Raw genomic sequence first — 56,891 nt, 5'->3', positions numbered from 1 at the left:
GGACATGCGGATGTCGCAATCCGGACCCTCGGCGGCCGATCTGGTGAACAGCGCCAGCGAAAGCACCCTGGCCGAAATCCTGTTTCACTATGGCGAAGAACGCGCCAGCCGCCGCATCGCCCGCGCCATCCTGCGCGCCCGGGCCGAGGCGCCGATCACGACGACGCTGCAACTGGCCGGTCTGGTCGAATCCTGCCTGCCGCGCCCCAAGCCGGGCCAATCGCATCCGGCGACACGCAGTTTTCAGGCGCTGCGCATCGCGGTGAACCAGGAATATGACGAGTTGTTTCAGGGGCTGATGGCGGCCGAACGGGCGTTGAAACCCGGTGGGCAACTGGCGGTCGTGACGTTTCATTCGATCGAGGACCGTATGGCGAAACGCTTTTTGACGGCGCGCGCCGGACAGGGCGGGCGGGCCAACCGCTATGTGCCGGAAACCCCGCAGGAGGCGCCGCAATTCACTCTGAAATCGCGCAAGGCCATCGGCCCGGATGCGCGCGAAATGGCGGAAAACCCGCGCGCGCGCTCGGCCAAGCTGCGGGTCGCCACGCGCACCGATGCACCGGCCGGACCGATCGACGCGAACTCGATCGGCATGCCGCAGATCAAGGAGGCACGATCATGAAGGGTATAGCGTACGCTTTGGCCGCGCTGGCGGTGTTCGGTCTGGCCTTTTGGGCCTATCGGGAAAACTATGCGACTCAGCGGGCTTTGTCCGAAACCCAGCACCTGCAACGCCAGATCGGCGCCGCGCAGGTGCGTCTCAGCGTGTTGCGGGCGGAATGGGCGTATCTGAACCGGCCTGACCGGTTGCGGGAACTGGCCGAGATCAATTTCAACCGGCTCGGCCTGTTGCCGCTGCGCCCGGATCAATATGGCCGCGTGGACGAGATCAGCTATCCCGTGCAGGTCCTTCTGCCCATCGTCAACCCGGTCGAAGTGTCCACCATGGCCGAGGTGGCCGGGGAGGACCCGCTGTGATCCGCACCCCGCTGCGCCCGCTGGCCCGCATTCTGCCGGCCCGTGACCGGGGCGAGAACCCCGATGCCATCGAGCGCGAGAACATCCGCCGCCGCCACGAGCAGATGCAGACCGGCGCCCGCGCCCGTGCCGAAGGACGTCTGCTGATCTTGGGCCTGTTCTTTTTCTGCGCTTTCGCCGTGGTGGGAGGGCGCATGGGCCTTTTGGCAACGTCAGAGGCGGTCGAGCCCAGGGCCAGTGCCGGCGGCACCGCCATCGCCACCCAGCGCGCCGATATCGTGGATCGCAACGGCAATATCCTGGCGACCAATTTCGAGACCCATTCGCTGTATGCACAGCCGCCCTATCTGGTCGATGCCGAGGCAGCGGTGGCCGGTCTGGTGCGAATTTTTCCCGATCTGGATGCGGCGCGGTTGCGAAAGGATTTCACCGGCAAGCGCAAATTTGTCTGGATCAAGAAAAAGATCAGCCCCGAGCAGAAACAGGCGGTGCACGATCTGGGCGACCCGGGGCTTCTGTTCGGCCCGCGCGAGATGCGGCTCTATCCCAACGGCAGACTGGCCGCGCATGTGATGGGCGGGGCCAGTTTTGGCAAAGAGGGCGTGACGGCGGCCGAAGTAATCGGTGTGGCCGGGGTGGAAAAGCAGTTTGACGATTACCTGCGCGACCCGGCCAATGGCGATGCTCCCTTGCGTCTGTCGCTGGACCTGACGGTGCAGGCCGCCGCCGAGCGGGTGCTTTATGGCGGCATGAAGCTGATGAATGCAAAGGGGGCGACCTCGATCCTGATGGATGTCCATACCGGCGAGGTGATCTCGCTGGTGTCGCTGCCCGATTTCGATCCCAACGAGCGGCCCCGCCCGCCGGCCACCGGGTTTGACCCGTCGGTCAGTCCGCTGTTCAACCGGGCTGTGCAGGGCGTCTATGAACTGGGGTCGACCTTCAAGATTTTTGCCGTGGCACAGGCGATGGAACTGGGCCTGGTCAGCCCGGAAACCGTTGTCGATATCCGCGGGCCGCTGCGCTGGGGCAAGTTCCGAATTCGCGATTTTCACAATTACGGCAAAGAGTTGTCGGTCACCAAGATTATCGTGAAATCCAGCAATATCGGCACCGCACGTCTGGCCCAGCAGATTGGCGCGACACGCCAGCGCCAGTTCATGGCAGCGCTGGGCATGTTGCAACCGACGCCGTTCGAGATCGTCGAGGCCAAGGGCGGACAGCCGCTGTTGCCCAAGAACTGGTCTGAACTCAGCGCCATGACGATCTCGTATGGTCACGGTCTCAGCGTCAGCCCGATGCATCTGGCGGCGGGATATGCGGCGATCGCAAATGGCGGCACCTATGTCAGACCGACGATCCTGAAACAGGACGGCGCGCAGAACGGGCCGCAGGTGATGTCCAAGGCCGCGGCTGCGGCCGCGCGGCGCATGCTGCGGCAGGTGGTGACTGACGGCACGGCCAGTTTCGGCGAAGTGCCGGGCTATGCGGTGGCCGGCAAGACCGGCACTGCCGACAAACCGAAACCACGCGGCGGCTATTACGAGGACAAGGTGATCGCCACATTTGCCAGCATGTTCCCGGTACATGACCCGAAATACGTGCTGGTGGTGACGCTGGACGAACCCTCGGAAAACTCGGGCAAGAAACCGCGCCGCACCGCCGGCTGGACGGCGGTTCCGGTCGCCGCCGAGATGATTGGCCGCATCGCCCCGCTGCTGGGACTGCGACCGGACGTTGAACCCGGACAATTCGCTGGTATAACGCTGACCTCAAACTAGCGGGCGGGACCGGTCACATGAGCACAGCTGAACAACCGGTGGCCAAAGCGCTCAGCCAGCTGGCCCTGACCGCGCGCGGCGGTCGTGACCCGATGATCACCGGTCTGGCGGTGGACAGCCGCGAGGTGCGTGACGGGTTCCTTTTCGCGGCCTTGCCGGGCAGCCGGGTGCATGGTGGCGAGTTCATCCAATATGCCCTGCGCATGGGGGCGACGGCGATCCTGACCGATGCGACCGGTGCGGCACTTGCCGAATCCGAACTGGCGGCCAGCGATGCCGCGCTGATCGTCACCGAGGATCCGCGGCAGGCGCTGGCCTTTACCGCCGCCCTGTGGTTCGGCGCGCAGCCGGAAAAGATGGTCGCGGTGACCGGCACCAACGGCAAGACCTCGGTCGCCAGTTTCGTGCGCCAGATTTGGACCGAACTGGGCCATGCGGCCGTCAACCTGGGCACCACCGGCGTCGAAGGCGCCTGGAGCGCGCCGCTGGCGCATACCACGCCGGAACCGATCACCCTGCACCGCACCCTGGCCGCGGCCTCGGCGCAGGGCATCACCCATGCCGCGATGGAAGCGTCCAGCCACGGGCTGGAACAGCGCCGCCTGGACGGCGTGCATCTGACGGCGGCGGGGTTCACGAATTTCACCCAGGATCATCTGGATTATCACGAGACATTCGACGCCTATTTCGCCGCCAAGGCGGGCCTGTTCCGCCGGGTTCTGCCGGCAACGGGTACGGCGGCGATCAATCTGGACGATCCGCGCGGTGCGGAAATCCGTGCCATTGCGGCGGCGCGCGGACAGCACGTGCTGACCACCGGTCAGGGGCAGGGCGACATCGCGCTGCAGGGCCAGCGCTTTGATGCCACCGGTCAGGATCTGCGGTTTACCTATCGCGGCAAGCCCTATCAGACCCGGCTGAACCTGATCGGCGGCTTTCAGGCGCAGAACGTGCTGTTGGCCTGCGCGCTGGTGATCGCCTGTGGCGATGCCGCCGGCGACGTGTTCGACACCCTGCCGCGCCTGACCACGGTGCGTGGCCGGATGCAACTGGCGGCAACCCGCGCCAATGGCGCGGCGGTGTTCGTCGATTATGCGCACACACCGGATGCGGTGGCCACGGCGCTGACCGCCTTGCGTCCGCATGTGATGGGCCGGCTGATTGCCATTGTCGGCGCCGGCGGCGATCGCGACGCCGGCAAGCGCCCGCTGATGGGGCGGGCAGCCGCCGACCATGCCGATCTGGTCATCGTGACCGATGACAACCCACGCAGCGAGGACCCTGCCGCAATCCGCGCCGCGGTGCTGACCGGCGCGCCCGAGGCCACCGAGGTGGGGGATCGCGCCGAGGCGATCCTGCGCGGCATCGACGCGCTGGGGCCGGGCGACGCGCTGCTGATCGCCGGCAAGGGCCATGAGACCGGACAGATCATCGGCCAGGACGTGTTGCCTTTTGACGACGCGGAACAGGCCAGCGTCGCCGTGGCCGCATTGGATGGAGGGATGGCATGACACTCTGGACCGCGGCCGAGGCCGCCGAGGCCGTCGGTGGGCGGGTGCAGGGCAGTTGGGCCGCCACCGGCATTTCGATCGACACCCGGACCCTGCAATCGGGCGATCTGTTCGTCGCGCTCAAGGCCGCCCGGGACGGGCACGAATTCGTTGCTCAGGCGCTGGACAAGGGCGCCGCTGCGGCGCTGGTCAGCCATGTGCCCGACGGGGTCGGCGACGATGCGCCGCTGCTGATCGTGCCGGACGTGCAGGCCGCGCTCGAGGCGCTGGGCCGCGCGGGACGCGCCCGCACGCAGGCCCGCGTCGTGGCGGTCACCGGCAGCGTCGGCAAGACCTCGACCAAGGAGATGCTGGCGCAAATGCTGCGCGCGCAGGGGGTCACCCATGCCAGCATCGCCAGTTACAACAATCATTGGGGCGTGCCGCTGACCCTGGCACGAATGCCGCGCGACACCGACTATGCGGTGATCGAGATCGGCATGAATCACCCTGGCGAGATCGCACCGCTGGCGCGCCTGGCCCGCCCGCATGTGGCGATGATCACCACCGTTGCGGCGGTGCATCTCGAAGCTTTTGACAGCGTCGCGGAGATCGCCGGGGAAAAGGCCGCGATTCTCGACGGCCTGGAACCCGGCGGCACCGCGGTTCTGAATGTTGATATCGAGCAGGCGGACATTCTGCGGGACCATGCCCGGACGCTGGGTGTGCGGATCGTCGAGTTCGGCCGGACCGCCCGGGATCACCGGCTGCTGGATGTGGCGGTGCAGGACGACACCACCATTGCCCGCGCCCAGGTGCGGGGCAATCCGCTGCTGTTCAAGATCGCCACGGCAGGGCAGCATTTCGCCATGAACGGCCTCGGCGCGCTGGCCGCGGCGGCGGCTCTGGGCGCCGATCCGGCGCTGGCGGCGCTCAGCCTCGGCCGCTGGTCGCCCGATCGCGGGCGCGGCGTGCGCGAAGTGATCCAGCTGGACCCGGTCGAAACCGACAAGACGCTGATCCTGCTGGACGATGCCTATAACGCCAACCCGACGTCGATGGCCGCGGCCTTGCAGGTCCTGGCCGCCACCGAACCGGGCCGCGGCCGCCGCATCGCCTTTCTGGGCGACATGAAGGAACTGGGTCCCGACGCCGCGGCGATGCATGCCGCCCTCGCGGAACTGGACGCCATGCAATCCGTCGATCAGGTCTATTGCATCGGTCCGCTGATGCAGGCGCTGCACGACGCCTTGCCGGCGGACAAACGCGGCGGACACCACGAAACCAGCGCCGAGCTGCTGGCGGATCTGCACAACCGGCTGCAGGCTGGCGATGTGGTGCTGGCCAAGGGATCGCTCAGCATGCAGCTGGGGCGGATCGTTGACGCCATCCGCAAAATGGGCCATTCCCGGCCCCGCCATGGGGCACAAGGTGATGAGTAGGAACGGCTGAAATGCTTTATTGGTTGACTGCATTGTCGGATGGGGGGGACGTTTTCAACCTGTTCCGCTACATATCCTTTCGGGCCGGCGGCGCGTTCATGACCGCTCTGTTGTTCGGGTTCCTTTTCGGGCGTCCGCTGATCGCGGTGCTGCGCCGCCGTCAGGGCAAGGGCCAACCGATCCGCGATGACGGTCCCGAGGGGCATTTCGTCAAGGCCGGCACCCCCACCATGGGCGGGTTGCTGATCGTCGGTGCACTGGTGACCGCCACGGTGCTGTGGGCGCGTCTGGACAACCCCTTTGTCTGGCTGGTGCTGTTCGTAACGCTCAGTTTCGCGATCATCGGCTTTGCTGATGATTACGCCAAGGTCAGCCGCCAGAACACCTCCGGCGTTCCGGGCAAGCTGCGGCTGGCACTGGGCATTCTGATCGCGGCGATCGCGGCCTATTGGGCGGCCCGCTTTCATCCGATGCCGCTGCAGGGACAGCTGGCGATGCCGGTCTTCAAGGATACGCTGATCAACCTGGGTTATTTCTATATCCCCTTTTCGATCTGCGTCATCGTCGGTGCCGCCAACGCGGTCAACCTGACCGACGGGCTGGACGGGCTGGCGATCATGCCGGTGATGATCGCCGCATCGACGCTGGGCGTCATCGCCTATGCGGTCGGACGGGTGGACTTTACCGAATATCTCGACGTGCATTACGTGCCCGGAGCCGGCGAAATTCTGATCTTTACCGCCGCGCTGTTCGGCGGCGGGCTGGGCTTTTTGTGGTACAACGCGCCGCCGGCGGCGGTGTTCATGGGCGATACCGGTTCGCTGGCTCTGGGCGGTGCGCTGGGCGCCATCGCCATCGTCACAAAGCACGAACTGGTTCTGGCCATCGTCGGCGGCCTGTTCGTGGTCGAGGCGCTGAGCGTGATCATCCAGGTGCTCTATTTCAAATCCACCGGCAAACGCGTGTTCCTGATGGCGCCGATCCATCACCATTACGAGAAAAAAGGCTGGGCCGAGCCGACCATCGTCATCCGGTTCTGGATCATCTCGCTGATCCTGGCGATGATCGGGCTGGCGACGCTCAAGGTGCGCTAGAACGCCCGCAACGCCCCGCCTCTGGACGATTCGTCTGGGCAGGAGGCGGGAAACCGGACTTTGACGCCCGACCGACTTGTGCCATCCTGTGCGCATACGGATTGGCATTCACATGTTCCATTTCAACTGGTGGCGCGATCAGAACAACCGGGACGGCGCGACCGCCATCCTATCTGTCCTCAAGGTCGTTGTACCGGCGGTGCTGCTCGGGCTGGCGGCGGTTGCCGGTTGGTATGGTCTTGAACTGGCGGACGGAAAGCCGGGCACGGACAAGGCGCCCTCGGTTCAAACCGGCGATCACAGCCCGGTGCAGACCGGCAGCGGCACCCAGATCACCCTGGGTGACAACAGTCAGGTGATCATGGCCGATCCGGCTCAGGTCGCCAAGACCGCTCCGCCCGAGCCGGTGATTACCATGACCCTGGCCCAGTTCGAGCAGCGCCAGTTGCGCCTCAAGACGCAGATCACCACCGAGTTGCAGCGGACCCAGACCGAGGATCGGGCGCGGTTGCAGGCGGAACTGGACGAGGTGCGCCGGCGGCTGGCGGATCTGCCGGCAGCCTATGACGAGGCGCGGGCGCGCATCGTCGCGCTGGAAGCGCAACTACAGGAATTGCAGGGCGCGGTGCCCGAGGAAACCCTGGCCGAAGCGCGGGCGGCGCTGGCCGCCGGCGATACCTCCAAGGCCGATGCGCTGTTCGCCCAGGTCGAGGCGGACGCAGAGGCCGCCGTGACCCGCGCCGCCGAAGCCGCCTATGCCCGTGGGCAGATCGCCGATGGCGAGGTACGCTGGGCCGATGCCGCCCGGCATTTCACCCGGGCGGCGCAATTAAATCCAACCTATGACACGCTGTTGTCGGCCGGTCAGTTTCTGCGTCTGGACGGGCAATACGCCCGCGCGATCGAGAACGACCGGCGTCTGGTCGACGTGGCGCGGCGCGACTTTGGCGAGGATCATGCCAAAACCGCCACGGCGCTGAACAATCTGGCGACGAACCTGGACACAATCGGCAAATATGCCGAAGCGGAAAGCCTGTATCGCAAGGCGCTGGCGATCGACCGCCGTACCGTCGGCGAGATCAGCCAGGACCATGCGATCCACCTGAACAACCTGGCGACGCTGTTGCAGCAGGTCGGCCGCTATGACGAGGCGGTCAAGGCGTATCGCCGGGTGCTGGAAATCGATCGCGCCAGAAACGTCGAGGACAGCGCATTGCACGCGGCGCATCTGAGCAATCTGGCCTCGCTGCTGCGCACGACCGGGCGGGCTTTTGAATCCGAAGTGCTGTTTCGCAAGGCGCTCGAGATCGACCGGGCGACCATCGGCGACGCGCATCCCGACTATGCCGCCCATCTGAACAACCTGGCCGGTTTGCTGGAGGTCAGGAACAGCTTTGACGAGGCAGAGGCGCTGTACCTGCAGGCGCTGCAGATCGACCGCGACACGATCGGCACGGAGCATCCGCAATATGCCACGCATCTGAACAATCTGGCGGGGCTTTATCGCGCCACCGACCGGCTGCACGAGGCCGAGCCGCTGTTTCGCGAGGCGCTGGATATTCAGCGCCGCACGCTGGGCGGCGGGCATCCCGACGTGGCGGCGGCTCTGAACAACCTGGCCTCGCTGCTGGAGGCCGACGGTCAGACGGACGCGGCCGAACCGCTGTATCGGCAGGCGCTGGGCATTACCCGTACGGCGCTGGGGCCGGAGCATCCCAACTATGCCTTTCTGCTCAACAACCTCGCCGGATTGTTGCGGGATACCGGCCGGGGCGCCGAGGCCGAGACGCATTTTCGCCAGGCGTTGGCGGTGCTGGAGGCAGCGCTGGGGCCTGAGCATCCCAACACGCGGCTCGTGCGCGGCAATCTGCGGGATCTGCACGCACGCGGCGCGCCCTGAGCGGGCTTGCAATTCCCGGTCGCACTGGGGCAGGGTGCCGGCGGTTTGGCGCAGGCAAAAGGAGGCGGCGCAGATGATCCCGGTAACCGGATTTGAGGGCGCGCGGGTGGCCGTGCTGGGGCTGGGCCGGTCCGGCCTGTCGGCGGCGCGGGCTTTGCGGGCCGGCGGGGCCGAGGCGCTGTGCTGGGACGACAACGCCAATGCCCGCGCCGCCGCCGAGGCCGAGGGCTTTGTCTGCCGCGATCTGCATGCGCACGGCGCCTTTGATGGGGTGGCGGCGCTGATCGTGTCGCCCGGCATACCGCATCTCTACCCCGAACCGAACCCGGTGGTGGCGGCGGCATTGCGGGCCGGGGTGCCGGTGGACAATGATATCGGGCTGTTCTTCCGGTCCTTCGCGACCCGGGCCTGGGACCGGTTCGAGACCGCGCCGCGCATTGTCGCGGTGACGGGATCAAACGGCAAATCCACAACGGCGGCGCTGATCCATCACATTCTGACCGCCGCCGGGCGCCCGGCGCAGCTGGCCGGCAATATCGGGCGCGGGGTCCTGGATATCGACCCGGCCAGGGATGGCGAGGTGATCGTGCTGGAACTCAGCAGTTATCAGACCGATCTGGCGCGCGCCCTGACGCCGGATATCGCGGTCTTTACCAACCTGTCGCCCGACCATCTGGACCGGCATGGCGGTCTGGGCGGCTATTTCGCCGCCAAGCGGCGGCTGTTTTCCGAGGGCGGACCGGACCGGGCCGTGATCGGCGTGGACGAGGCCGAAGGTCTGTTCCTGGCCGGGCAGATGTCCGAAGGCGTGGCGGATGACCGGGTGATCCGGGTCTCGGTGACGCAAAAACTGGTGGGACCCGGCTGGCAGGTTTTTGCCCGCAAGGGGTTCCTGTCGGAATACCGCAAGGGCCGGCAAGCGGCGTCGATCGACCTGCGCCCGGTGCGCGGACTGCCCGGCGCCCACAACCATCAGAACGCCTGCGCCGCCTATGCCGCCTGCCGGGCGCTGGGGCTGGCGCCGCGCCGGATCGAAGCCGCGCTGCAGGACTATCCCGGCCTGCCGCATCGCAGCCAGATCGTCGCCGAGGCGGCGGGCGTGGTCTATGTCAATGACAGCAAGGCGACCAATGTGGACAGCGCCGCCAAGGCGCTGAGCGCCTTTTCGCGCATCCGCTGGATCTGTGGCGGGCTGCAAAAAGAGGGCGGGCTGACCGGATTGGCCGCGGCCACCGGCGCCGTCGCCAAGGCCTATGTGATCGGGCGCGAGGCCGCCGGTTTCGCGCTGCAGCTCAAAGTCGATGCCGAGATCTGTACCACGATGGAACAGGCCGTGGCGCGGGCGATGGCCGAGGCGGAACCGGGCGACACCGTGCTGCTGGCCCCGGCGGCGGCCAGCTTCGATCAATATGACAATTTCGAGCAGCGTGGCGACGATTTCACGGCACTGGTGCGCAGCCATCTGGCCGGTTAACCGGCCGGCACCCGGGTTTTCGTCTGCGCCGCCGCGATCGCGGTGCCCGCGGCATGCCCCGAGGACCAGGCCCATTGGAAATTATAGCCGCCCAGCCAGCCGGTGACGTCGACCGCCTCGCCAATCGCATACAGTCCCGGCACCGCTGTTGCCTGCATGGTTTTCGAGGACAGAGCGGCGGTGTCGATGCCGCCCAGCGTCACCTCGGCGGTGCGGTACCCTTCGCTGCCCGACGGGGTCAGCCGCCAGTCGCGCAAGGACTGGCACAGCGCCGTCAGGGCACGGTCGGACTGGTCGGCCAGATTGCCCGACAGCGCCAGTTCGTCCTTCAGCATCTCGACCAGCCGCACCGGCAGGTGCCGCGCCAGTTCGGTGGTCAGTGCCCGGCGGCCGCCGCGCTGCCGCTGGGCGCGCAGCAGATCGCCCAGCGGCAGATCCGGGATCAGGTCGATGGTGATCTCTTCGCCTTCGCGCCAGTAGGACGACACTTGCAGAACTGCGGGGCCCGACAGGCCGCGATGGGTGAACAGCAGCGCCTCGTCAAAGCTGGCGCGCCGGTTGGTCAGCCGCACCGGCAGCGACACGCCGGACAGGGCGGCAAACCGGCCATGCGGAAATGTCAGCGGCACCAGCGCCGGGCGGGTCTCGGTCAGTGCCAGCCCGAATTGGCGGGCAATGTCATAGGCCAGACCGGTGGCGCCCATGGCCGGGATCGACTTGCCGCCGCTGGCCAGCACCAGATTGCGGCACCGCACCGAAACGCGCGCCCCTTCGCGGTCAAGGTCCAGCGCAAAGCCGCCGTCGCTCCGGCTTAGATTGCGCAGCTCGGTCCGCAGCCACAACCGGGCTCGGGCGCGGTCAAGTTCGGCCAGCAACATGGCGACGATCTGCTTGGCCGAGCCGTCGCAAAACAGCTGGCCCAGGGTTTTCTCGTGCCAGGTGATGCCGTGCCGGTCCACCAGGTCTATGAAATCCCATTGCGTGTACCGGGCCAGGGCTGATTTGGCAAAATGCGGGTTCCCGGACAGGAAATTCCCGGGGCCCGCGTGCAGGTTGGTGAAATTGCAGCGCCCGCCGCCCGAAATGCGAATCTTTTCCCCCGGCGCGCGGGCATGATCGATCACCAGCACGTCCGGCCCGGCATGGGCACCACACATCAGCCCGGCGGCGCCGGCCCCCAGAATGACGGTTTCAAATGTGCTGGTCTCGCAATTCATGTGGGCGCTTTACGCCCCGTGGACAGGCAATGCAAAGCGCCAGCGCTTGTCGCGGCGCCACGACCACGACGCTGTGGCGATTCGGTGCCGTTGCCCGCCGAAGGCTCTGGCCTGACCCAGTGTTTTGTTGTAGCCTTTTGATCACAGACCCCGAAAAGGGGCGGGCAGAGGCAGAAACGGCGGTAAACCATGACAGAAATGGTCTATGGCGCGGTCCCCGAACGGGGCGGCGAACCCATCCTTCCAAAATGGTGGCGGACATTGGACAAGTGGTCGATGGGCTGCGTGTTGATGCTGTTCGTGGTCGGTTTGCTGCTGGGGCTGGCCGCGTCGCCGCCGCTGGCGGCGCGCAACGGGTTCGAGCCATTCCACTATGTCACCCGGCAGGCAATTTTCGGCGGCGCCGCGCTGATCGCAATGCTGCTGACCTCGATGATGTCGCCGACGCTGGTGCGGCGGCTGGCAGTGATCGGGTTTCTCGGTGCCTTTGTCGCTTTGGCGCTGCTGCCGGTTCTGGGCACCGATTTCGGCAAGGGCGCGGTGCGCTGGTACTCGCTGGGCTTTGCCAGCGTGCAGCCCTCGGAATTCCTGAAGCCCGGATTCATCGTCGCTGCGGCCTGGATGCTGGCCGCCAGCCAGCAGATCAACGGGCCGCCGGGTACCGCCTGGTCCTTTGCCCTGTGCCTGGCGATCGTGATGATGCTGGTGCTGCAACCGGATTTCGGCCAGGCCTGTCTGATCCTGTTTGGCTGGGGCGTCATGTATTTCGTCGCCGGCGCGCCCATGCTGCTGCTGGTCGGCATGGCGGTTCTGGTGGTGCTGGGCGGCACGCTGGCCTATTCCAGTTCCGAGCATTTCGCCCGCCGCATCGATGGCTTTCTTAACCCCGATGTCGATCCGACCACCCAGCTGGGGTACGCGACCAACGCCATCCGCGAGGGCGGTCTGTTCGGTGTCGGCGTCGGCGAGGGGCAGGTAAAATGGTCGCTGCCCGATGCCCATACCGATTTCATCGTCGCCGTCGCGGCCGAGGAATACGGACTGGTCCTGGTGCTGATCATCATCGCGCTCTATGCGCTGATCGTTCTGCGCTCGCTGTTCCGGCTGATGCGCGAGCGCGATCCGTTCATCCGTCTGGCGGGCACCGGTCTGGCCTGCGTCTTTGGCGTGCAGGCGATGATCAACATGGGCGTCGCCGTGCGGCTGTTGCCGGCCAAGGGCATGACGCTGCCCTTTGTCAGCTATGGCGGCTCGTCGCTGATCGCCGGCGGCATCGCCGTGGGCATGCTGCTGGCCTTTACCCGCAGCCGCCCGCAGGGCGAGATCGCCGATCTGCTGCGCGGGGGCGGCAGATGACCACGCCCCTGTTGCTGATCGCCGCCGGGGGGACCGGCGGGCACATGTTCCCCGCCCAGGCGCTGGCCGAGGCGATGCTGAACCGCGGCTGGCGGGTGCAGTTGTCGACCGATGCGCGCGGTGCGCGCTATACCGGCGGCTTTCCCCATTCCACCGAGATCAACCAGGTTTCCAGCGCCACCTTTGCGCGCGGCGGCCTGGTCGCCAAGGCGATGGTGGCGCCGCGCATCGCGCTGGGCGTGCTGGACGCGGCACGGCGGATGCGGCGCGACCGCCCCGATGTGGTGGTGGGTTTTGGCGGCTATCCGTCGATTCCTGCCCTGTCGGCGGCGGTGCTGCTGAAATTGCCGCGCCTGATCCACGAGCAGAACGGTGTGCTGGGCCGGGTCAACCAGCTGTTCGCCACGCGCGTGGCCTGTGTCGCCTGCGGCGTCTGGCCGACCCGGTTGCCCGAAGGCGCGCAGGGGCTGCATGTGGGCAACCCGGTGCGCAGCGCGGTGCTGGATCGCGCCGGGGCCTCCTATATTCCGCCCGGCGACTATCCGATGTCGGTGCTGGTCATGGGCGGCAGCCAGGGTGCGCGTATCCTGTCGGACGTGGTGCCTGACGCCGCCGCGGCGTTGCCCGATGACATCCGCCGTCATCTGCGCATCGCGCATCAGGCCCGCCCCGAGGATATCGACCGGGTCACCGCCCGCTATGCCGCCCAGGGCATCAAGGCCGAGGTCGAACCGTTCTTTCACGACGTGCCCCGCCGGATGAGCGAGGCGCAGCTGGTGATCAGCCGTGCCGGCGCCTCAAGCATCGCCGATCTAACGGTGATCGGGCGGCCGGCGATCCTGATCCCCTATGCCGCCGCCGCCGGCGACCATCAGACCGCCAACGCCCGCGGCCTGGTCGAGGCCGGCGCCGCCATTCTGATACCCGAGCGCGCCCTGGACGTCGCCAGCCTGAGCGCACAGATGTCCGCGATTCTGAGCAATCCCCAGGCGGCGCAGCACATGAGCCGGGCGGCGATGGGGGCCGGCGCGCCCGACGCGACAGAGCGTCTGGTTGCACTTGTCACGGAATTGGCGAATAGGAACGGTTGAACCGCGATGGATGGAAGCCCTGTCATGAACGCAGCTACCAAACTCCCTATGGATGTCGGGCCGATCCATTTCGTCGGCATCGGCGGTATTGGCATGTCCGGTATCGCCGAGGTCCTGCTGAATCTCGGGTACACGATCCAGGGGTCGGACCTGAAAGCCAGCAAGATCACCGCGCGCCTGGAAAAGTTGGGCGCCACGATTCAGGTCGGCCAGCGCGCCGAAAATCTGGGCACCGCCGAGGTGGTGGTGATTTCGTCGGCGATCAAACCGGGCAACCCGGAACTGGACGAGGCGCGCCAGCGCGGCTTGCCGGTGGTGCGCCGGGCCGAAATGCTGGCCGAACTGATGCGGCTGAAATCCAACATCGCGGTCGCCGGCACCCATGGCAAGACCACCACCACCACGATGATGGCCGAACTGATGGTTGCCGGTCATTTCGACCCGACGGTGGTCAATGGCGGCATCATCCATGCCTATGGCAGCAATGCCCGCATGGGGCAGGGCGAATGGATGGTGGTCGAGGCGGATGAAAGCGACGGCACCTTCAACCGGCTGCCCGCCACCATCGCCATCGTCACCAATATCGACCCGGAACACATGGAACATTGGGGCGATTTTGACCGGCTGCGCGACGGGTTCTACGAATTCGTCAGCAATATCCCCTTTTACGGGCTGGCGGTCTGCTGCACGGATCACCCCGAGGTTCAGGCGTTGGTGGGGCGCATCAGCGACCGCCGGGTGGTGACCTATGGGTTCAACGCCCAGGCCGATGTGCGCGCGATCAACCTGACCTACAAGGCGGGTGTCGCGCATTTCGATATCCAGCTGCAGGCCGAGGAAAAGGTGATCACCGGTTGCACCCTGCCGATGCCCGGCGATCACAATGTCAGCAACGCCCTGTCCGCTGTCGCCGTGGCCCGTCATCTGGGCATGAAGACCGACGAGATCCGCGACGCGCTGGCCCGGTTCGGCGGTGTCAACCGCCGCTTTACCAAGGTGGGTGAAGCCAACGGCGTCACGATCATCGACGATTACGGCCACCATCCGGTGGAAATCGCCGCGGTGCTGAAAGCCGCGCGCCAGGCCACCGAGGGCCGGGTGATCGCGGTGCACCAGCCGCATCGCTACAGCCGCCTGCACGGGCTGTTCGACGATTTCTGCGCCTGTTTCAACGATGCCGACGTGGTCGCCATCGCCGAGGTGTTCGCCGCCGGCGAAGAGCCGATTGCGGGCGCCAGCCGCGACGATCTGGTCGCCGGGCTGATCCGCCACGGCCACCGCCATGCGCGCGCCCTGCATCGCGAGGAAGATCTCGAACGTCTTGTGCGCGAACAGACCGGTCCCGGAGACATGGTCGTCTGTCTGGGGGCCGGCACGATCAGCGCCTGGGCCAACGCGCTGCCGGAGCGTCTGAAAGGCTGACAAGCCATGACCGAAACGCTGAAACGCCGGATCGGACCGGGATTGCTGACCGCCTATGGCGTCGGCGTCATGGTCGGCGCCGGCATCTATGTGCTGGTCGGCGCGGTGGCCGCGGATGCCGGCGTCTATGCGCCGCTCGCCTTTGTCCTGGCCGGGCTGATCGTCGCGCCCACGGCGCTCAGCTATGCCGAATACGCCACCCGCCTGCCCGAAGCGGCGGGCGAGGCGGCCTATGTGGGACAGGGGCTGAACAGCCGGACGCTGGCGCTGCTGGTCGGATTGGCCATCGTCGCTGCGGGCACGGTTTCGGCGGGTGCGGTTCTGCGCGGCGGCGTCGGCTATCTGACCCATGTCACCGGCATCGACCCGACCGCGGCGATTCTGGTGCTGGGCATCGCGCTGACCGCCGTCGCGGTCTTTGGCGTGCTGGAAAGCCTGGCGCTGGTGGCGGTGTTCACGGTGATCGAGTTCGGCGGGCTGGTGCTGGTGGTCTGGGCCGGGCTGGCGGCACCGCCGTCGGCCGACTGGGTGGCGCCGGCGACGATCGCGTGGCCGGGGGTCGGGATGGGCGCGGTGCTGGCGTTTTTCGCCTTCATCGGTTTCGAGGACATCGTCAACATGGCCGAAGAGGTCGACCGGCCCAGCCGCACCCTGCCGCGCGCCATCCTGATCTCGCTGGCGGTGACCTCGGTGATCTATGCCCTGGTGGCGCTGGCGGCGGTGCGGGCGGTGCCGGTCTCGGCGCTGGCGGCCAGTGACGGGCCGCTGGCGCTGGTCTGGAGCACCCGGCAAGGCGGCGATGGCGCGTTCCTGGCCGGCATCGCCGTCTTTGCCGCCCTGAACGGCATTCTGGCGCAGATCGTCATGGCAAGCCGGGTGCTGTTCGGTCTGGGCCGGCGCAGCCCGGCGCTGGCGGTGTTTCACCACGCGCATCCGCGTTTTGGCACGCCGGTCCTGGCCACTCTGCTGTTGGGCGGGCTGGTCGTGCTGGCGGCGCTGTTCGTGCCGCTGGTGCGGCTGGCGGAAACCACCTCGTCGATCCTGCTGGCCGTGTTCGCGCTGGTGAACCTGGCGCTGATCCTGCAGAAACGCCGCGCCCCGGCGGCGCCGTTCCGCGTGCCGCTGGCGGTGCCGGTTCTGGGGCTGGTGCTGTCGCTTGCGGCGCTGGTCGTGGCGCTGGCGGGGATGCTATGAACCCGTTTTGTGCCTTTTCCCCGACCCGACGGCGCAATGGGGACATCCGATGACCCCGTCGCTGATCCTGGCCGCGTTCTGGGCGCTGGCCGCCAATGTGCTGGCGATGCTGCCCAGCCGCGACAATCACTGGCGTCGCGCCTATGCCCTGATCGCCATCGGCATCCCGATCCTGGGCTATGTCACCTATCAGAACGGTCCCTGGCTCGGGCTGGCGGTGCTGCTGGCCGGCATGTCGGTGCTGCGCTGGCCGGTGATCTATCTGGGCCGCTGGACAAAACGCCTGTGGCAGGGCAAGACCGCGCCCAGGAACTGACTGGGCAGCGCCGCTGCGCACCCGCAAGGAGACCGACATGGACGTATCCGGAACCATTGCCTTTCTGCCCCTGACCGCGATGATCCTGGGCGCGATTGCCGGGCTTGTCAGCGGGCGCTATCTGACCGGGCGCTGGCTGTGGCTGTTGCCCAGCCTGCTGTCGCTGGTGTCGCTGGTGCTGATCGTCTGGCTTGCCACGATCCAACCCGGCGACGAAGAGACCGCCTTTGTTCCCTTTGTCTGGCTGACCGGCGGCGTCTTTCCAGCGCTGTTCGCGGCGATCATGGGCACCCTGGGCGGCCGCGCCCTGCGCAACCGCGCCGCGCGCACATAGTCCGGGTCGTGGCCCGGCATCCCGCGCAGCACAGTCCGGCGCAATGATCGACATCGCCGATATCAAGGATCGGGACAGTCTGCAGTCCTGGCTGACCGACTGGCCCAAAGAGAATGGGTTGAATGAGGACGCCGCCCGGGCCGTGGCCGTAACCATTGCGCACCGTGCGGCCATGCGAATTCTGCCGATTTGGTGGACCCAGGCATCGGCGGATACGGTGTGGCAAAAGGATTTGACAGCGTTAATGACTTCGCGCTGTTGCCTGATCTCGGGGGTTGCTAGTCCACTACTAACCACCGCGATCAGAGAGGCCGCTACCGCTTCGCTCGCCCAAGTCGTTTCCCACGCCCAAGCCGCTTCCCACGCCCAAGCCGCTGCTCTCGGCTACGTTGGCCCCTTATCCAACGTCGCCACCGCCTCCATTACCAACGCTGCCTTCGTCACCGCCACCCTATGCACCGCCACCACCTCCTTTGCCAACGCCACAGCCGCAGCGGCCACCGTCGCCGACGAAGCCGGAGACGGTACCGCTCGAACCCTGCGTTGGAGTTGCATCCAAAAGGATTGCCGGATTCTGTCTGAGGGCGGCGATGTCTTTTCGACCCCGCTGTGGCACGATCACGCCCCCCCGTTTGCGCGACTTTGGCAAGAAGTGAAAACCACGGCCACCGGTCCGGAATGGGCGTTCTGGATCAATTGGTACGAGGACGCGCTGGCCGGTCGCACGCCCGATTGGGACCTGCTGGAACAGATCGCCCTGATCGATAATTCGGTCTGGGATGCCGGGCCGCAGGCCATTGCGCGGGAGATCGCAAAGCTTGAGGCAAAGAGGTCTAAACCCGACCACGAGGGATTGGACGCGCAATTGCAATCGCTGCCATCTGCGCAGCAACCCACGGTGGCGGGTGTCCGGCAGGCCATGGAGCGCAACAGAAGGGAATTGCCGCCGACCTACGAGGCCATTGAATCCTCGATCCTGCTGGAACTGGAACGCCTGCAAACGCGCAATTATCGCGATGATGACGATCGCGACGAAGCAATCCGCCAAATTGGCGTCTATCTGATGCTGCATGAGGCGATCGTTCAGATGCGCAAATCTGTGCCCGTTGCTGGTCCGGTCACGGAACCGCAGGCGGCACAGACCGAAAAGCTGTGGCGTCTGTATTCCCGAAAGCTGGCCGAACTGCCGCGACAAAAGGCGGATGAGGTCGTGCAGGGCGTTTGGGAGGCCGGGACAGGGGCCGTTCAGTTCGGACTGATCGGAGGGTCGGCATATCTTGCGGCACTGTTGGGATTGCCGGTCAACGCAGGTGTTGCGGTCGGTGCACTGTGTTTTGCGCCAAAAAAGGCTGGGACCATCATCAAATCCGCCAAGGACCTGTTGTCCAAGGGTGGCGGTTGACCTGCTTGTGGCCGGACCCAAGGTTGGCTAGCAAGCATGCATGACCCACCTCCCGACCCCGCGCGGCAGACTGACGCCGAATCGTGACCTGTCCGACCTGACCTGGCTGCGGGTTGGCGGGCCGGCGGACTGGCTGTTTCAGCCGGCCGATGCGCAGGACCTGGCGCAGTTTCTGGCCGCACTCGACCCTGCGATACCGGTCTTCCCCATGGGCGTCGGCAGCAATCTGATCGTGCGCGATGGCGGCATTCGCGCCGTGGTGATCCGGCTGGGGCGCGGGTTCAATGGCATTGAAATCGACGGCGAGACCGTGACCGCCGGCGCGGCGGCGCTGGATGCGCATGTGGCGCGCAAGGCCGCCGATGCCGGCGTCGATCTGACCTTTCTGCGCACCATTCCGGGCAGCATCGGCGGCGCCGTGCGGATGAATGCCGGCTGTTACGGCAGCTATGTCGCCGATCATCTGGTCAGTGCCAGGGCGGTGACGCGCGCGGGCGAAATCATCACCCTGCGCCCGGCGGATCTGAATTTCCGCTATCGCCAGACCGATCTGCCCGATGGCGCGGTGCTGATCGAGGCGACCCTGCAGGGCGCGCGCGCGCCGGCAGAGGGGCTGCATGCCCGCATGCAGGACCAGCTGCGCAAACGCGACGAAACCCAGCCGACGCGCGACCGCAGCGCCGGGTCGACCTTTCGCAACCCGGCGGGATTTTCCAGCACCGGCCGGGCCGATGACGTGCACGACCTCAAGGCCTGGAAGGTGATCGACCAGGCCGGGATGCGCGGCGCCCGCCGGGGTGGCGCACAGATGAGCGAGAAACACTCGAATTTCCTGATCAACACGGGCGGGGCTACCGCCGCCGATCTCGAAGGGTTGGGCGAAGAGGTGCGAAAAAAGGTTTACGATTCCAGCGGGATCACGCTAGAGTGGGAAATCATGCGGGTTGGTAAGCCCGCAGGTGAATAACCATCCCAGATCGCGCAACCGGACAGGCAAAATACCGGGCGCGGCGTAAGCGGGAGAAAAGAACACCGGCCATTCATAAGGTCCGGGAAAACAGAGGCACTTGTCGTGGGTCAGCCGAGCAGGACCCCCCGGAAAGTGGCGGTATTGATGGGCGGACCCTCGGCCGAACGCGAGGTGTCTCTGTCCACGGGGCGCGAATGCGCCGCCGCTCTGCGGGGCGAAGGATTTGAAGTCGTGGAACTGGACGCAGGGCGAGACCTCTGCGACCGTTTGCGTGCCACATCGCCGGATGTGGTGTTCAACGCCCTGCATGGCCGCTGGGGCGAAGATGGCTGTGTGCAAGGGCTGCTGGAATGGCTGGGCCTGCCCTATACCCATTCCGGGGTTCTGGCCTCGGCCCTGGCCATGGACAAGCAACGCAGCAAAGCGGCCTACGAAGCCGCCGGTCTGCCGGTGGTGCACAGTCTGATCTGCGAAAAGGCGCAGGTGATGGCGGGACACGTGATGGACCCGCCCTATGTGGTCAAGCCCAACAACGAAGGCTCGTCCGTCGGGGTCTATCTGGTCAATGCGGCCGCCGACGCGCCGCCGCAATTGTCCGATGACATGCCCGCAGAGGTGATGGTCGAGGCTTTTGTCCCGGGGCGTGAGCTGACCACCACGGTGATGGGGGACAAGGCCCTGACCGTGACCGACATCCTGACCGATGGCTGGTACGATTACGACGCCAAGTACAAACCCGGCGGCTCGCGCCACGTGGTGCCCGCCGACATCCCGCAGCCGATTTTTGACCTGTGTATGGAATACGCCGTGCGCGCGCATGATGTTCTGGGGTGCCGCGGTGTCAGCCGCACCGATTTCCGCTGGGACGAGGCGCGCGGCGAGGCCGGTCTGGTGCTGCTGGAGACCAACACCCAGCCGGGCATGACCCCGACGTCGCTGTCCCCGGAACAGGCCGCGTCGATCGGGATCGGCTTTGGTGCCTTGTGCCGCTGGATGGTCGAGGATGCGTCATGCAACCGGTAAGCCCGCCGCCGCGCGATCCGGCACCGTCGCGTCTGCGATACCGCATGCAGCGCTGGATGCTGACGCCGGGCATTCGCCTGGGGCTGCGCATCGGCGTCCCGGTTACCCTGATTTTGGCCGCCGTCACGGGGTATCTGGCGGATTCCGAGCGGCGGCAGGGGCTGCTGCTGACGGTGTCGGACATTCGCGCCAGCATCGAGGAACGCCCGGAATTCATGGTCAACCTGATGGCCATCGATGGGGCCGGATCAAACCTGTCGGACGCGATACGCCAGGCGGTGCCGCTGGAATTTCCGATCAGTTCCTTTGATCTGGATCTGGCGCAGATCCGGGCCAGGATCGCGGAACTGGCGCCAGTGAAATCAGTAGGTCTGCGCGTTCGGCCCGGCGGCATCCTGCAGGTGGACGTGACCGAACGGGTGCCCGTCGTCGTCTGGCGCACCCGCACCGGGCTTGAACTGCTGGATGAAACCGGCGCGCATATCCAGGACATTCCCCGGCGCTCGGTCCGGGGCGATCTGCCCCTGATCGCCGGCGAGGGTGCTGAACACCGGGTCGCCGAGGCGCTGGCGCTGATCGAGGCGGCAGAACCGCTGGGCGACCGGCTGCGCGGGTTGGTGCGCGTCGGCGAACGGCGCTGGGACGTGGTGCTGGACCGCGATCAGCGCATCCTGCTGCCCGGTGCCGACCCGGTCAGCGCGCTGGAACGGGTGATTGCCCTGGGGCAGGCGCAGGACATGCTGGAACGCGACGTCGCCGTCGTGGACATGCGGCTGATGGCGCGGCCGACCTTAAGAATGACATCGGACGCCGTCCAGGACTGGTGGCGAATCCGGGAAATCAACGCAAGCGGGCAGTGACGAATGGCAGATTTCTATCACACACAACGGGCGATGCGGCAGATGCGGCAACAGGCGCTGCAACGCGGGGTCATCGCCATTCTGGATGTCGGCAGTTCCAAGACCGCCTGTCTGGTGCTGCGCTTTGACGGCCCCGGCCGGCTGAGCGAGGATAATTCGATCGGCTCGCTGGCCGGGCAATCCGGGTTTCGCGTGATCGGCGCCGCCACCACCCGGTCGCGCGGAGTTCAGTTCGGCGAAATCACCGCGATGCAGGAAACCGAACGCGCCATTCGCACGGCGTTGCAGGCCGCACAGAAGATGGCCGAAATCCGGGTCGATCATGTGATCGCCTGCCTGTCGGGCGCCAATCCGCGCAGTTATGGGCTGGATGCCCAGGTCGAGCTGGAAGGGCAGGTGGTGACCGAAAGCGAGGTCGCCCGGGTGCTGGCCGCCTGCGAGGTGCCGGATTTCGGCGCGGACCGCGAGGTCATGCATGCCCAGCCGGTGAACTTCGCGCTGGATCACCGCTCGGGGCTAAACGACCCGCGCGGGCAACTGGGTCAGGTCCTGTCGGTGGACATGCACATGCTAACGGTGGATGCCGCCGCGGTGCAGAACCTGGTGCATTGTGTCAAGCGCTGCGACCTCGAACTGGCGGGTATCGCCAGCTCTGCCTATGCCAGCGGCATCTCGGCGCTGGTCGAGGACGAGCAGGAACTGGGCGCGGCCTGCATCGATATCGGCGGTGGCGCAACCGGTGTGTCGATCTTTATGAAGAAGCACATGATCTATGCCGATTGCGTGCGCATGGGCGGGGACCACGTGACCGCCGACATCTCGATGGGGCTGGGCATCCCGGCGGCGAATGCGGAACGGATCAAGACCTTTTACGGGGGCGTGCATGCCACCGGCATGGACGATCGCGAGATGATCGAGATCGGCGGCGATACCGGGGATTACGAACATGACCGGCGCACCGTCAGCCGCGCCGAACTGATCGGCATCATGCGCCCGCGGGTCGAAGAAATCCTGGAAGAGGTGCGCGCCCGTCTGGATGCGGCCGGGTTCGAACACCTGCCCAGCCAGCAGATCGTGCTGACCGGCGGCGGCAGCCAGATTCCCGGTCTGGACGGGCTGGCCAGCCGTATCCTGGGCCAGCAGGTCCGGCTGGGACGGCCGCTGCGGGTGCACGGGCTGCCGCAGGCCGCGACCGGGCCGGGATTTGCCGGAGCGGTCGGGCTGGCGCTGTTCGCGGCCCATCCCCAGGACGAATGGTGGGACTTTGAAATCCCGGTCGACCGCTATCCGCGGCGATCGCTGCGGCGGGCGGTAAAATGGTTCAAGGACAATTGGTAAACGCAATATCTTGCCAGAACATCCAGATCGCGCGGATTTTTGCGTGGAAATGCCCATATAATGGGGCAAATTCACGTTTTTTTTGGTGACGCCCGACATGCAGGCAGGTAGAGTCGGGAGAATACAACGTAAAAATACCCGCGAATGCGGGTCGGCAGCACAGGCGGAACTCAGATGACATTGAACCTTTCGATGCCCGGACAGGACGACTTGAAACCTCGGATCACCGTGTTCGGTGTCGGCGGGGCAGGCGGCAACGCGGTCAACAACATGATCGAAAAACAGCTCGACGGGGTCGAGTTCGTGGTTGCCAACACGGATGCACAGGCTCTGCAGCAGAGCGCCTCGGAAAACCGGGTGCAGCTGGGCGTCAAGGTGACCGAAGGGTTGGGCGCGGGCGCCCGGGCCAGCGTCGGTGCCGCGGCGGCCGAGGAAAGCATCGAGCAGATCGTCGATCATCTGGCCGGCGCACATATGTGTTTCATCACCGCCGGCATGGGTGGCGGCACCGGCACCGGTGCGGCCCCGATCATCGCCCAGGCGGCGCGGGAATTGGGCGTATTGACCGTCGGCGTCGTCACCAAGCCCTTCCAGTTCGAGGGCGCCAAACGCATGCGCCAGGCCGAAGACGGGGTCGAGAACCTGCAAAAGGTCGTCGATACCCTGATCATCATTCCCAACCAGAACCTGTTCCGGCTGGCGAACGAGAAAACCACCTTTACCGAAGCCTTCTCGATGGCCGATGACGTGCTGTATCAGGGCGTCAAGGGCGTGACCGACCTGATGGTGCGGCCGGGCCTGATCAACCTGGACTTTGCCGATGTGCGCGCCGTGATGGACGAGATGGGCAAGGCGATGATGGGCACGGGCGAGGCCGAGGGCGAGGATCGCGCAATCCAGGCCGCCGAAAAGGCCATCGCCAACCCGCTGCTGGACGAGATCAGCCTGCGCGGCGCAAAGGGCGTGCTGATCAACATCACCGGCAGCCACGACCTGACCCTGTTCGAACTGGACGAAGCCGCCAACCGCATCCGCGAAGAGGTCGACCCGGACGCCAACATCATCGTCGGCTCGACTTTGGACACCGACATGCAGGGCCTGATGCGGGTCAGCGTCGTCGCCACCGGCATCGATGCGATGGATGTGAACACCGATATCCCGGTGCCGCGCCGCTCGATGTCGGCGCCGCTGCGCGCGACCGTCACCGCAGAGGAAGCGCCGGAGCCGCAGCAGGAACAAGTGGCAGCCGTGGCTGCCCAGGCCCCCGAGGAACCGAGCCTGTTTGAAGATCGCGAGCAGCCGGTCGACACGGTCATCGAGGACGCGCCGGTCGAGAACCTGTTCGAGCCGCGCGCCGAAGAGGTGGCGCCAGAGCGTGCCGCGGATGACGATCTGCCGCCGCCGGCATATCGCCCCGAGATGCCGGCATTCGAGCCGCGCAGCGAACAGGTCGAATCCCAGCCTGCCGCATTTGTTGCGCCGCGCGCGGCGACCCCGGGCACGCCGTCGCCCGAAACCCTGAAACGTCTGCAGGTCGCGGCGCAAAAGGTGCCGTCAGCGCCGCAACGGGGCCAAAGTGTCGCCGCCAGCGCCGACAAGGCCCGTTTCAGCGTCAATTCGCTGATCAACAGAATGACCGGCCATGCTGGCGATACCCCGTCCGAACGGGGTGTCCAGGCCGTGCGCCAGCAGCCGCAGATGCACCAGCCAGCCCCCCGCCCACAGGCCCAGGAAGATGTGGATCAGGATCAGGATCGGATCGAAATTCCCGCGTTCTTGCGCCGTCAGGCCAACTGATCCTGTCACAATTCTCGTTAGAGGGGCCACTTTCCGGTGGCCCTTTTTCCTTTTGTAACAATGGCATGAGCGGGATGCGGCAGGGTTCTGCCGATTCGTTACATGCATGTTTCATTCGGTTGCAAAGATTGAGTTGAGGCAGACGCCAGCCCCGCTTAACTGAGTTCACGCCGGCCCGAACGTGGCTGGAGAAACGGTTAGAGGCTCGTCTTGCAACATACGCTTAAAGCCCCGGTAGAATTTCATGGTGTCGGTCTGCATAGCGGTGCGGCCGCCCATATGGTCCTGCGCCCGGCGCCTATTGGCACCGGCATTCGTTTTCGCCGTACCGATATCCTGCTTGGCAACGCGACGATTCCCGCCCTGTGGGACCGGGTCGAGCGCAGTCCTCTTTGTACCCGTTTGTTGAACGAGGCCGGTGTCTCGGTTTCGACTGTCGAACATGTGATGGCGGCCCTTGTCGGCTGCGGCGTGAACAATGCGGTGATCGACATTGACGGCCCCGAAGTGCCCATTCTGGACGGCTCGTCCGCGCCTTTCGTGCGCGGCATCATGGAGCGCGGCGTTCAGGCCCAGGCGGCCCCGGTGGTCGCGCTGCAGATCCTCAAGCCGGTGACCGTGGAAAAGGACGGCGCCCGCGCCACGCTGCTGCCGTCGGAGAATTTCGAGATCGAGTTCCATATCGACTTTGAAGACGCCGCCATCGGCCGTCAAAGCAAGGTTCTGGACATGCGCAACGGTGCATTTGCCCGGGAACTGTGCGACAGCCGCACCTTCTGCCGGCAGGCGGATGTGGATGCGATGCATGAACACGGCCTGGCCTTGGGCGGGACACTGGAGAACGCCGTCGTTGTGGATGGCGACGAGGTGCTCAGCCCCGGCGGGTTCCGGCATGTGGACGAAGCCGTGCGTCACAAGATGCTGGATGCTCTGGGGGACCTGGCGCTGGCCGGTGGTCCGATTCTGGGGCGTTATGTCGGCGAGCGCGCCGGGCATTCGCTGACCAACACCTTGCTGCGCGAACTGTTTGCCACACCCGGCGCGGTGCGCATGGTGGTTTGCGATGGCCAAGAGGCCGAGCGTTTGCCCGGCCAGGGGCTGGTCTGGGCGGAAATCCCTCAGGTGGCCTGAGGCCGCAAGTTGAACGGCCATTCAGGTTCGGCACACCGGATGACCATAAGGCGTTTTGCACCTGAAATTATTGTGCTAGACCCGACCGCAATCCGGGGAGTTCCCGACAGGTGACGAGGTTGGTCTAGAATGATCGGTGGCAAATCCAGGGCCAAATTCATTGGCACCGTTCTCCTCATGGTCGTGTTGGCCGCTTGCGGCGGCGGCTCGTCGTTGCGCGCGGATCGCACGCAATCTCTGGACGGCTATTCGCCGGAACAGATTTTCGAACGCGGTGAGTTCGAGTTGAATCGCGACCGCACTGATGACGCTGCCTATTACTTTGCCGAGGTCGAACGGCTGTACCCCTATTCCAGCTGGGCCAAACGGGCGCTGATCATGCAGGCCTATTCCTTTCATCAGGGTAAGGACTATCCCAACAGCCGCGCCGCGGCGCAGCGGTTTATCGATTTCTACCCGGCGGATGAGGATGCCGCCTATGCCCAGTATCTGCTGGCGCTCAGCTATTATGACCAGATCGACGAGGTCGGGCGCGATCAGGGGCTGACATTTCAGGCGCTGCAGGCGCTGCGGACGGTGATCGAGGTCTATCCCGACAGCGAATATGCCACCACCGCGATTCTCAAGTTCGACCTGGCCTTTGACCATCTGGCGGGCAAGGAAATGGAGATCGGCCGCTATTATCTGCGCCGCGGCCATTTCACCGCGGCTATCAACCGGTTCCGCGTCGTGGTCGAGGACTTCCAGACCACCAGCCACACCGCCGAGGCGTTGTTCCGGCTGATCGAAAGCTACCTGTCTCTGGGCCTGGTGGAGGAGGCACAGACGGCGGGGGCGATCCTGGGCTATAATTACCAATCCTCGGAATGGTATCAGGACGCCTATCAGTTGCTGACCAGCCAGGGGCTGAAGATGAAGGATCGCGGCAACAACTGGCTGAGCAATATCTATCGCCAGTCGATCAAGGGCCAGTGGCTCTAGGGGCGGCGGGGGTGCCTTGTCTGCCAGACGGTTCAGATGCTGCGCGCACTTGATATCCGCGACATGTTGATCATCGACCGGCTGGAACTGACGTTTCAGCCGGGGCTGAACGTGCTGACCGGCGAGACCGGGGCCGGCAAATCCATCCTGCTGGACTCGCTGGGTTTCGTGCTGGGCTGGCGCGGGCGCGCCGAACTGGTGCGCCAGGGGGCGCAACGCGGCGAGGTGGTCGCGGTGTTTGATTTGCCGCCGGAACATGCGGCGCACGCGGTTCTGGACGAGGCCGGGTTGCCCGGCGGCGACGAACTGATCCTGCGCCGCATCAACAGCACCGATGGCCGCAAGACGGCCTGGGTCAATGACCGGCGCTGTTCGGGCGAGGTGCTGCGGGCCCTGTCCGACACTCTGGTCGAACTGCACGGCCAGCATGACGACCGCGGTCTGCTGGATCCGCGCGGGCACCGGGCGCTGCTGGATGCCTTTGGCGGTCTGAACGCCGAGCGCGACCAGACCCGCGGCACCTGGACCACGTTGGGCCGGGCGCGGCGGGCGGTGACGGAAACCGAGGCGGCGCTGGCGGCGATCCGTGCCGAAGAAGAGTTCCTGCGCCATGCCGTGGCGGAACTGGACCAGCTCGACCCGCAACCGGGCGAAGACGCGACTCTGGATGCCAGCCGCCGCAAGATGCAGGCGGCGGCGCGCATCCGCGACGACGTGGTGCGCGCCCATGCGCTGTTGGGCGGCAAGGGGGCCGAAGGGGCCATGGGCGAGGCGCTGCGCTGGCTGGATGGCGTGATCGAGCGCGCCGACGGCACGCTGGATGCGCCGCTGGCGGCGCTGAACCGGGCGATGATCGAGCTGGGCGAGGCGCAATCGGGCATCGAGGCCAGTCTGGAGGCGCTGGATTTCGATCCGCATGAACTGGAGGCCACCGAGGAACGCCTGTTCGCGATCCGGGCGCTGGCGCGCAAGCACGACACGGCACCTGACGATCTGAACGCCTTTGCCGTTACCCTGCGGGACCGGCTGGCGGCGCTGGATCAGGGCGACGCGGATCTGTTCCGCCAGCGGGCGGATTTGCAGGCCGCCGAGGCCGCGTATGATGCCGCGGCCGCCCGGCTCAGCCAGGCCCGCGCCACCGCCGCGACCGCGTTGGACAAGGCGGTCATGGCCGAACTGGCGCCGCTCAAGATGGAGCGGGCCGATTTCCGCACCGTCCTGTCGTCCGCCGATCCCGGCCCCGAGGGGCGCGACACAGCGGTATTCACCGTGGCCACCAATCCGGGCGCGCCGGCGGGGCCGTTGAACAAGATCGCCTCGGGCGGCGAACTCAGCCGGTTCCTGCTGGCGCTCAAGGTCTGCCTGACCGGGCCGGACAGCGGGTTGACCATGATTTTTGACGAGATTGACCGCGGTGTCGGCGGCGCCACCGCCGATGCGGTGGGCCGGCGGCTGGCCGATCTGGCCCGCGGCGGCCAGGTTCTGGTGGTCACCCACAGCCCGCAGGTCGCTGCCCGGGGCGCGCATCACTGGCAGGTGCGCAAACAGGTGACCGACGGTATCACCCTGTCGCGCGTCGTCGATCTGCCCGCGTCCGACCGGGTGGACGAGATCGCCCGCATGCTGGCCGGTGACACCATTACCGACGAGGCCCGGGCCGCTGCCCGCGCCCTGTTGGCGGGCTAGCGGCGCGGCCGGCGGATTGCGCGGCGCGGCTGCATCGGTTCCGCAGCGATGCGCGCAGGCGGGGTTTCCCGCCGCTAGGGCCTGCCCTAAACAGTAGGAAGGTCATTCCCGAGGCGCCCATGCCCGACTCTCTTCGCGCGATCCTCTCGCAGCAACTGGTTCAGGCTGCTGCCGCCTGCCGTGGCGGGGTGCGGGTGCTGCGCCAGCGTGGACCCAGCCAGATCCAGTTCTGGTTCATCGCACTGGTCATCGGCATCGCCGCCGGGTTTGCCGCCCTGGGATTCCGCCTGGGCATCTCGGCCCTGCAAACGGCGCTGTATGGCACTGATGACGTGCAATACCTGCACAGCCATGCGCTGTGGCTGCCCTGGTACTGGGTTCTGGTCATTCCCATCGTCGGCGGGCTGTGCGTCGGTCTGATCCTGCACCGGTTCACCGACGACGGACGGGTGCGCGCGGTGGCCGACGTGATCGAAGGCTCGGCGCTGGGGGATGGCCGTGTCGAAACCCGCGAAGGCATCGCCTCGGCCATCGCCTCGCTGATCACTCTCAGTTCCGGCGGCTCGTCGGGGCGCGAGGGGCCGGTCGTACACATGGCCGGCGTGGTGGCGACCTGGGTCAGCAACCGCATCCATGCCGACGGCATCACCGGCCGCGACCTCTTGGGCTGCGCGGTGGCCGCCGCCGTCTCGGCCAGTTTCAATGCCCCGATCGCCGGGGCGCTGTTTGCGCTCGAAGTGGTGCTGCGCCATTTCGCCATGCATGCCTTTGCCCCCATCGTCATCGCCAGCGTCGCCGGCACGGTGATCAACCGGCTGAATTTCGGCGACGTGGCCGAGTTCAACCTGATCACGCCGGGACCGCTGCAATTCTATGTCGAACTTCCGGCCTTTCTGCTGCTGGGCCTGTTCTGTGGCGTTGTCGCGGCGGTGTTGATGCGGGCGACATTCTGGACCGAGGATATGGGCGACCATGTGCAGGCCCGTTTCGGCATTCCGCGCTGGCTGCGCCCGGCCTTGTCCGGGGGGCTGCTGGGCGCCATGGCGATCTGGTATCCGCATATCATCGGTGTGGGCTATGAAACCACGCTGCTGGCGCTCAAGGGCGATCTGTTGCTGAACGAGGCCATCGTGTTCACGGTGCTGAAGACCGCCGCCGTCGCGATCACCTTTGGCGGGCGGATGGGGGGCGGCATGTTCTCGCCTTCGCTGATGGTCGGCNCCACGCTGCTGGCGCTCAAGGGCGATCTGTTGCTGAACGAGGCCATCGTGTTCACGGTGCTGAAGACCGCCGCCGTCGCGATCACCTTTGGCGGGCGGATGGGGGGCGGCATGTTCTCGCCTTCGCTGATGGTCGGCGCGCTGGCCGGGCTGGCCTTTGGCATCGTCGCCACCGGCATCCTGCCCGATGTCTCGGGGACTCCGACGCTTTATGCCTTTGCCGGTATGGGGGCGGTGGCCGCCGCGGTATTGGGCGCGCCGATCTCGACCACGTTGATCGTTTTCGAGCTCAGCGGAGACTGGCAGATCGGACTGGCCGTGATGGTGTCAGTCAGCCTGTCGACGGCCCTGGCGTCCCGCCTGGTGGACCGCTCGTTTTTCCTGACCCAGCTGGAGCGGCGCGGCATTCACGTGGCCAAGGGGCCGCAGGCGTATCTGCTGTCGATGTTCCAGGCCGGGTCGGTCATGCGCCCGTCGGACAAGCTGGATGCCGCGCTGGTCGAACGCTGCGCGGAACTGATCGCCCAGGGGGTCTGCATCACCCCGTCCAGCACCCTTGAATCGGCGCTGCCGCAACTGGAACAGGGGACGGACGGGTACCTGCCGGTGGTGGTGATCGGTGACGGGGATGACCAACCCGAACTGGTCGGCGCCCTGTTTCATATCGATGCGCTCAAGGCCTATAATCGCGCGCTGGCGGCCACCGCCGCCGAGGAGCATTCCTGACGCGGGGCGCGTGACGGGCAGAGGCGCCTGCGCTCAGATCCGTTCGACGCGGACCCGGGAGGTTGGGTAAAATGCCAGATGGTCCTTGATGGCCGCCACCGCGGCATGCGGCGTCTCATAGGTCCAGACCGCGTTCTCGTCCGTCGTAGACATGTTGACGATCGAATAATAGTTCGCGACGCCCTTGTGCGGGCATTCGGTTGTCTTGTCGGTGCGGTCCAGCATCGCCATGGCGATATCGGCGCGCGGGAAATAGACCACCGGGGCCAGATCGCCTTCGCTCAGCTCCAATGCGTTCTGGGTTTCTCCCAGTACGGCACCGCCCGAGCGGACGCTCCATGTGCCCTCCAGCCTGCGGACCCGGATGTGATCGGCCATATTGCTTTCTCCTTGGTCATAGTCGCGTTGCGGCCCGCGGACAGGCCTCAAATAGCTTGCCCCGGCCTTACACCGGGGCAGTGGCCGCATCCAGCCATTTTTTTGCCCTGTCGCCCAGCCGCGGCCCGATCTTTTCGGCGACTTGTGCATGATACGCGTTCAGCCAGCCGCGCTCGGCAGCGGTCAGCATGCCGGTGACGATCAGCCGGCGATCGATGGGCGCAAAGGTCAGGGTTCGCCAGCACAGCATCTCGCGCTCGGGGTCGTCGCCAGGCAGGGCCGGCGCGGGCTGGACGACCAGCAGGTTCTCGATGCGGATGCCAAAGGCGCCCTCGCGGTAATAGCCGGGTTCGTTGGACAGGATCATGCCCGGTTGCAGCGGCACCGTGGAAAGGCGGCTCAGCCGTTGCGGACCTTCATGCACGCAAAGATAGGCCCCGACGCCGTGGCCCAGCCCGTGGTTGAAATCCTGCCCGGCCAGCCACAGCGGCATGCGGCCCACCGCCTCGATGTCGCGCCCGGCCAGCCCCTTGGGCCAGCGCAGCGCGCTCATGGCGATCATGCCTTGCAGGACACGGGTGAAGGCGGCGCGTTCCTCGGCGCCGACCGTGCCGATTGCGACGCTGCGGGTGATGTCGGTGGTGCCGTCCAGATATTGCCCGCCGCTGTCCAGCACCAGAATATGCCCGTTCTGCAGCACGCTGTCGGTCTCTTCGGTCACCCGGTAATGCATGATCGCGCCATTGGCGCCGGTTCCGGCGATGGTGTCGAAACTGATGTCGCGCAGATTGTCGTCCCGGCGGCGCAGCTCTTCGAGGTGGCGTACCACGCGGATTTCGGTGATGCTGCCGGGCGGCTGGTCGTCAAGCCAGGCCAGCAGTTCGACCACGGCGGCACCGTCGCGCAGATGCGCCGCAGCGCTGCCGGCAATCTCGGCCGCATTCTTGCGTGCCTTGGGCAAAGCGCATGGATCGTCGCCGAACTCTGCCGCCGCACCCAGCGCATCGGCGATCTTTTGCGGCGCCGTGCTCCGGTCGACCCGGACAGGGCCGTCCAGCGCCGCCAGCGCGGCAATGAACGTACCGGGTGCGCAGACCTTCACGGTGTCGGCCAAATGGTCGCCCAGACGCGCCAGTTTTTCAGACGCCATGAACAGATCGACCCGACTGTCCTGGTGCAGGATCGCGAACCCGTGCGCCACCGGGTTGCGGGCGATGTCCGCGCCGCGGATGTTCAGCAGCCACATGATCGAATCCGGTTGGGTGATCACCGCGGCCTTTTGCCCGGCCGCGCTCAGGTCGGCGGCCAGACGTGCGCATTTCTCGGCCGCCGCTTCGCCGGCAAATTGCAGGGGGTGGGCCGCGACCGGCTGCGTCGGCGCGGCGGGCTGGTCGGTCCAGATACGGTCGACCAGATTGGCGCTCTGCACCATCGCAATGCCGCTGTCCTTCAGTTCCTTCGTCCAGCGCTCAACCTCGGCCACGGTATGCAGCCAGGGATCGTAGCCGACCTTTCCGCCATCGGGCAATTGCTGTTTCAGCCAGTCCGTCAATTGCACATCGGGCCAGGGCACGGGGGTGAAGATGTCGGCCACCTGGGCCTTGACCTGGGTGCGATAGCGCCCGTCGATGAAGACCCCGGCCACGTCTCGCAGCGCGGCGCAGAACCCGGCCGAGCCGGTGAACCCGGTCAGCCAGGCCAGCCGGGCGTCGCGGTCGGCAACATATTCGCCTTGGTACGCATCGGCGCGGGGCACCAGAAAACCATCCAGGTCCGCGTCGCGCAATTGCGCGCGCAACCGCGCCAGCCGCGGCGGCCCCTGATCGGGGCGGGCGGTGACTTCGAATGTCTGGAACATGGCGCATCTCCGTTTCCACAATCTGCGGCGAAACCTGAGCGGGCAGGGGGCAAATGTCCATAGGCGGCTTGGGCTGGTGGCGGTCGTGCGGCTTTGCTACTCTTTTGCCGGACAATGGAAAGCCCTGAAAATGACGCGAATTCTCTGTATCGCCTGCCTTGCCCTTGCGCCATATGCGGCGTCGGCCGAAGGCACCGAGGAAAAGGTCGAACTGCCCGATCTGGCGGTGGATGCGCTGGTGGAAAATGCCGGCGGCGCCGGAAAGATCGTCGGGCTGGAGCTGTCCCGCCCGGTGCGCCACGACGGGGCCACCACCCTGTGCGCCACCAGCAATGCGCATGATCGCAACGGCAATTTCATCGGGCTCAGCTATTGGCAGGTGACGTTCGACGACACCGAAACCGAGGTCACATCGGTGACCAACGTCACCGGCCTGCTGAGCGCTTGCTATGGCGAAACCTACAAGCTTTACGGCAACAACTGAACCACCGGCCTAGCCGACCCTGCGTATGCCCATCAGCCGCGCCCGGGCCCTGGGATCCTTGTCAAACAGGCCGGCAAGCTGTTCGGTCATCGCGCCCGCCAGTTGCTCGACATCGGTGATCGTGACGGCACGGTCGTAATACCGTGTGACGTCATGGCCGATGCCGATGGCCAGCAACTCGACGGCACGGCGTTTCTCGACCATGGCGATGACATCGCGAAGGTGCTTTTCCAGATAATTGGCGGGGTTCACCGACAGGGTGGAATCGTCCACCGGGGCGCCGTCTGAAATCACCATCAGGATCTTGCGGGCCTCGCGCCGGTGCACCATGCGCCGATGCGCCCATTCCAGCGCCTCGCCGTCGATATTTTCCTTGAGCAGACCTTCTTTCATCATCAGCCCCAGATTGGGCCGTGCCCGCCGCCACGGCGCGTCGGCGCTCTTGTAAACGATGTGGCGCAGGTCGTTCAGGCGTCCCGGCTGCTGCGGGCGACCGTCGGCCAGCCAGGCTTCGCGGGCCAGCCCGCCCTTCCAGGCGCGGGTGGTAAAGCCCAGGATTTCGACCTTGACGCTGCAGCGTTCCAGCGTGCGCGCCAGAACGTCGGCGCAGATCGCCGCGATCGAGATCGGGCGGCCGCGCATCGAGCCGGAATTGTCCAGCAGAAGGGTCACCAGCGTGTCGCGGAACTCGGTGTCCTTTTCGACCTTGAAACTGAGCGGCGTGGTCGGGTTGGCGACCACGCGCGCCAGCCGCCCGGCATCCAGAATGCCCTCTTCGCGGTCGAACTCCCAGCTGCGGTTCTGCTGCGCCTGCAGCCGGCGCTGCAGCTTGTTGGCCAGCCGGCTGACCGCGCCTTTCAGCGGTTCCAGCTGCTGATCCAGATAGGCACGCAGGCGTTCCAGTTCCACGGGGTCGGCCAGATCCTCGGCGGCGATTTCCTCGTCATGATCGGCATTGTAGACCGTGTAGTTGGGGTCGGCCTCCGAGATCGGCTGGGGCGGCGGCGGTTCCAGCGGCGCCTCGCCTTCGGGCATTTCGGCATCTTCGCCCAGTTCCTGATCCGCCAGATCCTCGGCCGTCACCTGTGCCTGGCTCTGGTCCTGCTGATCCTCCTGGCTCTGTTCGGGGTCCGCCTCGACATTGTCGTCATCGTCGTCCTGGCCGGTGCTGTCCGGATCCTGATCGTCCTGCAGATCGTCTTCGGCCTGGTCCTCGTCCTCGTCGTCCTGACTGTCCGGATCATCGCCCAACTGGTCGCCATAACCCAGATCCGCGATCACCTGCCGCGCGAATTTGGCAAAAGCGGTCTGATCCGACAGCGTATCCTGCAGATCGGGCAAGGTGCCCCCGGCCTTGGTCTCGATAAAGTCGCGCCACAGGTTCATGACGTTCTCGGCCCCAGCCGGCATTTTGCGGCCGGTGGCCAGATGGCGCACCAGATAGCCGGCCGCCGTGGCCAGCGGTGCCTCGGAGGCCTCGGTGATCTGGTCATAGCCCCGGCGCAGGGCCTCGTTGCCGATCTTGGCGTCGATATTGCCCGCCGTGCCGGGCATGTCGCGCGCGCCCATCGCCTCGCAGCGGGCGGTTTCCATCGCCTCATAGAGATCGCGCGCCATGTCGCCCGGCGGGGCATAGCGCGCATGGGTCTTTTCGCTGTGATATTTCCGGTTCAGGGCCAGCGCATCCGCCGTGCCGCGGGCCAGCAGCACCTCTTCGCGGGTCATCCGGCGGCTGACATGGGGCAGGCGCATGGCCTCGCCCGACAGGCCCGAGGGATCGGCGGTATAGCTGATCGTCAGATCCGGATCATTGGCCATCACCTTGGTGGCTTCGGCCAGGGCCTTCTTGAACGGATCGGCGGGGTTGTCGGAGGGTTTCTTAATCATTCGCCACATCTTTCACGACAGCTTGGCCCCTTCGGACAGGGACGGGGAAGGATTCGCCACCTGCACACGAATTTCAAGGGCGGCAGCGTCCGGCATTCCGCTTTCTGGCCGGCGGGCTTACCCCAGCGCCGTGCTGGCGGCACTTTCCGGCAGTTCCTCGTCAAAACACCGCTGGTAGAACTCGGCCACGGTCTGGCGTTCCAGTTCGTCGCATTTGTTCAGGAACGACAGACGGAACGCATAGCCCACATTGCGGAAGATTTCGGCATTCTGCGCCCAGGTGATCACCGTCCGGGGGCTCATCACGGTGGACAGATCGCCATTCATAAAGGCGGTGCGGGTCAGGTCGGCCACGGTCACCATCTGGCCGATGATCTTGCGGCCCTTTTCGGTGTTGTAATGCGGCGCCTTGGCCAGCACGATGGCGCTTTCGGCGTCGTGGCTCAGATAGTTCAGCGTCGCCACCAGCGACCAGCGGTCCATCTGCGCCTGGTTGATCTGCTGGGTGCCGTGATACAGGCCGGTCGTATCGCCCAGACCGACGGTGTTCGACGTCGCGAACAGGCGGAAATAGCGATTTGGCGTGATGATTTCGTTCTGGTCCAGCAGCGTCAGCTTGCCGTCATGCTCCAGCACCCGCTGGATCACGAACATCACGTCGGCGCGGCCGGCGTCGTATTCGTCAAAGACAATGGCGGTCGGATTGCGCAGCGCCCAGGGCAGGATACCTTCGTGGAACTCGGTCACCTGCTTGCCGTCGCGCAGCTTGATCGCGTCCTTGCCGATCAGGTCGATGCGGCTGATATGACTGTCCAGATTCACCCGCACGGTCGGCCAGTTCAGCCGCGCGGCAACCTGTTCGATATGGGTGGATTTGCCGGTGCCGTGATAGCCCTGGATCATCACCCGCCGGTTGTGGGTGAAGCCGGCCAGGATAGCCAGCGTCGTATCGGGGTCGAATTTATAGGTATGGTCGATCTCGGGCACACGGTCGCTGCGCTCGGCGAACCCCCTGACCATCATCGGTGTGTCGATCCCGAACACGTCCATGACCGAGATGTCCTCGGTGGGTTTCGCATTCATGTCCATTGCGCCATCGGCCATGCCCGTCGTCCTTGTCCTGAGCCCCCGGTAAAGGGTACGAATCCGCTTCTGGTGCAACATAACGCAGACAAGAGCAAGGGGAAGGGCAGCGGAACACCAGCCAACGCCGCGCTGAACCGGTGTTTCCTGGATAGGCATGGGCGTGGTCGACGTGGCCGGGCCATCGGCGGTTGTGGTCGGCACCGATGGGAACTGTATGTCTCCATTGAGGATGGAACGGGTATTCGGCGGATCGGCGTGATCGTATGAATATGGCGGCAGGTCTCAGATGGCGAGGAAGGGTCGAGCTTGCGAGTTTTCCGGGCGGAATCTTCTGAGCCGGGCAATTATATGCTATGAGATCAAGCGTTGAAACGACAGAGGAGTACGTGCGATGCTTCTCGAAATGCCTCGCTGGCTTCTGACAATCGGCATAGCGATACTTCTAAGTGTTGCAACGCCGAGGATTCTGCCGGCCCTGGATGACGCATGTGGCGGCCCGGCCAACCCTTGCGGGACCGAACTGGGCGAGTATTACGCCGTCATACCCGAGGGATCGATTGAACCACCTGCCGTGATCTGGCTGCATGGTTGGGGTCGGTCCGGCAAAGTGATGATCCAGAATCCCGGTTACGTAGAACCTTTTGCCCGTCGCGGTTTTGCCGTGATTATGCCCAGCGGCCAACCTTTTCCCGAGGTGGATAAGCTCGATTGGGGCGTCGCCGACGGATATGACCGGGCAAGAGACGATATTGCCTTTATCGCGGCCGTGCGCGCCGACGCGGTGCGGCGTTTCGGCCTTGACCAGTCCCGCATCCTGATCGCGGGCTTTTCCCGAGGCGGTTCCATGGTTTGGGATTTGGCCTGCTTTTCGCCGGAAATCGGCAAAGGGTTCGCCTCCGTGGCGGGGGCGTTCTGGGAACCCATGGTCGAAGACTGCGCGGCACCCGTTCATCTGTTTCACACACACGGACTTGAGGATCAGATGGTTCCGTTCGAAGGGCGTGAATTGACATGGGCGGGCATCGATTTTGCCCAGGGAAACGTCATGAAAGGTGTTGATGTCTGGCGCCGCACGAACAATTGCATGGGAAGCGCCAAGAACAGTTTTGGCGACGATGGTTCCATGCAGAAAGACTGGACCGAGTGCGCCGCAGGGTCAATCCGGCTAAAGCTCACCAAGGGCGGGCATGGGGTGCCAATAGGGTGGCGGCAGGCCGTGCTCGACTGGTTCGATGCCCTGCCCTGAACACTTGGGCATGGAGATCAATGTCTTCTCTTCCGTTAACTTAACACCGATGGAGCTTGGCAAGGGCCCGGCTCCAGCCCATCGTTACAGGCTGAGCGCGTCAGCCGCGGCAAAGCAAAGCCCGGAATACGCAACCATTCCATAGCGGAGATCGCCAGCTACATGATCTCCGGGTTGCTGCTGGGCAGCAGGACGGTTCGGCCACGACGGCCACCAGAAACCCGCCTGCCAGCAGTGCCAACGCTACCGCAGACGGCGACTCTGTGGTCAGCTGCATCCCTGCGGTGGCCGCTGCGTACCCAACAGCGGTCAGCCCGATGAGCGCGGTCATTGCATTGGACAGGTCGGATTCGATGATGTCCCCCGTGGCCTTCACCTGCAGCGTCCTTAGCTCTGCGGTGATGAGCCGACTGTGGCATTGTCGGGGGGCAGCGTCTGTGATGCGGATTACACAGGATCGGCATATTCGGCGGATCCGGTGCGACAATGTCCGGCGTCTCGAAAAATTGCAGCGGGTGTGTATGATGGGGTGCGGTACAACACAGGCGAAAAAGGCGATGAGATCCAAACCCCAGACGCGGTTCACCAAGGCAGGAGAGGTGGCCATCGCCTATCAGGTCGTCGGCAAGGGGCCGATCGATCTGGTCTATGCCAGCGGGTGGCTGCACAATATCGACGTGATCTGGGAACATCCCGGCTATAACCGGTTGCTGTCCCTGTTGGCGGAAAAGTGCCGTCTGATCCTGTTCGATAAACGTGGCACCGGCATGTCCGACCGCAATGTCGGCGCACCGACGCTGGAGCAACGGGCCGATGATATCCGGGCAGTCATGGATGCGGCCGGCAGCGACAAGGCCACGCTCTTTGGCGTCAGCGAAGGCGGCAACATGACGACGGTCTTTGCCGCAACCTATCCGGAACGGGTCCGCTCGATCGTGCTGGCGGGCTGTTTTCCCTGTCGGGCGTGGAAGCCGGACTGGCCGTTGGGGGCACGGCCGGGCGATTTTGAAACCACCCTGGCCGAGCTTGAGGCGCGCTGGGGTGATCTGGGGTATCTGCTGGAGCTACGCGCGCCATCCGTGGCCCAAGATGCAGCAGAGCGCGCGTTCATAAACCGGTTGTTCACGCAATCCGCCAGCCCGGGCTCGGCGCTGGCGCTGACCCGGTTGAACCAGGAAATCGATATCCGGCCGATTCTGCCGGCGGTTCAGGTGCCGGCACTGGTGCTGCACTCCAGCAATGACCGGGTCGTTTCGGTGCCCGAGGCGCGTTACCTCGCAGAGAACCTGCCCAATGCCGAACTGAGGATTCTCGACCGCGAGGACCACATGCCTTGGATCGGCGACGTCGACCGTATCGCCGCCGAAATTACCGGTTTCGCCTGCTCGGCCAGCCACGAAAAGCCCCGGGATCGTGTCCTGGTCAGCATACTGATGACCGATATCGTCGGTTCGACAGACCGGGCCGCGCAGGTCGGCGACGCCGCGTTGCATGATCTGATCGAAGCCCATGATGCTGCCGCCCGTAGGGCCATCGCCTGCAATCAAGGGCGACTGGTGAAAACCCTGGGCGACGGCGTGTTGGCAACCTTTCCGGGACCCAGCCGGGTGATCGCCGCAGCCCGGATGTTGTCCGATGAGGTGCGGAAGCTGGGACTGAGCGTGCGCGCCGGTCTGCATGCCGGTGAATGCCTGCGCCGCGACAACGACATCAGCGGACTTGCGGTCACAGTCGCGGCGCGCCTGCTTGATGTCAGTCAGGGCAACGAAATTTGGGTTTCGGAAACGGTGCGCGATCTGGTCGTCGGATCGGACCTGGAGTTCCAGCCTGCCGGTGTGCATCGTCTCAAGGGCGTACCGGGGGACTGCAACCTGTACAAACTGCACGGCAGCGACGGATAATCGCCGTATGCTGCCGCCGGTTCCGGTCGCCCTAGGTCTTGAAGTTGCGGCTGACCTTGATCTGGTCCCAGGCCCAGACCACTTGCTGCAATTGTTCTTCCTGGCTGCGGTCGCCGCCATTCATGTCCGGATGCAGCACCTTGATCAGTTTCTTGTAGGCCTTGCGTACCTCGGTCTTGGTCCAGTTGTCCTTGGCCTCAAGAATTTCGATGGCGCGTCGTTCGGTCGGGGGCAGGCGGCGGCCGCCGCCGGCATTGCGCCCCGGGTTCTGGGTCGCGTTCGCGCCCAGCACCTGGTGCGGGTCCTCGATGCCCAGCCGGGCCCAGGCCTGCGCCTCGGGGTCGGTCATCGGTTTCGTCGTGCGCTCCCAGACCTTGTCCTTGGATTGCTGCGCGTTGATCTCGGCCTCGGTGGTGCCGTCAAAAAAGTTCCACTTCAGGTTATATTCGCGCACGTGCTGCTGGCAGAACCAATAGAAATCATCCAGCACGTCCGGGGCCTTGGGCGCGCGGAACTTGCCCGCCTCCTGACAGCCCTCGTGATGGCATTGCCGCACCGATGTTTCGGAAGCGCCCGACATGCTGCGACGCCCGCGCGGGTTCTTTTTCTTGGCGGACTTCACCGACATGTCGAATCCAAACGGGTCTGACTTTGTCATTGCGGGCACCTTCTTCGACACATCTTTCCGACTCGGAGACAGGAGTTTAGAGTATGACGCGTCAGATAGAAGAGGGTGCGGCGAAAAAAATGTCGCATGTGAAGCAAATGAATGTGACCGAAGATATCCGTGCGCGGCTTAGCGCTGCCTTTGCCCCGTCCGAACTGGAGGTGGTGGATGACAGCGAGCGCCATCGCGGCCATGCCGGGTATCGCGAGGGCGGTCAGAGCCATTTCAACGTGCGCATCCGTGCCGCCGCTTTCGGCGGTCAGTCGCGCATCCAGCGCCATCGCGCCGTGCATTCCGCGCTGGGGGCCGAACTGGTCGGTCGCATCCACGCTCTGTCGCTGGACATTGACACCTGATACCGCTGAACCCGCGTTGACCGCAGTTCAGCGCCGCGCGGGAAAGTCCGGCGGCGTGTCGGTGCCGGCGTGGTTTTCTGCGTCGGCCGTTTGACGGCCCGCTGCGCTGTCGGGCTGCACCGCATGGGTGGCACCGACGGCCAGCCGCGGAGGGTCGTCCGGGTCCAGATCCTGCAGCGTTGGCGCGGGCACCACTGCCGGCGCCTCAGAGCCCGGTGTGTCCAGCACGCGCGGCTGGTACTCCTCCGCTTCGTCCTGCAGGCGCTGAAACACCAGAACATTGCGCCATGTGGTTGTGGTGCCGGTCAGACCGGCCCGCTCTTCGCTGGGCAGCAGTTCGGCGCGCAGATATTCCCAGCCCGACGCGGCCATCTCGTTCAACAGCGCCTCGACGGACAGCGCGAACCGCCCCTCCGGGGTCTTTACACCCTTGGATTTCTGCCCCTTGGCCGGGGCGGGCACGACCTTGTATTCATAGCGCGGCATCTGCTGTCCCTGCTTGCTGACGCGCGCACCCTAGCGCAGCCCGCAAAGAGAAGGCCAGACCCTAATCCCGGCGCCGGATGCCGATGTTGCGGCCCGCGCGGTCCGGCCGGGGCAGCGTTGAATGCGCCGCCGCCATGGTCGCGAACTTGCCGGCCACATCGGGTGGAAACGGTGCCACTTTCGGCCCGCTCATGTCGATATGCAGCCCCAAAGTCTCGCCGGTAGCAGCCCGCCAGCCATCTTCGTGAAAGAGTTCCTGATAGGTGTGGAATTTGCTGTCATCATGATCCAGCAACTGGAAACTGACGCGCACCTTGTCGCCCAGATGCAGTTCGCGCAGATAGCAGATGTGAAACTCGGCCGTATAGGTGGTCAGGCGCCGCGTCCGGGCATAGTCCGGCCCCAGGCCCAGCAGCTCGTAAGCCTCATCCGCGCAGGTATCGAACAGCACGTTGTAATAGGCCATGTTCATATGGCCGTTATAGTCGATCCAGTCCGGTTTCACGGTCATCACGCTGGACATGAACGGGGCGGCTTCACGCATCGGCACTCTCCTTCTGATCCGCTGCGGTAAACCTAACCGCTCGCCCCGGCCAACGAAAGCCGCCACCATCTACAAGGAGACTTTCATCCTGTTGACCGCCGTTGATCCAATTCTTTCTGAAGATTTGCCGCAGCTTTCAGATATTGGCTTGCCTGCATCTCTTCAATCACCTCCCGCGCGCCATCGAGATGCACCTGCGCCCGGTCCAGGTGCCTTGTGTCGCCGGTCTTGTCGAAAAAGGTAATGTAGGCTTTGCATACATTGTTTTGCGTAACCGCCCAGTCCAAAGGAACCTGCTGGCGGGTTCTGTCTTTGAGCGCCTCGTCATATGCTGCGAGGGCCTTTTGCAGGTTGTAGGTGCCGCTCTCGCGTTGTCCGATCGCCCGCAGCGCGATGCCAAGGTTGTTTTGTGTTGCCGCCCAACTCTGGGGTTCCCGTTTTCGGGTGAATACCGTTAGTGCCTTCTTGTACGCATCGACCGCATCGTAAAGTTTCTCGGTGCCAAAAACGCGATCGCCCAGTGATGACAGAGCATTGCCCAGGTTGTTCTGTGCCGTCGCCCAGTCGCGCGGCACGCGCTCGCGTGTCCATTCCCTTAGCGCGTTCTCAAAGGCGGTGATGGCATCGTACAGCCGCGCGGTATCAGATTCCCGTTTTTGAAGATTCGCCAAAGCGGAACCCAGGTTGTTCTGCGCACTCGCCCAGTCAAGTGGCTGCCGTTCACGTGACCATTCCTTGAGTGCGTCTTCGAAGGCGGCAACCGCCTGATGTAACTTTTCGGCGCCGCTCTCTCGCTCGCCGAGTGCGAGCAGCGCAACTCCGAGATAGTTCTGCGCCGTGCCGCGCTGATCAGGGCATGACGCGCGGCGCAGGCATTCCTTTGCCAAGGCTATCGCCACTTCCAGGTCAAATCGAAGCCCACTGTCCCGTCCGCGTACATACCAAGTATCCAACACGATACGCAGATCTTCGAAACTGCCTCCGTCCAGAGCCAATCTTTTCAATTCCAGTCGCACCGCAAACGCGACGTTTCGCGTCAATACGGCTTGCGCGATCCCCTTGGCGATCAACCGCGCCTCTGCGGCCTCTTGTCGTTCCAGTTCCGCGACCAATGCCGCTTCCGCCGCATCAATCTGACCCTGTTCGTTCAACTCGTCGACTCGCGTCACGGCCGCATCCACAGCGTCAGACACATTGCCGGGCAGGCATACCTTTTCGCGTTCGGCGGCAACCGTTTCCAGGGCGTGCTCCAGTCCCGAAAGCGCACTGTCGAAATCCTCCGGACTGCCCTCCGCATAACGCCGGGCCAGAGCGATCACGAGACCATGGCTGAGCCCCAGTTCGCGCGCAGTCTTGTCCGATTGGGTCTGTAGCTGCTGGACAAGATTCCGGATATGGGCCAGCGTCCCCGAGACCTCGGCCATCCAGGCCGGCATCAGGTCTTCGGTGAAACTTTTTTCGGCCAGCACCGCTTCTAGCGCTGGCACGGTCACGTTACGGAACAGCGTGGGCATCGGCGCGCGGGTATGTTCGACTTGGTCCAGTTTGGCCAGCATCCCCTCGCAGATGGTTGCGGCCCGCAGATTGGCTGCAATGATCTCTTGCGCGTCCGGCAGGCCCTGTTCGACCATCTGGCCAAACAACACTTCGGCATCCTTGGGCAGATTTGGTGTGTTCTTGAATCTGATCCGCGCCGTTTCGGTCAGATCATTGGCCAGCCGCGATAGGGCCGGGGGCGGGGTCGCGGCCATCTCCTTTAACGTGTCGAGAACCGAAACGCCCGACCTGAGGCCGGTCAACAATCCTGGCTTCGCGGCGAACCCGCCCACTGCGATGATCAGCCTGATCGAGTTCCCGATCGGATCCATTGCATCCGCTCCCCCGTCCCGGGCCGAGGCTAGGACGGATCGGGTCACCGGGCAACCGCGTCTGGCGGAACACCGTGCCGGCCCAGCCCGAAACGCACATCAAGCAACAAAAACTGCAGAATGGTCCGGTTGGGATTGAAACGGGCGGATAACGGGCATGGTTTCGTAGCAGGAGCCGTGCGGAACTCCGATCTCTCCAGACGACTTAAAGCCCCAGCTTGGCGCTGATGACATGGTTAACGGACAGCCAAGGCGCGTCCCCGTCAGGGGGGGCGCACGCAGATTTGCCGGTCAAATCCGCCATTGCGCACCCAATGTCGTCAATTCGACAGTTTCTTGGAAACGATCTCGTTCACCGCTTTGGGGTTGGCCTTGCCGCCGGTGGCTTTCATCACCTGACCGACGAACCAGCCGGCCAGTTTCGGATTGACCTTGGCCTTTTCCACCTGTGCCGGGTTGTCGGCGATGATCTGGTCGACCGCGGCCTCGATGGCGCCGGTGTCGGTGACCTGTTTCATACCGCGTTTCTCGACGATCTCGGCGGGGTCGCCGCCCTCGGTATAGACGATCTCGAACAGCTCCTTGGCGATCTTGCCCGAGATGTCGCCCTTGCCGATCAGCGCGATGATACCGCCCAGCTGATCCGGGCTGACCGGGCTTTCGGTGATGCCGTGGTCTTCTTTCTTGAGCCGCCCGAACAGTTCGTTGATCACCCAGTTCGCCGCCAGCTTGCCGTCGCGCCCCTTGGCCACGGCCTCGAAATAGGCCGCCGATTCCAGATCGGCCGTCAGCACCGAGGCGTCATAGTCCGACAGGCCGAAATCGGCGATGAACCGCGCCTTTTTCTCGTCCGGCAGTTCCGGCAGATTGGCGGCGATGTCATCGACCCAGCTCTGTTCGATTTCCAGCGGCAACAGGTCGGGATCGGGGAAATAGCGATAATCATGCGCCTCTTCCTTGCTGCGCATCGACCGGGTTTCGCCCTTGTCCGGATCATAGAGCCGGGTTTCCTGCTCGACCTTGCCGCCGCCTTCGACGATGGCGATCTGCCGGCGGGCCTCGACCTCGATGGCCTGCTGGATGAACCGCATAGAGTTCATGTTCTTGATCTCGCAGCGGGTGCCCAGATGGCTGAAATCCTGAGTTTCCTGGTATTTCTCATAAGCGCCGGGCAGGCAGATCGACACGTTGACATCGGCGCGCAGGTTGCCGTTCTGCATGTTGCCGTCACAGGTGCCCAGATAGCGCAGGATCTGGCGCAGCTTGGTGACATAGGCGGCGGCCTCTTCGGGGCCGCGGATGTCGGGGCGGCTGACGATTTCCATCAGCGCGACACCGGTGCGGTTGAGATCGACAAAGGACATGTTCGGGTCCATGTCGTGGATCGACTTGCCCGCGTCCTGTTCGATGTGGATGCGTTCGATGCGCACCTTGCGCGCCACGCCTTCGCCCATTTCGACCAGCACTTCGCCTTCGCCGACGATCGGGTGGTAGAGCTGGGAAATCTGATAGCCCTGCGGCAGGTCCGGATAGAAATAGTTCTTGCGGTCAAAGGCGCTGGTCAGGTTGATTTCCGCCTTCAGGCCCAGCCCGGTGCGCACCGCCTGTTCGACGCAATATTCGTTGATCACCGGCAGCATGCCGGGCATGGCGGCGTCGACAAAGGCGACGTTGGAATTGGGTTCCGCCCCGAATTGCGTCGAGGCGCCCGAGAACAGCTTGGCGTTCGAGCTGACCTGCGCGTGCACCTCCATGCCGATCACCAGTTCCCAGTCGTGTTTGGCACCGGCGATGGTTTTGATTTTGGGCGTGGTATAGCTCAGGTCCAGCATGAATGTGCCTCTTGTGCGTGTCGGTCCGCCTTCTAGGCCAGCGGCGGCTGCGGGGCAAGGGTGGCGCCGGTGTCACAGGATCGAAAAATGCCCGCGCCGGACGCTGACGCCGCGCGCTTGCAGGGCGGTTTCAAAGTCGCGATGCGGCGGCACGGATTCAAACGGCAGTTGCACGCGCTTGCCGTTCCGTTGGACCGCGCGCACCCGGACCGAGAAATCCCAGCGCGTGTCCATGCGCACATGATCGATTTCTGCCAGCTCCAGCGTGCCGCTGCGTCGGCCCGAGTGCCAGTTCAGCCGCGTATCGCCAAGGCAAAGACCGGCGCCTGTGTTGTTCACGACGTCCCAAAGCGCGGGCAGGGTCGGCAGCGCCAGCAGCAGCATCAGCCACCAGGCCGCGTCGATCAGCAGAACGGCGGCCACGAGGGTGGCATAGATCGCGATCAGCAGGGCCAAAATGCGCGGCGATCGGCCCTGACGTGAAAAGGTGAAATCCGCCGCCATCAGCGTCCGCCGGCGACGTCCAGCACGGCGCCGGTGACATAGCTGGCCTGATCCGACAGCAGAAACAGGATCGTCTCGGCGACCTCGTCCGGCGTTCCCAGGCGCTGCATTGGCACTGTGTTCAGTTGTTTTCTGGCGCGGTCCGGGTCGCCGCCCCTGGCGTGAATGGCGGTGTCGATCAGGCCGGGCCGGACCGCGTTCACGCGAATGCCCTCGCCGGCGACCTCGTCGGCCAGCCCCTTGGTAAAGGTGTCTATGGCGGCCTTGCAGGCGGCATAGTCGACATAGATGCCGCCCGACCCCAGCCGCGCCGCCGCCGAAGAGACGTTGACGATCGCGCCGCCACCGCCTTCGGCCTGCATCAAGAGCACCGCCTGCTTGGCCACCAGCATGGCGCCGATCACGTTGACATCGAACATGCGTCGCAGCCGGGCATGGGTCAGTTCGGTGACCCGCGTTGTCTGGTCGGTGATGCCGGCATTGTTCACAAGCGCGTCCAGGTGCCCGAAATCGGCATCTATGCCCTGGAACATTGCGTCGATCTGGTCGGGATCGGCCAGATCGGCCTGATAGATCAGGCAGCGCGCTCCGGCAGCGCTGGCCGCCTTGGCGACATCCTGTGCTCCGGCCATGTCGCTGCGGCAGTTCAGGGCCAGATCATAGCCGCGTGTGGCGGCCAGCCGCGCTGTGGCGGCGCCGATACCGGCACTGGCGCCGGTGATCAGCAACGTCTTGCGCATTCAGGCGGCTCCCAGGATACGGGAGATCATCTCGGTCGTGTCGCGCGACAGGTCGGGCGTGGCCAGAATGCGGTCCAGCTGGGCGCGGATCAGCGCCTGGCGCCCTGCATCATAGCGAGGCCAGGTCTGAAAGGCGCTGCACATGCGCGCCGTGGTCTGCGGGTTCACCGGGTCCAGCCGGATCAGCCAATCCGCCAGCAACCGGTATCCCGCCCCGTCCGCGGCGTGAAATCCGGCATGGTTCATAGCCAGCGCCCCCAGCGTAGCGCGGAAGCGGTTCGGGTTCTTCCAGTTGAAATCGGCGTGCCGGGTCAGCGCATCGGTCACTGCCGCGGCCATGTCCGGTTCCGCATGAGAAATTTGCAGGCCGAACCATTTGTCAATCACCAGGCGGTCCTGCTGCCATTGATCGTAAAACGCCGCGATCTGGTTTTCCCCCTTGCCGGCGACCAAAAGGCAGGCCAGGGCGGACAATTGCAGCGTCATGTTGTCGGCCTCGGCATATTGCGCCGCCGCCGCCGCGCCGCCATCCAGCCGGCTGATCAGCGCCAGCACCGCGCCCGCCAGAGCGCGTTTGCCGGTCTGGTCGGGATCGGGGCGATAGGGTCCGTCGATGCGGCAGGCCGCAAGGATCGCCGCCAAATCGTCCTGCAGATGCCGGGCCAGCGTCGTTTTCAGCGCCTCGCTGGCCTGCCAGATGGCGTCGGGGTCGGGGACGGTGCCGGCATCCGCCAACGCCCCGGCCAGTTCCGATTGTCCCGGCTGCGCCAGCATCAGCGCGCGAAAACCCGGGTCCAGACCGTCATCGCGCAGCACGGCCTGCATCCCGTCCAGATAATCCGCGCCGGGGGCCCCGCCGGTCGTCGCCATGGTCATCAGGGTGTCGCGGGCCAGCGCCCGGCCGGCCTCCCAGCGGTTGAACGGGTCGGTGTCATGCGCCAGCAGAAAGGCGCGTTCGGCCGCATCGGTTGCCCGTTCCAGGACGACCGGCGCGGAAAAGCCGCGCAGGATCGAGGGCACCGGGCGGGCGCTCAGCCCCTCAAAGGCAAAGCTCTGCGTGGCCTCGGTCATCTCCAGCGTCTGCGTCGCCAGCACTTCGTCGCCATTGGCGCCCAGCAGGCCGACATCGATCGGCAGGACCAGCGGTTGCGGGTCGGGCGTCGCCGCACTGGGCGGGGTGTTCTGGGTAAAGGTCAGCGTGTAGGTGCCATTCCTCCAATCCTCGGTCACCGACAGGCGCGGGGTGCCGGCCTGGGAATACCAGCGTTTGAACTGGCCAAGGTCGCGCCCGGTGACGTCCTGAAAAACCGCCAGCCAGTCCTCGATGGTGCAGGCCTGCCCGTCATGGCGGGCAAAATACAGATCCAGCGCCTCGGCATAGGCCGATTCACCGACCAGGCGTTTCAGCATGCCGATCACCTCGGCGCCCTTTTCATAGACGGTTGCGGTGTAAAAGTTGTTGATCTCCTGAAAGCTTTCGGGCCGCACCGGATGCGCCAGCGGTCCCTGATCCTCGGGGAACTGACGCGCCCGCAGGTCGATCACGTCGGTGATCCGCTTGACCGGCGCGCTGCGCATGTCGGCGGTGAACTGGGCGTCGCGAAACACCGTCAGCCCCTCTTTCAGGCACAGCTGGAACCAGTCGCGGCAGGTGATGCGGTTGCCGGTCCAGTTGTGGAAATACTCGTGCGCGATGATCGCCTCGATGCGTTCGAAATTGGCATCCGTGGCTGTTTCCGGGCTGGCCAGCACGGCGGACGAGTTGAAGATGTTCAACCCCTTGTTCTCCATCGCGCCCATGTTGAAATCGTCCACCGCCACGATATTGAACACGTCCAGATCGTATTCGCGGCCATAGACCTGTTCGTCCCAGGCCATGGATTTCTTCAAAGCCTCCATGCCAAAGGCGCATTTGCCCTCGTCGCCGGGGCGCACCCACAGGTTCAGATCGACCTGTTTGCCCGAACAGGTCTCGAACCGGTCGGACCGGGCCACCAGATCGCCGGCCACCAGCGCAAACAGATAGGCCGGTTTCGGCCAGGGATCGTGCCAGACCGCGCGGTTGGGTTCCGACGAGACGGGGTTTCCATTGGACAATAGCACCGGATGCGGGCCGTTTATCTGAACCGTGAACACGCTCATGACATCGGGGCGGTCGGGATAATAGGTAATCTTGCGGAACCCTTCGGCCTCGCATTGGGTGCAATACATGCCATTTGACATATAGAGTCCCTCTAGCGCGGTGTTGCCCTGCGGGTCGATTTCGACCTCGGCCTCCCAGGTGAAGGCGCCATCGGGCACGGCGCAGCTCAGCCCCTGTTCGGTCACCTCGGGGGCCACGCTCTGATCGTCGATCGCGGCGCGGATCAGGGTCAGGTTTTCGCCATGCAGAAAGAACCGCCGGTCCGTCGCATCCGGGTTCGGGCGAAAGGCGATCCGGCTGTGTACACGGGTGGCATCAGGCGCCAGGTCAAAGGTCAGATGGACCGAGTCGACCAGAAACCCGAAGGGCGCATAGTCTTTCAGATAAATCGTGGGGGCGGCGTCGCGCATGGGGGCCTCGCAATGTCAATTCGCGCAGGTTAGAAACTTCGCACGCGGGCCGCAAGCCGGCATGACGGTGCCGCAAGCGCGGCGGGAAGGGTCGGTCAAGATCGCCTTCCGGGCCGGTCGCGGCGCCCCCCTGTCGGGCCATATTATTGATTTTGTTGAAGCTCCTTTTGGCATTGGCAGCAAGTTGGCGGGCCGCATTTCGTTGCCCGAAAGGCCGAATTGCTCTAACCAAGTTCGGCAATCCGACATCGACAACCGGCAGGGGGAACCGCATATGACTGAGCGCAGGATCATCGAAGGGTTGCAGATCGCACCGGTTCTGGCCGAGTTCGTCGAGACCCGCGCCCTGCCGGGCACCGGCATCGCACCGGCGGATTTCTGGGCGGGCCTGTCGCGGCTGGTGCATGTGCTGGGCCCCGAGAACCGGGCGCTGCTGGCGCGGCGCGACGACCTGCAGCGCCAGATCGACGCCTGGCACGTAACGCGGCGCGGACAGGTGCATGATCACGAGGCCTACAAGGCGTTCCTGCAAGAGATCGGATATCTGCTGCCCGAGGGGCCGGATTTTCAGATCGACACCGACAATGTGGATCCCGAGATCGCGCAGGTGCCCGGGCCGCAACTGGTGGTGCCGGTCACCAATGCCCGCTATGCGCTGAACGCCGCCAATGCCCGCTGGGGCAGCCTGTATGACGGGCTTTACGGCACCGATGCGATGGGCAGCCCGCCCCCCGCGGGCGGTTATGACCGGGGCCGCGGCGCGCGGGTCATCGCGCGGGCGCGGGTGTTCCTGGACGAGGCGTTTCCGGTCGCCGGCACCAGCCATGCCGATGCCCGCCGCTATCACGTGCATGACGGCGCGCTGCTGATCGACGATCTGCCGCTGGCCGACCCAGAGCAGTTCGTGGCCTATCGCGGCAATCCCAAGGCGCCCGACGCGGTGGTGCTGGTCAATCACGGGCTGCATGTCGAACTGGTCTTTGACCGCGCCCATCCGATCGGCAGCCGCGATCAGGCCGGGCTGGCCGATATCCGCCTGGAAAGCGCCATGTCGGCGATCATGGATTGCGAGGATTCGGTGGCCTGCGTCGATGCCGAGGACAAGGTGCTGGCCTATGACAACTGGCTGGGGCTGATGCGCGGCGACCTGTCCGCCACCCTGCAAAAGGGCGGCAAGCCGGTGACCCGCAGCCTGGCGCCGGATCGCGACTATGTCGGACGCGACGGTGGCACGCTGACGCTGAAGGGGCGGGCCTTGTTGTGGGTGCGCAATGTCGGCCACCTGATGACCAATCCGGCGATCCTGGACCGCGACGGCAACGAGGTGTTCGAGGGTCTGATGGACGCGATGATGACGGTCATGATCGCCAAGCATGACCTGGGGCGCGTCGGCGGCAATTCGGTGCATGGGTCGGTCTATGTGGTCAAGCCCAAGATGCACGGCCCGGACGAGGTCGCCTTTGCGGTGCGCACCTTTGATCTGGTCGAGGACGTGCTGGGCCTGCCGCGCAACAGTGTCAAGATCGGCATCATGGACGAGGAACGCCGCACCAGCGTCAACCTGAAACAATGCATCCATGCCGCCAAGAGCCGCGTGGCCTTTATCAATACCGGTTTTCTGGACCGCACGGGCGACGAGATTCACACCTCGATGGAGGCCGGGGCGTTCTCGCGCAAGGATTTCATCAAGCGCAAGACCTGGATCGGCGCCTATGAGGACCGCAATGTCGATATCGGACTGGAATGCGGCCTGCAGGGGCGGGCGCAGATCGGCAAGGGCATGTGGGCCATGCCCGACATGATGGAAGCGATGCTGGACCAGAAGATCGCCCATCCGCGCGCCGGGGCCAATACCGCCTGGGTGCCCAGCCCGACAGCGGCGGTGCTGCACGCGCTGCATTACCACAAGGTCGATGTCTTTGCGGTTCAGGACCGGCTGCGGGCCGGCGGTCGGCGGGCCCATGTCGATGCGGTGCTGGACATCCCCCTGGCCGCCTATCGCCGCTGGACCGACACCCAGAAAATTCGCGAGGTCGAGAACAACGCACAGGGCATCCTGGGCTATGTGGTGCGCTGGATCGACCACGGGATCGGCTGTTCGAAAGTGCCCGATATCCACGATGTCGGCCTGATGGAAGACCGCGCCACCTGCCGCATCTCGGCCCAGCATATTGCGAACTGGCTGCATCACGGCGTGGTTGGCACAGATCAGGTGATGGAGGCGATGAAACGCATGGCGGCGGTGGTCGACGGCCAGAATGCCAATGATCCGGACTATCGCCCGATGGCGCCCGGCTTTGATGGCATCGCCTTTCAGGCGGCCTGCGATCTGGTGTTCCAGGGGCGCACGCAGCCCTCGGGCTATACCGAGCCGGTGCTGCACGCCCGGCGCCTGCAGAAAAAGGCCGCCGCGCAGGGGTGAGCGCTGCGCGCCGCTGCAGGGGCGTCGAACCGCCCGCACGGTCTGTGCGGGGGCGGACATCGGTTACCGAGCCGGGCGGAAATCCTGGTCACAAGCATAATCTCGGGGGGAATTGAGATGAGTCTTTCACAGCGCAAAGCGCGCACGATCATTCGCAAGGCGTTCGAAAAGGGGCACGAACTGCAGTTGAACCCGTTGTCGGTGGTGGTGCTGGATTCCGGTGGCCATGTGCAGGCCTTTGAACGCGCGGACGGGGCGGCGCCCGGCCGGTTCGCGATTGCCCATGGCAAGGCGCATGGCGCGGTGATGCTGGGCATGGCCGGCACGGCTCAGATGGCGCGGGCCGAACAGCAGCCCTATTTCATGGCCGCGATGAACGGGCTTTTCGGCGGCCAGCTCGTGCCGGTGCCAGGCGGGGTGCTGGTGCGCGACCGCGAGGGTGCGGTGGTGGCAGCAGTCGGAGTCACGGGCGACAGTTCCGACAACGACGCCGCCGTCGCCCGCGCTGGAATCGAGGCCGCGGGGCTGGTGGCCGAAATCTGATCCGGGGCTGTGCCCGTGGTGTGCCTTGGGGCGCCCACCGCGCGGATTATCCACGGACAACGCGCATTTGTGTTCGCGCAAAAACCATTGCAGAATGCCTGCATGTACCTGCGCATCTGCATTTTTCTCTGTTTCGCCGCCCTCGCTGCGGTGCCGGTACGCGCCGCCGAATTTGTCGGATTGAACGGCTGCAATGCCGAAGCGGGCATCGCGATCGTCACCTATAGCCGCCTGGCCGATCTGGTCCAGACCCACAATGTGATCAGCGAGGTCTGTCTGGACCGGACCAGCGGCACCCTGACAGCAGCGGAATCCGAGCGGGGCTTTTTGCTGACGCGCACGGCCCCGGGACAGGAGTATTTCGAACGGATCTTTGACCCGGTCCGCCCCTTGGCCCGCGAAACCCTGTCGATCTTTTCCGGCTTGGCCGACGACCATGGTCAGCATGGCCATGCGGCCGCACCGGGAACCGAATTGCAGAGCCGCGAAATCTCGTGGCTTAAATCCGGCGAGAACCGTCCATTGGATCGCGCCGGGTGGCTGACCGCGTGGCTCAAGGGGTACGTCGGCGGACAGATGTACACGGGACCGCTCGTGCCCGGGACCTATACGGTTCACGGCACGGTTTTCGTGACCTCGGTCCAGGGCGATATCCACAATCTGTCGGGGCTGGGGTTTCCGGTTCAGGGACGGCTGCAGGTGCACGGCGCGGGGGCGGTCGGCACTCTGACCGAACTCTTTGGTTACGCGGCGGTGTCGGATACCCGGTTCGATTTTCACATCGTGAACGGCGGCGGACGGCTGAACGGCGGTGGCCGTCTTGCAACCCGCAATCCTGTGCTGGCTGGCGCGGCGGCGACCGAGTGGCAATCCCTACAGGCGGATATCACCGCCATCATGGGCCGGTTGGTCGGTGCGCAGGGCCGCGAGATGCAGGTCGTCGCCGAGTTGACCGGAGCGGCGACGCGGATGGATGGTGGCGTTGTGCCCTTCACATCGATATTGACCTTGGTGGGTTGGCGCTCATCTTCTTAGGCGGCGCGGACCGCGATCAACAGGCCTGCGCGCCATGGCTTAGGCAACAGCAAAGGAGAGTCGCGTGACTCGCCCCATCGTCGGCATCATCGGAAATTCCTACCTGCTGAATGACCAGTACCCGGCCCATGCCGGCGGGTCGCACAATTCCGAGGCCGTGGCCGAGGTCGCGGGCTGCATGCCGATGCTGATCCCGGCGGACCCGCGGTTTCTGTCGGTCGACGAACTGCTGCAGACCTGCGACGGGTTCCTGCTGACCGGCGGGCGGCCGAACGTGCATCCCGAGGAATATGGCGAGGCGGTGACCGAGGCGCATGGCGCCTTTGACCGGGCGCGGGACGCGATCACCCTGCCGCTGGTGCGTGCCTGCGTCGAGCGCGGCCAGCCGTTTTTCGGCATCTGCCGCGGCTTTCAAGAGGTCAACGTGGCGATGGGCGGCACGCTCTATCCCGAAATCCGGGATCTGCCGGGGCGGATGAACCACCGGATGCCGCCGGACGGCACGCTGGAAGAGAAATTCGCGTTGCGCCACAAGGTGACGCTGGTCGAGGGCGGCGCGTTTCACAAGCTGTTCGGAGCCACCGAGGTGATGACCAACACGTTGCACGGGCAGGGGATAAAGCATCCCGGCAGCCGTATCGTCATCGAGGGCCATGCGCCGGACGGCACCCCCGAGGCGATCCTTGTCAAGGATGCGCCCGGCTTTACCATGGCCGTGCAGTGGCACCCGGAATGGGACGCCGCCAACGATCCTGTCTCGCGGCCGCTGTTTCGCGCCTTTGGCGATGCCGTGCGGATTTGGGCGGCGCGACCGGACCTGCGCAAGACCGGCTGACACCCGCGCTCGATTTTGAACACCGCTTGGTCCCCGCCTTAATGGCTGGCGAAACCCGTCCCCGTTTTCCGCCGGCAGCGCCGGGTTGATCCGGCTCAAGGCGCGGCCTGCCGGTCGGTGACATGGTGTCTGCGGGGAGCGAAACCATGGGTGGGACGATGAGAATTCTGATCTGTTATGCCACGACCGAGGGACAGACCCGCAAGATCTGCCGGTTCTGCGCCGATCAGTTGTTCGCGCTGGGCCATGCTGTCGAACTGCTGGCGGTCACCGATGCCGAGCCTCTGGAACTGGCCACCTGCGATGCCGCCATTCTGGCCGGGTCGGTGCATGGCGGGCGTTTGCAATCCGAACTGGCCGGGTTCGCCACGGCGCATGGCGCGGCGCTGAACACCCTGCCGACGATGTTCTTGCAGGTGTCCTTGGCGGCTGCGGGCAAAGACCCCGGCGACTGGCATGAACTGCGTCGGATCGCCGCCGGGTTCTGCGACGACACAGGGTGGCGCCCGGACGCGATCCATCACGTGGCGGGCGCGTTCCGCTTTTCCCAGTATGATTTCGTCAAATCCTGGGCGATGCGCTGGATCGCCTCGCAACGCGATCAGGACGTCGATCCGCATGCCGACGCGGAATATACCGACTGGGCTGCTCTGGCGGACATCCTGCGCGGCTGGCCGGCCCTGTCCGATGGCGCGGGCCGCGCGCTCAGGTCAACAGATCCTAGCTGTGCATGAACGGCATCACGCGGGCGCGGCGTCGGGCCAGATCGAACGGCGCCGTGCCACGGGCCGGCATCGCCGGTGGCATTCCGGGTTCGCCCGCCCCGCCCAGATGCGTCTTGGTCTGCCGGAGCGCGACCTCGGTCGCGGGGGCGCTGCGCTTCATAACCCGGGAATTTCACGGGCTCGACCTTATGTCCGGCAAAGGTGGTTGCCCCGAAACACCCGGCTGACAGCCCATGGATCATGCCGCCGATCATCTGCACTTGCGCGACAGGTGTGCCGAAACTGCAGGTCAAGGCGACCCCGCGCCCGGCGGCGTGGGTCACCCTGTCCAAGACCGTGTCGGGAAAACCCCGCATCGACGCGGCGTCATAATCCGCGACGCTGACCGCCGTGCTCAGGGGGATCAAAGGCGGCGATTTCGAAATACCCGGCCTGTACGCGCTGTGCGGCGCTGGTGGCGGCGCTGCTGGGAGCGGGCTGGCTGCGGGCCGACCCCTGCCGTGCCGCCCGGGTCCATACTGGACATGGATGAACCAGGGGCGCCAGGCGGTACGCATGTTCCGGCGCGGCCAGCACAGTTCAGGTCACGGCGGACCGGACCTTGTACTCGGGGCGATCCCAAAGCCGGTTCGTCATCACATCGGCAAGAACCACGGCGGCGTGGCGCAAGTCGGTCTCGTCGATATACAGCGGAGTCACGCCAAAGCGCATCAGGTCCGGTGAACGGAAATCGCCGATCACGCCGCGATCGATCAGGGCCTGCATGACCGCATAACCATCGTCGCAATAAAACGAGACCTGACTGCCCCGCCGGGCGCTGTCCCGCGGGCTGGCCAGGCGCAGCATCGGGCAGGTTTGCTCGATCTGAGCGATGAACATGTCCGACAACGCGACGGAACGGCGGCGCAGATCGCCGATGTCGACCCCCTCCCAAATGGCCAAAGCCGCATCCAGTGCGGCCATCTGGATCACTGGCGGGGTGCCGACCCGCATCCGCGTCACCCCGCTGCCGGGCCGATAGGCGGGCTCAAAGGCAAAAGGGGCGTCATGGCCCAGCCAGCCGGACAGGGCGGGCAGGGCGCGATCGGCATGGCGTGGCGCGACATAGATAAAGGCCGGCGCCCCGGGACCGCCGTTGAGGTACTTATAGGTGCAGCCGACGGCAAAATCCGCTGCCGTGCCGGCCAGATCGACGGGCACGGCCCCGGCGGAATGGGCCAGGTCCCATACCGTCGCTGCGCCCACCGCATGCGCCTGACGGGTCAGCGCGGCCATGTCGTGCCAGCGCCCGGTGCGATAATCGACTTCGGTCAGCATCAGCACCGCGATCTCTTCGGTCAGGTGCTCGGCCACCGCCTCGGGCGGCACGACGCGCAATTCATGCCCCTTGCCCAGCGTTTTCAGCAACCCTTTGGCCATGTACAGATCGGACGGGAAATTGCCGCTGTCGCTGAGCACCACGCGCCTGTCGGGTCGGGTTTCCAGCGCCGCGGCCAGAGCCTGATAGACCTTGATCGACAACGTGTCGCCCAGCACCACCTGCCCGAGCCCGGCCCCGATCAACCGCCCCACCCGGTCGCCCAGCGACAAGGGCTGCGTCATCCACCCGGCCCGGTTCCAGCCGGTGATCAGCATGTCGCCCCATTCCCGGGTCAGCATCTCGGCGACCCGCGCCGGCGCTGCCGCCGGCAGCGGACCCAGCGAGTTCCCGTCCAGATAAATCACGCCCTCGGGGATTTGAAACATCGTTCTGGTGGCGGCAAAATCGGTCATCGGCTTCCTGTTCGCGCCCGGACGGATTTGGCCCGCCCACCCCCGGTCTAAGGGCAGCCGGGCGGCGCTGTCCAGCCTTTGCACAGGCCCCCCTGCAAAGGGCGGCTGCGCGTTCGCGACGCCGCTGCGGCGAAAAAACTGCACACAGGCGGTGGATCTGGGCAGCGGAATCGGCACAGAATGTGCCGGCCGGCAATGTCAGGGGCAAGCCGCGCCGAAAATCAGCAGGAATCGGGGGCATGATGGCGAAAACAGGAACGTCTTTCGCGGCAATTTTCGATCCAATGGTCGGTCGAAAGTCCGGCCGCCGCATTGAGGTGAAGCCGTGAAGTGGCTCGATCTTCCGAAGGTCTGGCTGGTGGCTTTCATAGCACTGGCCTGGGCGCAGGCGCGGTACCTGCCCCTGGGGCTGAGCTTTGGCGGCGCCTGGGCCGATCTGCTGGGCGGTATCCTGGTCGGCGGCGGCCTGCTGCTGCTGCTGCTGGCCCTGTCCGAATTTCGCCGCCACCGCACCACCGTGCATCCGCATGGCGCGCCCGAGAGGCTGATCCAGACCGGCATTTTCAGCCGCACCCGCAACCCGATCTATCTGGGCGATGCGCTGATCCTGGCCGGGCTGATTCTGCGATTTGACGCGGTGCTGGCGCTGCCGCTGATCCCGATCTTCTTCCTGGTGATCGAAAAACGCTATATTCTGCCCGAGGAAGACCGTCTGCGGCGGGCTTTTCGCATGGATTTCGCGCGCTATGAACGGAAAGTGCGCCGCTGGGTGTGACCTGCCGACACCACCTAATACCATCGTCTCGGGAACCTGTCGCCATGCTTGCGCAATATTGTTGCGCAGGATAGGGACGTCCCTGCAAATTTCAGCATGGCACGCCCGCGCTGGGCATATCGGGGGATATAGGGGGACATGACGTGAAGATCGGAACGCCGAGGGAA

The 56,891-nt window shown here is 65.2% G+C and carries 50 protein-coding genes (1 of these 50 running past the window's edge); 35 read left to right on the top strand and 15 right to left on the bottom strand.

Features of this window, described 5'->3' with window-relative positions; all coding sequences use genetic code 11:
- The 8 genes from rsmH to murD form a co-directional block, all read left to right on the top strand.
- On the top strand, positions 1-625 hold the 3' portion of the coding sequence (gene rsmH, locus ACFMPD_RS12850; protein WP_380994957.1) for a 16S rRNA (cytosine(1402)-N(4))-methyltransferase RsmH. Its footprint begins 371 nt before the window's first position; the window shows 625 of its 996 coding nt (coding positions 372-996); its start codon lies off the left edge, out of view; the stop codon is at positions 623-625.
- Positions 622-981, top strand: a complete 360-nt coding sequence (gene ftsL / locus ACFMPD_RS12845) for a cell division protein FtsL (RefSeq protein ID WP_380994954.1) — start codon at positions 622-624, stop codon at positions 979-981. The genes rsmH and ftsL overlap by 4 nt, the downstream gene beginning before the upstream one ends.
- A complete protein-coding gene (locus ACFMPD_RS12840; RefSeq protein ID WP_380994951.1) occupies positions 978-2,762 on the top strand; it encodes a peptidoglycan D,D-transpeptidase FtsI family protein in 1,785 nt (594 codons plus the stop codon). The genes ftsL and ACFMPD_RS12840 overlap by 4 nt, the downstream gene beginning before the upstream one ends.
- A gap of 17 nt (positions 2,763-2,779) precedes the next feature.
- Positions 2,780-4,273, top strand: coding sequence for a UDP-N-acetylmuramoyl-L-alanyl-D-glutamate--2,6-diaminopimelate ligase (locus ACFMPD_RS12835; protein ID WP_380994949.1), 1,494 nt, complete (start codon positions 2,780-2,782; stop codon positions 4,271-4,273).
- Positions 4,270-5,694, top strand: a complete 1,425-nt coding sequence (locus ACFMPD_RS12830) for a UDP-N-acetylmuramoyl-tripeptide--D-alanyl-D-alanine ligase (RefSeq protein ID WP_380994946.1) — start codon at positions 4,270-4,272, stop codon at positions 5,692-5,694. Before ACFMPD_RS12835 ends, ACFMPD_RS12830 begins: the two co-directional genes overlap by 4 nt.
- 11 nt (positions 5,695-5,705) lie before the next feature.
- Positions 5,706-6,788, top strand: a complete 1,083-nt coding sequence (gene mraY / locus ACFMPD_RS12825) for a phospho-N-acetylmuramoyl-pentapeptide-transferase (protein WP_380994944.1) — start codon at positions 5,706-5,708, stop codon at positions 6,786-6,788.
- Between the two features lie 112 nt (positions 6,789-6,900).
- Positions 6,901-8,688 (top strand): tetratricopeptide repeat protein, encoded by a 1,788-nt coding sequence (locus tag ACFMPD_RS12820; RefSeq protein ID WP_380994941.1) that lies wholly within the window; start codon positions 6,901-6,903, stop codon positions 8,686-8,688.
- 73 nt (positions 8,689-8,761) lie between these two features.
- Entirely contained in the window at positions 8,762-10,162 is a 1,401-nt protein-coding gene (murD, locus tag ACFMPD_RS12815; protein ID WP_380994938.1) for a UDP-N-acetylmuramoyl-L-alanine--D-glutamate ligase, read from the top strand.
- Here murD and ACFMPD_RS12810 read toward each other — a convergent pair.
- Positions 10,159-11,379 (bottom strand): BaiN/RdsA family NAD(P)/FAD-dependent oxidoreductase, encoded by a 1,221-nt coding sequence (locus tag ACFMPD_RS12810; RefSeq protein WP_380994935.1) that lies wholly within the window; start codon positions 11,377-11,379, stop codon positions 10,159-10,161. The genes murD and ACFMPD_RS12810 overlap by 4 nt on opposite strands.
- A gap of 189 nt (positions 11,380-11,568) precedes the next feature.
- Here ACFMPD_RS12810 and ftsW point away from each other — a divergent pair, with 189 nt between their 5' ends.
- The 16 genes from ftsW (at position 11,569) to ACFMPD_RS12730 (ending at position 30,226) form a co-directional block, all read left to right on the top strand.
- On the top strand, positions 11,569-12,735 hold the full coding sequence (ftsW, locus tag ACFMPD_RS12805) for a putative lipid II flippase FtsW (protein WP_380994933.1): 1,167 nt from the start codon (positions 11,569-11,571) through the stop codon (positions 12,733-12,735).
- The gene (locus ACFMPD_RS12800; protein WP_380994930.1) at positions 12,732-13,826 is read left to right on the top strand and encodes a UDP-N-acetylglucosamine--N-acetylmuramyl-(pentapeptide) pyrophosphoryl-undecaprenol N-acetylglucosamine transferase; all 1,095 of its coding nucleotides are present in this window, start codon (positions 12,732-12,734) and stop codon (positions 13,824-13,826) included. The genes ftsW and ACFMPD_RS12800 overlap by 4 nt, the downstream gene beginning before the upstream one ends.
- A 24-nt stretch (positions 13,827-13,850) precedes the next feature.
- Positions 13,851-15,248 (top strand): UDP-N-acetylmuramate--L-alanine ligase, encoded by a 1,398-nt coding sequence (murC, locus tag ACFMPD_RS12795; RefSeq protein WP_380994927.1) that lies wholly within the window; start codon positions 13,851-13,853, stop codon positions 15,246-15,248.
- Positions 15,249-15,254: 6 nt separating this feature from the next.
- Complete coding sequence (locus tag ACFMPD_RS12790) at positions 15,255-16,442, top strand: APC family permease (protein WP_380994924.1); 1,188 nt, start codon at positions 15,255-15,257, stop codon at positions 16,440-16,442.
- Between the two features lie 49 nt (positions 16,443-16,491).
- A complete protein-coding gene (locus ACFMPD_RS12785) occupies positions 16,492-16,758 on the top strand; it encodes a DUF2484 family protein (protein ID WP_380994921.1) in 267 nt (88 codons plus the stop codon).
- A 37-nt stretch (positions 16,759-16,795) separates the two neighbouring features.
- Positions 16,796-17,092, top strand: a complete 297-nt coding sequence (locus ACFMPD_RS12780; RefSeq protein WP_380994918.1) for a hypothetical protein — start codon at positions 16,796-16,798, stop codon at positions 17,090-17,092.
- A 43-nt stretch (positions 17,093-17,135) separates the two neighbouring features.
- Positions 17,136-18,494: a hypothetical protein gene (locus tag ACFMPD_RS12775; protein WP_380994915.1), complete on the top strand. Its 1,359-nt coding sequence runs from the start codon at positions 17,136-17,138 to the stop codon at positions 18,492-18,494.
- Positions 18,495-18,534: 40 nt separating this feature from the next.
- Positions 18,535-19,461, top strand: coding sequence for a UDP-N-acetylmuramate dehydrogenase (gene murB / locus ACFMPD_RS12770; RefSeq protein ID WP_380994913.1), 927 nt, complete (start codon positions 18,535-18,537; stop codon positions 19,459-19,461).
- A gap of 147 nt (positions 19,462-19,608) precedes the next feature.
- Positions 19,609-20,487, top strand: a complete 879-nt coding sequence (locus ACFMPD_RS12765; RefSeq protein WP_380994910.1) for a D-alanine--D-alanine ligase — start codon at positions 19,609-19,611, stop codon at positions 20,485-20,487.
- Complete coding sequence (locus ACFMPD_RS12760) at positions 20,475-21,347, top strand: cell division protein FtsQ/DivIB (RefSeq protein WP_380994908.1); 873 nt, start codon at positions 20,475-20,477, stop codon at positions 21,345-21,347. Before ACFMPD_RS12765 ends, ACFMPD_RS12760 begins: the two co-directional genes overlap by 13 nt.
- 3 nt (positions 21,348-21,350) lie before the next feature.
- The gene (gene ftsA / locus ACFMPD_RS12755; RefSeq protein WP_380994906.1) at positions 21,351-22,685 is read left to right on the top strand and encodes a cell division protein FtsA; all 1,335 of its coding nucleotides are present in this window, start codon (positions 21,351-21,353) and stop codon (positions 22,683-22,685) included.
- Positions 22,686-22,859: 174 nt separating this feature from the next.
- Entirely contained in the window at positions 22,860-24,482 is a 1,623-nt protein-coding gene (ftsZ, locus tag ACFMPD_RS12750) for a cell division protein FtsZ (RefSeq protein ID WP_380994903.1), read from the top strand.
- A 210-nt stretch (positions 24,483-24,692) separates the two neighbouring features.
- Positions 24,693-25,613, top strand: coding sequence for a UDP-3-O-acyl-N-acetylglucosamine deacetylase (gene lpxC / locus ACFMPD_RS12745; protein ID WP_380994901.1), 921 nt, complete (start codon positions 24,693-24,695; stop codon positions 25,611-25,613).
- Positions 25,614-25,742: 129 nt separating this feature from the next.
- Positions 25,743-26,594: an outer membrane protein assembly factor BamD gene (locus ACFMPD_RS12740; RefSeq protein WP_380994899.1), complete on the top strand. Its 852-nt coding sequence runs from the start codon at positions 25,743-25,745 to the stop codon at positions 26,592-26,594.
- Positions 26,595-26,630: 36 nt separating this feature from the next.
- On the top strand, positions 26,631-28,280 hold the full coding sequence (recN, locus tag ACFMPD_RS12735) for a DNA repair protein RecN (protein ID WP_380994896.1): 1,650 nt from the start codon (positions 26,631-26,633) through the stop codon (positions 28,278-28,280).
- A gap of 119 nt (positions 28,281-28,399) precedes the next feature.
- Positions 28,400-30,226 (top strand): chloride channel protein, encoded by a 1,827-nt coding sequence (locus ACFMPD_RS12730; protein ID WP_380994893.1) that lies wholly within the window; start codon positions 28,400-28,402, stop codon positions 30,224-30,226.
- A gap of 33 nt (positions 30,227-30,259) precedes the next feature.
- Here the strand turns inward: ACFMPD_RS12730 and ACFMPD_RS12725 are convergent, their stop codons facing one another.
- Both ACFMPD_RS12725 and ACFMPD_RS12720 read right to left on the bottom strand, forming a co-directional pair.
- On the bottom strand, positions 30,260-30,604 hold the full coding sequence (locus tag ACFMPD_RS12725; RefSeq protein ID WP_380994891.1) for a DUF427 domain-containing protein: 345 nt from the start codon (positions 30,602-30,604) through the stop codon (positions 30,260-30,262).
- A gap of 67 nt (positions 30,605-30,671) precedes the next feature.
- Positions 30,672-32,462: an aminopeptidase P family protein gene (locus ACFMPD_RS12720; protein ID WP_380994889.1), complete on the bottom strand. Its 1,791-nt coding sequence runs from the start codon at positions 32,460-32,462 to the stop codon at positions 30,672-30,674.
- Positions 32,463-32,592: 130 nt separating this feature from the next.
- On the opposite strand from ACFMPD_RS12720, the gene ACFMPD_RS12715 reads away from it, so the two are divergent.
- Positions 32,593-32,946: a hypothetical protein gene (locus ACFMPD_RS12715; protein WP_380994886.1), complete on the top strand. Its 354-nt coding sequence runs from the start codon at positions 32,593-32,595 to the stop codon at positions 32,944-32,946.
- A 9-nt stretch (positions 32,947-32,955) separates the two neighbouring features.
- Here the strand turns inward: ACFMPD_RS12715 and cobT are convergent, their stop codons facing one another.
- Positions 32,956-34,830 carry a cobaltochelatase subunit CobT gene (gene cobT / locus ACFMPD_RS12710; protein ID WP_380995013.1) on the bottom strand — a complete coding sequence of 625 codons (1,875 nt, stop codon included), beginning with the start codon at positions 34,828-34,830 and terminating at the stop codon, positions 32,956-32,958.
- A 120-nt stretch (positions 34,831-34,950) separates the two neighbouring features.
- Entirely contained in the window at positions 34,951-35,937 is a 987-nt protein-coding gene (cobS, locus tag ACFMPD_RS12705) for a cobaltochelatase subunit CobS (RefSeq protein ID WP_380994884.1), read from the bottom strand.
- Between the two features lie 373 nt (positions 35,938-36,310).
- Between cobS and ACFMPD_RS12700 the strand changes: the two genes are divergently transcribed.
- Together ACFMPD_RS12700 and ACFMPD_RS12695 are read left to right on the top strand one after the other, a co-directional pair.
- Complete coding sequence (locus ACFMPD_RS12700) at positions 36,311-37,165, top strand: CE1 family esterase (protein ID WP_380994881.1); 855 nt, start codon at positions 36,311-36,313, stop codon at positions 37,163-37,165.
- A gap of 557 nt (positions 37,166-37,722) precedes the next feature.
- Positions 37,723-39,066, top strand: coding sequence for an adenylate/guanylate cyclase domain-containing protein (locus tag ACFMPD_RS12695; protein ID WP_380994878.1), 1,344 nt, complete (start codon positions 37,723-37,725; stop codon positions 39,064-39,066).
- Positions 39,067-39,097: 31 nt separating this feature from the next.
- Here the strand turns inward: ACFMPD_RS12695 and ACFMPD_RS12690 are convergent, their stop codons facing one another.
- Complete coding sequence (locus ACFMPD_RS12690; protein WP_380994876.1) at positions 39,098-39,724, bottom strand: DnaJ domain-containing protein; 627 nt, start codon at positions 39,722-39,724, stop codon at positions 39,098-39,100.
- A 107-nt stretch (positions 39,725-39,831) separates the two neighbouring features.
- Here ACFMPD_RS12690 and ACFMPD_RS12685 point away from each other — a divergent pair, with 107 nt between their 5' ends.
- Complete coding sequence (locus ACFMPD_RS12685; RefSeq protein WP_380995010.1) at positions 39,832-40,089, top strand: BolA family protein; 258 nt, start codon at positions 39,832-39,834, stop codon at positions 40,087-40,089.
- 27 nt (positions 40,090-40,116) lie between these two features.
- On the opposite strand, the gene ACFMPD_RS12680 is transcribed toward ACFMPD_RS12685, so the two are convergent.
- From ACFMPD_RS12680 to pepN, 7 genes are all read right to left on the bottom strand, one after another.
- Positions 40,117-40,575: a DUF4177 domain-containing protein gene (locus tag ACFMPD_RS12680; protein ID WP_380994873.1), complete on the bottom strand. Its 459-nt coding sequence runs from the start codon at positions 40,573-40,575 to the stop codon at positions 40,117-40,119.
- Between the two features lie 61 nt (positions 40,576-40,636).
- Complete coding sequence (locus ACFMPD_RS12675) at positions 40,637-41,119, bottom strand: thioesterase family protein (RefSeq protein ID WP_380994870.1); 483 nt, start codon at positions 41,117-41,119, stop codon at positions 40,637-40,639.
- 83 nt (positions 41,120-41,202) lie between these two features.
- The gene (locus ACFMPD_RS12670; protein ID WP_380994867.1) at positions 41,203-42,987 is read right to left on the bottom strand and encodes a tetratricopeptide repeat protein; all 1,785 of its coding nucleotides are present in this window, start codon (positions 42,985-42,987) and stop codon (positions 41,203-41,205) included.
- A 320-nt stretch (positions 42,988-43,307) separates the two neighbouring features.
- Positions 43,308-44,819: an Asp-tRNA(Asn)/Glu-tRNA(Gln) amidotransferase subunit GatB gene (gene gatB / locus ACFMPD_RS12665; RefSeq protein ID WP_380994865.1), complete on the bottom strand. Its 1,512-nt coding sequence runs from the start codon at positions 44,817-44,819 to the stop codon at positions 43,308-43,310.
- Between the two features lie 72 nt (positions 44,820-44,891).
- Positions 44,892-45,323, bottom strand: coding sequence for a hypothetical protein (locus ACFMPD_RS12660; protein WP_380994862.1), 432 nt, complete (start codon positions 45,321-45,323; stop codon positions 44,892-44,894).
- Entirely contained in the window at positions 45,323-46,063 is a 741-nt protein-coding gene (locus ACFMPD_RS12655) for an SDR family oxidoreductase (RefSeq protein WP_380994859.1), read from the bottom strand. The genes ACFMPD_RS12660 and ACFMPD_RS12655 overlap by 1 nt, the downstream gene beginning before the upstream one ends.
- Entirely contained in the window at positions 46,064-48,616 is a 2,553-nt protein-coding gene (pepN, locus tag ACFMPD_RS12650; protein WP_380994857.1) for an aminopeptidase N, read from the bottom strand.
- A gap of 274 nt (positions 48,617-48,890) precedes the next feature.
- On the opposite strand from pepN, the gene ACFMPD_RS12645 reads away from it, so the two are divergent.
- The 5 genes from ACFMPD_RS12645 to ACFMPD_RS12625 all read left to right on the top strand — a co-directional run bounded on the left by ACFMPD_RS12645 (position 48,891) and on the right by ACFMPD_RS12625 (position 54,185).
- Entirely contained in the window at positions 48,891-51,038 is a 2,148-nt protein-coding gene (locus ACFMPD_RS12645; protein ID WP_380994855.1) for a malate synthase G, read from the top strand.
- Between the two features lie 117 nt (positions 51,039-51,155).
- On the top strand, positions 51,156-51,581 hold the full coding sequence (locus ACFMPD_RS12640; protein WP_380994852.1) for a GlcG/HbpS family heme-binding protein: 426 nt from the start codon (positions 51,156-51,158) through the stop codon (positions 51,579-51,581).
- A 102-nt stretch (positions 51,582-51,683) separates the two neighbouring features.
- On the top strand, positions 51,684-52,616 hold the full coding sequence (locus ACFMPD_RS12635) for a hypothetical protein (protein WP_380994850.1): 933 nt from the start codon (positions 51,684-51,686) through the stop codon (positions 52,614-52,616).
- 64 nt (positions 52,617-52,680) lie between these two features.
- A complete protein-coding gene (locus tag ACFMPD_RS12630) occupies positions 52,681-53,451 on the top strand; it encodes a gamma-glutamyl-gamma-aminobutyrate hydrolase family protein (RefSeq protein ID WP_380994847.1) in 771 nt (256 codons plus the stop codon).
- A 158-nt stretch (positions 53,452-53,609) separates the two neighbouring features.
- The gene (locus ACFMPD_RS12625; protein WP_380994844.1) at positions 53,610-54,185 is read left to right on the top strand and encodes a flavodoxin domain-containing protein; all 576 of its coding nucleotides are present in this window, start codon (positions 53,610-53,612) and stop codon (positions 54,183-54,185) included.
- Here the strand turns inward: ACFMPD_RS12625 and ACFMPD_RS12620 are convergent.
- Positions 54,172-54,336: a hypothetical protein gene (locus tag ACFMPD_RS12620; RefSeq protein WP_380994842.1), complete on the bottom strand. Its 165-nt coding sequence runs from the start codon at positions 54,334-54,336 to the stop codon at positions 54,172-54,174. The two genes, ACFMPD_RS12625 and ACFMPD_RS12620, sit on opposite strands and share 14 nt — an antisense overlap.
- A gap of 80 nt (positions 54,337-54,416) precedes the next feature.
- On the opposite strand from ACFMPD_RS12620, the gene ACFMPD_RS12615 reads away from it, so the two are divergent.
- Entirely contained in the window at positions 54,417-54,548 is a 132-nt protein-coding gene (locus ACFMPD_RS12615) for a hypothetical protein (RefSeq protein WP_380994839.1), read from the top strand.
- Positions 54,549-54,755: 207 nt separating this feature from the next.
- Here ACFMPD_RS12615 and kynU read toward each other — a convergent pair whose 3' ends face one another.
- Positions 54,756-55,949 (bottom strand): kynureninase, encoded by a 1,194-nt coding sequence (gene kynU / locus ACFMPD_RS12610; RefSeq protein WP_380994836.1) that lies wholly within the window; start codon positions 55,947-55,949, stop codon positions 54,756-54,758.
- Between the two features lie 325 nt (positions 55,950-56,274).
- On the opposite strand from kynU, the gene ACFMPD_RS12605 reads away from it, so the two are divergent.
- Complete coding sequence (locus tag ACFMPD_RS12605) at positions 56,275-56,724, top strand: methyltransferase family protein (RefSeq protein WP_380994833.1); 450 nt, start codon at positions 56,275-56,277, stop codon at positions 56,722-56,724.
- Positions 56,725-56,891: the final 167 nt, after the last annotated feature.

The organism is Sedimentitalea sediminis (genome assembly GCF_042687825.1).
Classification (GTDB): domain Bacteria; phylum Pseudomonadota; class Alphaproteobacteria; order Rhodobacterales; family Rhodobacteraceae; genus Sedimentitalea.
Note: the sequence above shows the minus strand (reverse complement) of the source record. Positions and strands in the feature narration are given on the sequence as shown.

Excerpts from the sequence above, each read along its gene's own strand:
- mraY (WP_380994944.1), top strand. The coding sequence starts at position 5,706 with ATGCTTTATTGGTTGACTGCATTGTCGGATGGGGGGGACGTTTTCAAC.
- ACFMPD_RS12655 (WP_380994859.1), bottom strand. The coding sequence starts at position 46,063 with ATGCGCAAGACGTTGCTGATCACCGGCGCCAGTGCCGGTATCGGCGCC.
- ACFMPD_RS12660 (WP_380994862.1), bottom strand. The coding sequence starts at position 45,323 with ATGGCGGCGGATTTCACCTTTTCACGTCAGGGCCGATCGCCGCGCATT.
- ACFMPD_RS12720 (WP_380994889.1), bottom strand. The coding sequence starts at position 32,462 with ATGTTCCAGACATTCGAAGTCACCGCCCGCCCCGATCAGGGGCCGCCG.
- ACFMPD_RS12695 (WP_380994878.1), top strand. The coding sequence starts at position 37,723 with ATGAGATCCAAACCCCAGACGCGGTTCACCAAGGCAGGAGAGGTGGCC.
- ACFMPD_RS12725 (WP_380994891.1), bottom strand. The coding sequence starts at position 30,604 with ATGGCCGATCACATCCGGGTCCGCAGGCTGGAGGGCACATGGAGCGTC.
- ACFMPD_RS12645 (WP_380994855.1), top strand. The coding sequence starts at position 48,891 with ATGACTGAGCGCAGGATCATCGAAGGGTTGCAGATCGCACCGGTTCTG.
- gatB (WP_380994865.1), bottom strand. The coding sequence starts at position 44,819 with ATGCTGGACCTGAGCTATACCACGCCCAAAATCAAAACCATCGCCGGT.
- kynU (WP_380994836.1), bottom strand. The coding sequence starts at position 55,949 with ATGACCGATTTTGCCGCCACCAGAACGATGTTTCAAATCCCCGAGGGC.
- ACFMPD_RS12675 (WP_380994870.1), bottom strand. The coding sequence starts at position 41,119 with ATGCGTGAAGCCGCCCCGTTCATGTCCAGCGTGATGACCGTGAAACCG.
- ACFMPD_RS12635 (WP_380994850.1), top strand. The coding sequence starts at position 51,684 with ATGTACCTGCGCATCTGCATTTTTCTCTGTTTCGCCGCCCTCGCTGCG.
- murB (WP_380994913.1), top strand. The coding sequence starts at position 18,535 with ATGACCCACCTCCCGACCCCGCGCGGCAGACTGACGCCGAATCGTGAC.
- cobS (WP_380994884.1), bottom strand. The coding sequence starts at position 35,937 with ATGGCCGATGGCGCAATGGACATGAATGCGAAACCCACCGAGGACATC.
- ACFMPD_RS12780 (WP_380994918.1), top strand. The coding sequence starts at position 16,796 with ATGGACGTATCCGGAACCATTGCCTTTCTGCCCCTGACCGCGATGATC.
- pepN (WP_380994857.1), bottom strand. The coding sequence starts at position 48,616 with ATGCGCGACGCCGCCCCCACGATTTATCTGAAAGACTATGCGCCCTTC.
- murC (WP_380994927.1), top strand. The coding sequence starts at position 13,851 with ATGAACGCAGCTACCAAACTCCCTATGGATGTCGGGCCGATCCATTTC.
- ACFMPD_RS12740 (WP_380994899.1), top strand. The coding sequence starts at position 25,743 with ATGATCGGTGGCAAATCCAGGGCCAAATTCATTGGCACCGTTCTCCTC.
- ACFMPD_RS12790 (WP_380994924.1), top strand. The coding sequence starts at position 15,255 with ATGACCGAAACGCTGAAACGCCGGATCGGACCGGGATTGCTGACCGCC.
- ACFMPD_RS12775 (WP_380994915.1), top strand. The coding sequence starts at position 17,136 with ATGATCGACATCGCCGATATCAAGGATCGGGACAGTCTGCAGTCCTGG.
- ACFMPD_RS12700 (WP_380994881.1), top strand. The coding sequence starts at position 36,311 with ATGCTTCTCGAAATGCCTCGCTGGCTTCTGACAATCGGCATAGCGATA.
- ACFMPD_RS12670 (WP_380994867.1), bottom strand. The coding sequence starts at position 42,987 with ATGGATCCGATCGGGAACTCGATCAGGCTGATCATCGCAGTGGGCGGG.
- ACFMPD_RS12760 (WP_380994908.1), top strand. The coding sequence starts at position 20,475 with ATGCAACCGGTAAGCCCGCCGCCGCGCGATCCGGCACCGTCGCGTCTG.
- ACFMPD_RS12810 (WP_380994935.1), bottom strand. The coding sequence starts at position 11,379 with ATGAATTGCGAGACCAGCACATTTGAAACCGTCATTCTGGGGGCCGGC.
- ACFMPD_RS12835 (WP_380994949.1), top strand. The coding sequence starts at position 2,780 with ATGAGCACAGCTGAACAACCGGTGGCCAAAGCGCTCAGCCAGCTGGCC.
- ftsA (WP_380994906.1), top strand. The coding sequence starts at position 21,351 with ATGGCAGATTTCTATCACACACAACGGGCGATGCGGCAGATGCGGCAA.
- ACFMPD_RS12625 (WP_380994844.1), top strand. The coding sequence starts at position 53,610 with ATGAGAATTCTGATCTGTTATGCCACGACCGAGGGACAGACCCGCAAG.
- ACFMPD_RS12765 (WP_380994910.1), top strand. The coding sequence starts at position 19,609 with ATGGGCGGACCCTCGGCCGAACGCGAGGTGTCTCTGTCCACGGGGCGC.
- ACFMPD_RS12680 (WP_380994873.1), bottom strand. The coding sequence starts at position 40,575 with ATGCCGCGCTATGAATACAAGGTCGTGCCCGCCCCGGCCAAGGGGCAG.
- ACFMPD_RS12685 (WP_380995010.1), top strand. The coding sequence starts at position 39,832 with ATGAATGTGACCGAAGATATCCGTGCGCGGCTTAGCGCTGCCTTTGCC.
- recN (WP_380994896.1), top strand. The coding sequence starts at position 26,631 with ATGCTGCGCGCACTTGATATCCGCGACATGTTGATCATCGACCGGCTG.
- ACFMPD_RS12690 (WP_380994876.1), bottom strand. The coding sequence starts at position 39,724 with ATGACAAAGTCAGACCCGTTTGGATTCGACATGTCGGTGAAGTCCGCC.
- ACFMPD_RS12785 (WP_380994921.1), top strand. The coding sequence starts at position 16,492 with ATGACCCCGTCGCTGATCCTGGCCGCGTTCTGGGCGCTGGCCGCCAAT.
- ACFMPD_RS12820 (WP_380994941.1), top strand. The coding sequence starts at position 6,901 with ATGTTCCATTTCAACTGGTGGCGCGATCAGAACAACCGGGACGGCGCG.
- ftsW (WP_380994933.1), top strand. The coding sequence starts at position 11,569 with ATGACAGAAATGGTCTATGGCGCGGTCCCCGAACGGGGCGGCGAACCC.
- ftsL (WP_380994954.1), top strand. The coding sequence starts at position 622 with ATGAAGGGTATAGCGTACGCTTTGGCCGCGCTGGCGGTGTTCGGTCTG.
- ACFMPD_RS12715 (WP_380994886.1), top strand. The coding sequence starts at position 32,593 with ATGACGCGAATTCTCTGTATCGCCTGCCTTGCCCTTGCGCCATATGCG.
- murD (WP_380994938.1), top strand. The coding sequence starts at position 8,762 with ATGATCCCGGTAACCGGATTTGAGGGCGCGCGGGTGGCCGTGCTGGGG.
- ACFMPD_RS12830 (WP_380994946.1), top strand. The coding sequence starts at position 4,270 with ATGACACTCTGGACCGCGGCCGAGGCCGCCGAGGCCGTCGGTGGGCGG.
- ftsZ (WP_380994903.1), top strand. The coding sequence starts at position 22,860 with ATGACATTGAACCTTTCGATGCCCGGACAGGACGACTTGAAACCTCGG.
- ACFMPD_RS12620 (WP_380994842.1), bottom strand. The coding sequence starts at position 54,336 with ATGAAGCGCAGCGCCCCCGCGACCGAGGTCGCGCTCCGGCAGACCAAG.
- ACFMPD_RS12615 (WP_380994839.1), top strand. The coding sequence starts at position 54,417 with ATGCCGCCGATCATCTGCACTTGCGCGACAGGTGTGCCGAAACTGCAG.
- ACFMPD_RS12640 (WP_380994852.1), top strand. The coding sequence starts at position 51,156 with ATGAGTCTTTCACAGCGCAAAGCGCGCACGATCATTCGCAAGGCGTTC.
- ACFMPD_RS12800 (WP_380994930.1), top strand. The coding sequence starts at position 12,732 with ATGACCACGCCCCTGTTGCTGATCGCCGCCGGGGGGACCGGCGGGCAC.